Below are 43,675 nucleotides of genomic sequence, written 5' to 3' on the forward strand. Positions count from 1 at the left end.
CTCCGTGTCCAAAATGTCGCTAGACATCACAAGTGAGACCCAGAAAGTGAACCTAGAAAGTGAACACTAGTAGATGTAGATCCGGTCGCCGACGTTCAGCGCGTTGAAGAAGTTCTGAGCGTGCGGGGCTGCCAGGTGGATGCAGCCGTGGGACATCACGTAGGGGGAACCCTGGTGGAAGGCGTGACCGTTGTTGGTGAAGTACACGGAGTACGGCATCGGAGCGTTGCCGTAGGTACGGGAGACCTCGTTCTTCACCTTGCGGGTGATGACGTGCCAGCCCTTCGGGGTCTCGTAGCCACGCTTACCGGTGGAGACCTTCACCGGGCCGTAGCTGGTCTTGCCGCCGCGCTGCAGCCAAGCGGTCTGGTCGCGCAGGCTCACGCAACCGCGGGCGTTAGCTGGGCAGGGGTTGTTGCGAGGAGCCGGTGCGGGGCGCTTCTTCGGCGGAGCTGGACGGGGAGCGGGCTTGTTTGCGCGCTCGCGGGCTGCCAGAGCGCCGGGAGCCAGGAAGTTGGTAGCGTCATCCGCTGCGCGGTTGATGGAGCCACGGATGGGCTCAGGCAGGCCGCGGGTTCCGTTGTGAATGTTGTCGTGTGCGCCCAGTACGACCCTGTTGATGTCCTGCTGGGAGGAGCCGAGCGGGGCAGCGGAGGCAGCGCCGGTGCCCAGGGAAGCGGCCATCATGGTTGCAGCGCCGAGCGCGACGAAGCGACGGCGAAGAGAGCGAGAGTGAGAATTAGAGTTCGTCATACGCACAGCTTAATGGGTGTAAAGCAAAAATGGTGCACTGAGTCACGATTTAATTCGCATGTCGCATTGCACACTGACACGTTGGATTCCTGTTGAGGGCTTGTTGCGGTAGCGGCAATCCTCGAGGGGGTTCACAGCTAACACCCAGCTATCATGCAGATAGACGCCAACACTATGCAGCACAATGAGGTGCATGACCATGCCAAATGCCCAACCGGTGAAGGTACTCGTTGTTGATGACGAGGCCAATATCTCAGACCTCCTTAAAGTCAGCCTGAAGTTCCAAGGTTTCGACGTTGAAACGGCAGACAACGGCCAGGACGCGCTGGCTCTGGCAGATACCTACAAGCCGGATGCTTTCATCCTGGACGTCATGATGCCCAGCATGGACGGCTTCACCCTGCTAAATAAGCTCCGCGCCGCTGGGCACGAGGCGCCAGTTCTCTTCCTGACCGCCAAGGACGGCGTGGAGGATCGCATTCACGGACTGACCATCGGTGCCGATGATTATGTGACGAAGCCCTTTAGCCTGGAGGAAGTTATTACCCGCCTGCGGGTAATCCTGCGCCGCGTTACCCCGGAAGAAGAGCAGGAATCCAGCCTGATTACCTATGAAGACATCACCCTCGACGACGACATGCACGAAGTCACCAAAGCCGGTGAAGTTGTCGAACTATCGCCCACTGAGTTCAAGCTGCTCCGCTATTTGCTGGTCAACGCAGAGGTCGTGTTGAGCAAGTCCAAGATTCTGGACCACGTGTGGAACTACGACTTCGGTGGCGACGGCAACGTCGTTGAATCCTACGTCTCCTACCTGCGCCGCAAGATCGACAAGGAAGAGCCTCATCTAATCCAGACCGTTCGCGGTGTGGGGTATGTACTGCGCAAGCCCCGCGTTTAACCTCGCGTGAGCCGCATTTCCGTCTATGTTTCCTTCCACCTCGTTACCGTCGTCGCCTAATCAGAGCCCGCAGTCTGTGTCAGCACAGCGCGAGCTCGAACAGCTCGAACAGCCCGAACCGCCGGTGAAATCGAATGATGCCCACGGATCCGCAGTCGCCGTCACAACGAGCCATCCGGGGCACTTTCTTTCCCACTATCCGCTGCGGGTTTCCCTGGTCGTGGTCATTGCGGTGCTGGTGGCCATGGGATTATCCGTATCTGGCGTATCCGTCACCACCACTCTGCAGCGCTTCCTGATCCAGCGCGTGGACGAACAACTGGATGAGGCAACCAATGGCTGGGCCCACCGCTCGGGCTTGGTCGATGGCACTCAGAACGATGGCGATGATTCCGGTTCCGAAGGTTTGAGTGGTTCTTCCGACACTCTTGGGCTAAGCGGCCTAGAAGTGCTAGGTAAGCAGCAGCCACCGAACCCTGTCACCGGTGTCACGCGCCCACCAAGCGACTTCTATGTTCTGGTGGTCGACGAGCAGATCTCCTACGAGTACTTCAACTCGCCCATGACTGCCCGCCCGGAGATCCGCGGCTTGGGCAAGCCGACCTTGCCCGTCACCGTCGGCTCTCGGGAAGGCTCGGGTGCGAACATTAGCTGGCGGGCCACCAGCTTCCGCAATGACGACGGCACGATCACCATCGTTGCGTTGCCTTTGGAGGAAGAAGAGCACATCATTTCGCGCCTTGTCCTCCTCCAAGTCATTATTGGCCTGACGGTCGTCGGGCTCGTCATTCTGGCATCGATGTATCTGGTTCGTCGTGCGTTGCGTCCGTTGAATGAGGTGGAGCTGACGGCGTCCAAAATTTCGAACGGCGACCTCGGGCAGCGCGTGCCGAACTGGCGGCCCAACACCGAGGTCGGTCGACTGTCGTTGGCGCTCAACAAGATGCTGGCGCAGATCCAATCGGCCTTCGTCGCTATCGGTGCCTCGGAGAGGCAAGCGCGCAGGTCGGAAGCGTCAATGCGCCGCTTCATCGGGGATGCCTCGCACGAGCTGCGCACGCCGTTGACCTCTGTGCGCGGCTATGCGGAGCTGTACCAATCGGGTGCTACTGATGATGCCCCCATGGTCATCGACCGCATTTCTGAAGAGGCCGGTCGCATGAGTCTGCTGGTCGAGGACCTCCTAGCCCTGGTCCGCATGGACGAGGGGCGCCCGCTGGCGAAGAAGCGTGTCGACATGCTGGAGCTGGTGCTGGAATCGGCAGAGTCGGCGCGCGCCGGGTTCCCGAATCGCACGGTGCAGGTCGTGAACGAAACCGGTGAGGTGCCGATCGTCGTGGGTGACGTGAACCGCCTGCACCAGGTCTTTAGCAATCTGCTGACCAATGCTCTGCGACACGCCGGCGATGACGCTGAGGTGACCCTGCGCCTAGACAAGACCGACGACCGAGTGATCGTGGACGTGGAGGACAACGGCCAAGGGATCCCGGCCAAGGACCTGCCGCACCTGTTTGAGAGGTTCTACCGCCCGGATGTCTCGCGTTCGCGCATGTCCGGCGGCTCCGGGCTGGGGCTATCGATTGTGAAGGGGCTGGTGGAAGCCCACGGGGGTTCCATCACAGTGCACAGCGTGGAAGGGGAGGGGACGCGTTTCCGGATCGAACTGCCGGAGGCATCCGAAACGGAATAGCTCGGAACCTGCGTGGTGAGACCCTCACGCTGACGTGCTAGACCTCTGTATCGTGCTCTTCCAGCCCATCCAACAGCGCTAGGTGGACTATGTCCTGGACGTCGGGGTTCGTCGGCAACTCCTCGTGCTTGCACTTGGATACGCCAAGGTCCTGTAGGAAGTAATTGGTGACGATCGCCTCGCCCGAGTCGCCGTCCGAAGTGCTGTCGGCAAGGCGTTCCCCCTCGTCGTCGCCGGGAATCAACGGCTTGCGGTCACCGAGGAAAGCGTTTTCATGGGGCACCACCGTCGCATCATTGCGGGTTGCGTAGCAGGTGTAGCGGATGTGGTTACGGGTTTCGGGGGAGGCTGCCAGGGTTTCCAGAAGTGGCGAGCCGATCACCTGCTGCATACCGGCCGCGCCGAACACTCGGCGGATCGTGGCGGCAGCCACCCGCTGGCTCATATCCGTGGTGAGCATGCTGCCGAGCATGCCCAGCAGCGTGGTGCCCTGGTGCGGGGTTCCCAGGGTGATGAGGTGATGGACGTAATCCTCGCCGCCGAGTTCATTGATCCAATAGCGCGCCAGCAACCCGCCCTGGGAGTGACCGACGATGTCCACGGCCTCCGCGCCAGTCGCGGCCAGCACTTGCTCGATATAAGCGCCGATATCCTGGGCCGAAGTCGGGATGTCCTGCGTGCCGTGTACGCCGTAGTCGGGGCTGAATACTACGAAATCGTCCTCGCGCAGACGCAGCACCAGGTTCTGCCATACGTTCTTTGAGCTGATCGTGCCGTGGATCAGGATCACCGGATACGGCCGATCGATAGTGGGGCGTGCCTGCCACAGGTCGTCGGCGTAGCCGGGGGAGACCTGGCGGGCGCCGAGAGGCGGATCGGGGATTGCCCCGCGTAGCTGCGGCATTTGGGGGCGGCTGACACGCGACGGTATATCCCACAGGAAGCGACCGGTGCTGGAGATTCCGCTGGCCATCCCGCTGCCCAAGCGGCTAAGCCAACCACGGGAGTCGGACGCGCCACCGATGACGTCGCCCGCGTTGGCGGGGTCGTACAGTTCTTCTGCTAGTTCTTCTTCCAAAGCCGCGCTCGCCGGAGGGTCGACCTCCGCGAGCTCGTCCAGCTCAAGTTCCATCGGATCTAATTTGTCGTTGTCCACTGTTCAGAAACGTCCACTGATCTGAGATCGGATAGGTGCTTGCAGGTGGTGACCCGAGAGGGGCTTTTAGGCCTTGGGAACCTTCGCCTCATCGACCCCCTGCTCCAGAAGCGCCGCACGGATCTTTGCGGCGGAATCGTCCATCTTTTCTGGGTCGGTCTCGTCCATACGCATTACGTTCTGCAGGCTGAAGCCGGACATATCGGATGCGGGGAATACATGGATGTGAGCGTGCGGCACCTCGAATCCAGCGATCAGGTAGCCGGCGCGTGGGGCGTCAAAAGTATCGACGATTGCCTTGCCGACCAGTTGGGCGACCTCGTTGCAGTGAGCCCACGTCGCCGGATCCATGTCCGTCCAACGGTCGACTTCCTCGATGGGAACGACCAGCGTGTGGCCGTATGCAGCAGGTTCGATGGTCAGAAACGCCACTACCTTTTCGTCGCGGTAGACGAAGCGCCCCGGGATCTCGCCGTTGATGATTTTCGTGAATACCGTAGCCATGGTGCCGATGTTAGCGCGTTAAACGTTTCTGTTGTGGGGGCTTGGGATGCAGGCTGCCGGTGGCAGTCTGTGGCTTCGCTAGACTGGGGAACCATGCGCATTCTTGTTATCGGCAGCGGTGCTCGCGAGCACGCATTGGCCTATTCCCTGTCCCAGGATCCGACCGTCGAGCAGGTTCACGTCAGCCCGGGCAACGCCGGCATGGCGGCCGTGGCTACCCTCCACCCGGATGGTGATCCGGTGGCACTGGCCCAGGAGGTCCAGGCGGACCTGGTTGTGATCGGCCCGGAGATTCCCCTGGTCGCGGGCGTTGCCGATGAGCTGCGCGCCGCTGGCTTCGCCGTGTTCGGTCCGTCTGCAGCAGCGGCCCAGATTGAGGGCTCGAAGGCCTTCGCCAAGGACATCATGGCCAAAGCGCAGGTCCGTACCGCAGAGGCCGTCGCTGTTCCTGTCGGGTCTAGCGATTCTTTTATTGACGCCACCCTCGACAAATTCGGTCCCACCTACGTTGTCAAAGACGATGGTCTGGCTGGCGGCAAGGGCGTGGTGGTCACGGCCGACCGTGCGGAAGCTCTGGAGCACATCCACGCCGTGCACGCCGGCGGCAACCCAGTGCTGCTGGAAAGCTTCCTAGACGGCCCCGAGGTTTCCCTTTTCTGCCTAGTGGATGGGGAGACGGTGGTTCCGCTGCTGCCCGCGCAGGATCACAAGCGAGTGGGCGACAACGACGAAGGGCCGAACACCGGCGGCATGGGCGCATACACCCCGCTGCCCTGGCTGCCAGAAGACGGAGTGCAGCGAATCGTCGAGGACGTTGTGAAGCCGGTGGCTCAGCAGATGGTAGCCGAGGGCGTGCCTTTCAATGGCCTGCTGTACGCGGGCCTGGCATGGGGTAGCGAGGGCCCGGCAGTGGTGGAGTTCAACTGCCGCTTCGGCGACCCGGAGACCCAGGCCGTGCTGCGCCTGCTGAAGACCCCGCTGGGTGGGGTGCTGAACGCCGTGGCTACCGGCACCCTGGATCAGCTGCCGCCGCTGGAATGGGAGGACGGCTATGCGCTGACCGTCGTCCTGGCTGCCGAGAACTACCCGGCCAGCCCTGTCACCGGCCAGCCGATCACCGGTGCGGAGCCAGGCAGTGAGGCTCGCGGCATCCTGGCCGCGGGTGTGGCGGACAAGGACGGCCAGCTGGTCAGCGCCGGTGGGCGCGTACTGAACGTCATCGGCTCCGGGGCCACGCTGGCGGAGGCTCGTGAGCAGGCCTATGCGACCCTGCAGGAAATCGAGCTGGAGGGCTCGCACTACCGCTCCGACATTGCCCTCCCCGCAGTTGAGGGGCGCATCTCCATTTAGCTTCCAGCACAGCAGTGTGAGCCAAAACTCGGGTGTCAAGTTTGCGTAAGGGTTTCGCTTAGGGCGCGATAGGTTTAATGTAACGTCTTGTGATTGCACATCCAGGCGAACATCGCCGGAGCGGCAGGCAAGGTTTCAGCCCTGCGCAGCTGGTTTCCGTGAGCTTCCTGCTGCTCATTCTCGCAGGTACAGCGCTTCTGCTGTTGCCGTTTTCTCGCAGCGGGCCGGAGAGCCCGGAGTTTACTACCGCCCTTTTCACCGCTACCTCGGCCACGTGCCTGACCGGCCTTACTGTCGTGGATACCGCGACCTACTGGTCTCATTTCGGGCAGGTCGTCATCATGCTGCTGATTCAGGTCGGAGGCCTTGGCATCATGACGCTCGCCACGGTGGTGAGCTTTGTTCTTGCTGGACAGATGGGCGTCAAAGGGCGCCTGCGAGCTGCCGCGGAACAACGCGGAAGGGACCTGGGAGAGATCCGCACCATCATCTTCGGCACCATCGGCTTCTCTCTGGCGATCGAGCTGGTCATCGCGATCGTTCTGACCTTCCGCTTCGCTGCGGAATACGGCTACGGTTTCCTGCCCGCCGTGTGGGAGGGGGTCTTCCACTCCATTTCGGCGTTCAACAACGCGGGCTTCGGCCTGCGCTCCAACAACCTGGTGCCCTACGTCAACGATGCGGGCATCATCCTGCCGATCGCATTCGGCATTATCGTCGGCGGCCTGGGCTTCCCCGTGCTGCTGGAACTGCGGGCTAGGTGGCGATCGAAGGTGAAGCACCCACCGTCGCTGACGTTGATCTTTACCCTCGTTGGCACCGCGATCTTGCTGGTGGTGGGCACTATCGGCTTCGCCCTGATGGAGTGGACCAACGCGCTGCGGGACCTATCGCCATGGTCGGCTGTCCAGGCGGCGTTCTTCCACTCCGTGTCCTCGCGCACCGCGGGGTTCAACTCGGTGGATCTTTCGGACCTGCGGCCGTCGTCCCTGATGCTGACGGACTTCCTGATGTTCATCGGCGGTGGCTCGGGCGGTACCGCAGGTGGCGTGAAGGTCACCACTGCCGCAGTGCTCGTTGCCGTTTTGATCGCGGAGGTGCGTGGCGATGAACAGCTGCTGGTCGCGGGCAGGCGCATCCCGGGGCGCATTGTGCGCCAGGCGATGGCCGTGTTCATGATGGCTTTCCTCATCGTCGGCGGTTCTATCATGGCACTGCAGCTGTTGCTGCCGCAGTTCCACTCCCACCAGATCACCTTCGAAACCATCTCCGCGTTCGCCACCGTCGGCCTGACCACCGGCATCACCCCGGAGCTGCCCGATTTCGCCCGCATATGGCTGGTGGTGCTGATGTACCTCGGCCGTATTGGCCCCATCACCGTGGTGGCGGCGCTGGCCGCCCGTACTAATCGACGCCTCTATTCCTTCCCAGTAGAAAGGCCGTTCATTGGCTAAGTTCTTTTCCCACCCCACCAATCCTCCCGTCGTCATCATCGGCCTGGGCCGTTTCGGCATGGCGCTAGGCGAAGAGCTTGTGCAGTCCGGAGTGGAAGTTCTGGGCATCGACGTGGATGAAGCAGTGGTGGCCAAGGCCGCCCCGCTGCTGACCCACGCAGTGATCGCGGAAACCACGGACCAGGACGTGCTGCGCCAGCTTGGTGTACAGGATGCACACCGTGTTGTGATCGGTATCGGTTCCGACATGGGGGCGTCACTACTTACTGCCTCAGCCGTGATGGATCTCGGGGTGCCCAACGTCTGGGCAAAGGCCGACAACCAGCAGCACGCTAAGATCCTCACGCAGATCGGCGTGCACCACGTGGTGCGACCAGAGCGCGATACGGGACGGCGCGTAGCGCACCTTATTGCAGGTCACGTGCAGGAATACATTGAGTTCGACCGCGACTTCGCCATGGCGAAGCTGGCGCCTCCGCTGCACATGCACGGGCGGAAGGTGGAGGAAACCCCGCGGGGGATCGCGATCGTAGCGGTGCGCTCCGCGGAGGGGCACTTCTCCACACCACCAGCGGGGTACGTGATCCGCTCTGGCGACCTGGTGATTGCAGCGGGGCGGATCAAGGACTTGGATAAGTTCGCAGATTCCTAAAAGCCAGCGCTGCGCATAAACTCGGGGGCGTGCCTGCTAAGAAAAATATTTCCAACGTCCTTGCCAACCGCTACGCCTCCCCGGAGATGACCGCCATTTGGTCGCCGGAGGACAAGATCATTATGGAGCGCAAGCTCTGGATCTCTGTGATGAAGGCCCAGGCCGCCCTCGGGGTGGATGTGCCCGCCGAGGCCATCGAGGCCTACGAAAAGGTCATCGAGAACGTCAATCTGGATTCCATCGCCGAGCGCGAAAAGGTCACGCGCCACGACGTGAAGGCCCGCATCGAGGAATTCAATGCGCTGGCCGGTCAGGAGCACATCCACAAGGGCATGACCTCCCGCGACCTGACGGAGAACGTGGAGCAGCTGCAGATCTTTAGCTCCCTGCAGCTGGCTCGCGATAAGGCCGTTGCCGTGCTGGCGCGCATCGGTCGCCGTGCGGCGGAGAACCAGTCGCTAGTGATGGCCGGGCGTTCCCACAACGTTGCCGCCCAGGCCACGACGTTGGGCAAGCGCTTTGCCTCCGCCGCCGACGAGCTGCTGGTGGGCCTGGAGCGCATCGAGGATCTGCTGGGCCGCTACCCACTGCGCGGCATCAAGGGGCCGATGGGCACCAGCCAGGACATGCTGGATCTGGTCGGCGGCGACGAGTCCAAGCTGGCGGAGCTGGAGAACACGATCGCGGAGAACCTGGGCTTCTCCCGCGTTTTCGACTCCGTCGGCCAGGTCTACCCGCGCAGCCTGGATATGGATGCGCTGAGTGCCCTGGTGCAGGTGGGTGCCGCGTTGTCTTCGCTGTCGATGACGATCCGCCTCATGGCGGGCAACGAGACCGTGACCGAGGGCTTCAAGGAAGGCCAGGTCGGTTCCTCCGCCATGCCGCACAAGATGAACGCCCGCTCCTGCGAGCGCGTCGGCGGCATGCAGATCCTGCTGCGCGGCTACCTGACCATGGCCGCGGATCTGGCGGGTGCGCAGTGGAACGAGGGCGACGTGTTCTGCTCTGTGGTTCGCCGTGTGGCTCTTCCGGACGCCTTCTTCACCTTCGACGGCATGTGTGAGACCTTCCTGACCGTCCTGGACGAGTTCGGGGTTTTCCCGGCGATGATCGACCGGGAGTTGGAGCGCTACTTGCCGTTCCTGGCCACCACCCGCATCCTGATGGCGGCCGTGCGCGCCGGGGTGGGGCGCGAGACCGCCCACGAGCTGATCAAGGAGCACGCCGTGGCGGTGGCGCTGAACATGCGCGAGAACGGTGGCGATCAGGATCTGGTTCAGCGTCTGGCCGGCGACGACCGCTTCCCGCTGGACGAGGCACAGCTGGAGGAGGCCTTGGCAGACCGTCACGCCTTCATCGGCGCGGCCGAGTCCCAGGTTTCCCGGGTACTGGAGCGCATCGAGGGCGTCACCAGCCGTCACGCGGAGGCCGCTGCCTACGCGCCGGGCGAGATTCTGTAGTGCCCCAGTGATTCTGTAGTACCCCAGCACCGCGGTCGTGAGGTGGGTCACGACCGCGGTTTAGCAGCGCAAACACAATAATCTCGCAGGGCTTTCGTCATGAATAGTCAAAAGCCGGGGACAGGGCTACACTAGCTACTCATGCGTCCAGAACTGTGCGAGTACGAGCATCATTCCGCAGGAAAAGTGCGGGAGATCTACGAGGTCGACGAAGACAACCTGTTGATGGTTGTCAGTGACCGGATTAGTGCTTATGACTACGTCCTTGATACGGAGATCCCAGACAAGGGTCGAGTGCTCACTGCCGTGAGCGCCTTTTTCTTTGACGAGATCGACTTTCCCAACCACCTGGCCGGTGCGCTGGACGATGAACGGATCCCCGAGTACGTCCTCGGCCGCGCCATGCTGTGCAAGAAGCTGGACATGATCCCCTTCGAGTGCGTGGCCCGTGGCTACTTGACGGGCTCCGGCTTGAAGGAATACGAGGAGACCGGCAGTGTGTGCGGCGTGGAACTACCCGAGGGGCTGGTCGAGGCTTCCCGCCTGCCAGAGCCGATCTTCACCCCGGCGACCAAGGCTGAGTTGGGCGATCACGACGAGAATGTGAGCTTCGACGTGGTTATCGAGGAACTGGGGGAGGAACTCGCCAACAAGCTGCGGGATGCCACCCTGGCCATCTATAAGAAGGCCGCTGCCATTGCCGAGGAGAAGGGCCTGATCCTGGCCGATACCAAGTTCGAGTTCGGCCTGGATGCAGACGGCACCCTAGTGCTGGCCGACGAGGTGCTGACCCCGGATTCCTCCCGCTATTGGCCCGCCGAGGGGTACGAGGAGGGCAAGGTGCAGCCCAGCTTCGATAAGCAGTACGTGCGCAACTGGCTGACCGGCCCGAAGTCCGGCTGGGACAAGTCGGAGGGCACGCCCCCGCCGCCGTTGCCGGGTTCCGTCGTGGAGGCCACCCGCTCGCGCTACATCGAGGCCTACGAGAAGCTGTCGGGCAAGCGCTTCTCTGACTGGATCGGCCAGTGCGTCTAGGGGCTGTCTGCCCCAAGCATTAGGTCTTAGTAGCATGGCGCGTATGCCTAATAACGACGCGCCCCAGACAGCCACCAACCCGATTGCGGCTCCGCCGACTGCGAAGAAGGTGCCGCACACCCGCACCTTCCACGGTCGCGAGTTCGTGGATAACTACGAGTGGCTGCGCGACAAAGACAACTCCGAGGTGCGCCAGCACCTAGAGGCGGAAAACGCCTGGACCCTTCAGCAGACGGAGCACCTCAAGCCCCTGCAGGAACGCCTCTTCGAGGAAGTTAAGGCACGCGTGCAGGAAACGGACATGTCCCTGCCCGTCCGCTCCGAGGGCTGGTGGTACTTCTCCCGCACCGAGGAGGGCAAGAGCTACGGCACGATGTGCCGCCTGCCCATCGCCGACGAGGACGACTGGACCCCGCCGACCATCGAACCGGGCACCCCCGCACCGGGCGAGGAGACCTTCCTGGACTGCAACGCTTTAGCCGAAGGCAAGGAGTTTTTCAGCCTAGGCGCGGCCAGCGTGACCCAGGACGGCACGCGGCTGGCTTACTCGGTGGATGAAACCGGCTCGGAGCGCTTCACCCTGCGCATCCGCGACCTCACCACGGGGGAGGACTTGGAGGACGTGATCGAGGACGTCTTCTACGGCGCCACCTGGGTCGGCAGGGATACCGTGTACTACCAGCGCGTGGATGAAGCGTGGCGACCGCACGAGGTCTGGCGCCACACAGTAGGTGAGGGCGTCGATAAAGACGAGCTGGTGTACCGCGAAGACGACGAGCGCTTTTGGGCGGGAGTGGCGACGACCCGTTCGGAGCGTTACCTGTTGATCCACACGGGCTCGAAGGTAACCGGCGAGGTGTGGTACCTCGACCTGGAGGATCCGAATGCCGAACTGACCTGCGTAATCCCGCGTGAAGCCAATGTGGAGTACGGAGTGGATCACGCTGTTGTGGGCGGCCAGGACCTGTGGCTGGTGCTGCACAATAAGACAGGTCCGAACAGCGAGCTGGGTTACCACCCGACCGGCCAGATTGCCGCGTGGGACGATGTGCAGGCGCTGGTACCGCACCGCGACGACATGCGCCTGGAAGGTGTGGATGTTTTCAGCGACCACATTGTCCTCGAAGCTCGGGAGAATGCGCTGGAGACCAGTTACATCATGAAGCTTGGGGACGCCGACACGTCGGCCGGAACCGCTTCCACCCCGGCCTTCGGCGAGTTCGAGCGGATCGAGTTCCCCGGGGAGCTTTGCGGAGTCGGCGCCGTCGGCAACAGCGAGTGGGACAGCCCGGTTCTGCGGGTGGCCTACAGTGCCTTCACCACCCCGCCGCGGATCTATGACATCGACCTGGCGACGGGGGAGAAGATCCTGCGCAAGGAGCAGCAGGTGCTGCCCGACCCGGACGGCCGGGAGTTCGACCCTGCTTTGTACACCTCGCAGCGGCTATGGGTGACAGCCGAGGACGGGGCGCGGATTCCGGTTTCCCTGATTCACCGCACCGATGTGGACATCACGCAGGCAAACCCGGTGCTGCTGTACGGCTACGGTTCCTATGAAAACTGCATTGACCCGGGCTTTTCCCTGTTCCGTCTGTCCATGCTGGACCGTGGCGTGGTGTACGCCATCGCCCACGTCCGCGGCGGCGGCGAGATGGGCCGACTGTGGTACGACCACGGCAAGGGGCTGGAAAAACGCAACACGTTCACGGACTTCGTGGCAGTGGCCGACCACCTGCTGCGCGAAGGCATGACTACCCGCGAGCAGATGGTGGCCGAGGGCGGCTCCGCCGGTGGAATGCTAATGGGGGCGGTGGCTAACATGGCGGGCGATCGCTTCGCGGGCATTGAGGCCGTGGTTCCCTTCGTGGACCCGCTGACCAGCATGCTGATGCCGGAGCTACCGCTGACCGTGACCGAGTGGGACGAGTGGGGCGACCCCTTCCACGACCCGGAGGTCTACGACTACATGGCCAGCTACGCGCCCTATGAGAATGTCTCCGCCGACCTGAACTACCCGCCGATTCTGGCAGTGACCAGCCTGAACGACACGCGCGTGCTGTACGTGGAGCCTGCGAAGTGGGTGGCCAAGCTGCGCGAGGTCGGCACGGACAACACGCTGCTGCGCATCGACATGGAGGCCGGGCACGGCGGTGTATCCGGCCGCTACGCGAAGTGGCGCCAGGCGGCTTTTGAAACCGCGTGGGAGCTCGACAAGATGGGCGCCACTGAGCTGCTGTAACACGGCCGGGGCTCGCCGGGAGGGCCTTGCCGTAGCTTTCAACAAGTAGACAGCCAGAAGTCGGCCAAAAGTCGGCCGGGCGTTACCTGTCGTTCACCTGCGTGGGGCAGTGTACTCAGGTATGAGTCCCGCACAGTCCACCCCCGGCACGCAGCGCGCCCCCCGAATGCTGTTGACCATCACGGGGTTGCGCCAGGGCACGGTAACGGCGGCTGAGAAGATGCGCGATGCAGCCCGGGCGTTGGATATCCACGCGGGTCTGGTGCTTACGGTTCAGGGACCGGATTGGCGGTTGAAGGACGACCGGGCGACGTTGGAGCTGGTCCACGATTCCGCTGCCCGCGGGCACGAGCTCCTGCTCGGCGGGCTCGGGCCCCTGGGCGGAACGCACGGCAAGGGGGAGTTCCACCGGCTCGGCCGGCACGAGGCTACGCTGCGCCTCTCCGCAGCCACCCGCCAGCTAGACGCGCTGGGACTGGCACCGAAGGTGTTCGCGCCGACCCGCTGGTTGGCGTCGGAAGACGCTCTGGAGGCTGCCGCCAAGGTTGGCCTGGAGGTGGCGGCGGATGCCTATACCATCCGTGACCTCACTAATGACAACCGCCACCAGGTGCGCGTGCTCGCTTTTGGGGATGGGTTTGGTTCGGTGAAGTGGTGGCGTCGTAACGTACTTAACAGCGTGCGACGCGGCGCGGCGAAGGGCAAAGACATCCGCTTGTCGATCAGCGCAGCAAAGGCAGATAAGGACGACGTAGCGGGCGATATGCTGCGCATTCTCGAGCTGCTGCGGGACAGTGGCTACCAGCCAGCGAACTACTGCGACTACGTCGATCGCCAGCAGGTATCTGTGGCTTAAAAACCTGCCACTTCGCAGTGTTACCATGGGGCGGTAAATACCTTCCGAAAAATACCGCAAAGCTGGGAGAATATAGAAGCCATGGCTCGTGTAGTCGTCAACGTCATGCCCAAGAAGGAAATCCTCGACCCGCAGGGTCAGGCCGTTGTCCGTGCGCTGGGTCGCATCGGTATCAGTGGGGTAGAGGACGTGCGCCAGGGGAAGCGCTTTGAGCTGGAGGTCGGCGAGGGTGTCTCGCGCGAAGACCTGGAAAAGATCGCCTCCGACCTGCTGGCCAACACCGTGATCGAGGACTACGAGGTAGTCGTAGAGGGTGCAGAAGCCGTGGCAGGCGGCGCGGATGTGGAGGCAAAGTAAGTGACCAGCCGCATCGGAGTAATCACCTTCCCCGGCACCTTGGATGACGTCGATGCCGTGCGCGCCGTGCGCCTGGCGGGGGCGGAGCCGGTGGAGTTGTGGCACGCTGACGAAGATCTGAAGAACGTTGACGCTGTGGTTGTGCCCGGCGGTTTTTCCTACGGCGACTACCTGCGGGCCGGCGCCATCGCTTCCATCGCCCCGGCCATGAAGTCCGTAGTGGCTGCCGCGGAGCGGGGCACCCCCGTGCTGGGCATCTGCAATGGCTTCCAGATTCTGCAGGAAGCCGGCCTGCTGCCCGGCGCCCTGACTCGTAACGAGGGCCTGCACTTTGTGTGCCGCGATGTTTACCTAGAGGTCGAAAACACTTCCACCGCGTGGACCAACCAGTTCGCCGAGGGATCCAAGATCCTGGTGCCGTCTAAGCACGGCGAGGGGCGCTTCCAGGCCAGCGAGGAGACCCTGGAGCGCCTCGAAGGCGAAGGTCGCGTGGTGTTCCGCTACGCCGTGAACCACAACGGATCCCGCAACTCGATCGCCGGTGTGTGCAGCGAAAACGGCCGCGTAGTTGGCCTGATGCCACACCCAGAGCACGCAGTGGAAACGCTGACGGGCCCGTCCCTTGACGGACTGGGTCTGTTCCAGTCGGTCCTGTCCACGCTCGTTTCCTAAATTTTTCTTCTTACAAGGAGCACCCGATCCCCATGATTCACAACGACACGGTCGCCGACGCTAAGGCCAACCCGGATCTGGAGCAGCCGTACCACGAGCTGGGCCTGAAGGACGACGAGTACGCACGCATCAAGGAACTCTTGGGCCGTCGCCCAACCGATGCGGAGCTGGCGATGTATTCCGTGATGTGGTCCGAGCACTGTTCGTACAAGTCCTCGAAGACGCACCTGCGCTACTTCGGCGAGACCACGACGGACGAGATGAAGTCCAAGATGCTCGCCGGCATCGGCGAGAACGCCGGCGTGATCGACATCGGCGATGGCCACGCCGTGACCTTCAAGGTCGAATCCCACAACCACCCGTCCTACGTGGAGCCCTACCAAGGCGCAGCCACCGGCGTGGGCGGCATCGTCCGCGACATCATGGCAATGGGCGCGCGCCCGGTGGCCGTGATGGATCAGCTGCGCTTCGGCCCGGCCGACCTGCCGGATACTCAGCGCGTGCTGCCCGGCGTGGTCGCGGGTGTGGGTGGTTACGGCAACTCTCTGGGGCTGCCGAACATCGGCGGTGAGACTGTTTTTGACGCCACCTACGCGGGTAACCCGCTGGTCAATGCACTGTGCGTGGGCACTTTGAAGACCGAAGATCTGAAGTTGGCCTTCGCCTCTGGCAAGGGCAACCGAGTGATTCTTTTCGGCTCCCGCACGGGCCTGGATGGCATCGGTGGCGTATCCGTGCTGGCCTCCGACACCTTCGAGGAGGGTGCGGAGCGCAAGCTGCCCGCCGTGCAGGTGGGCGACCCCTTCGCGGAGAAGGTACTGATTGAGTGCTGCCTGGACCTGTACCGCGCTGGCGTGGTCGTCGGCATTCAGGATCTCGGTGGCGCTGGTCTTTCCTGCGCCACTGCAGAGCTGGCCTCCGCCGGTGACGGCGGCATGCACATCAACCTGGACAACGTTCACCTGCGCGCCGAGGGCATGACCGCCGCGGAGATCCTGTCTTCCGAGTCCCAGGAGCGCATGTGCGCCGTCGTGACCCCGGAGAACGTGGATGCGTTCATGGAGATCTGCCGCAAGTGGGACGTCCTGGCCTCCGACATCGGCTGCGTGACCGACGGCGAGCACCTGGTCATCGAGCACCGTGGCGAGATTGTGGTGGACGCGTCCGCGCACACCATGGCCGAGGAGGGCCCGGTATACGAGCGCCCCTACGAGCGCCCGGCCGAGCAGGATCAATTGAACGAAACCCGCGGTGTGGACTTGCCGGAGACCGCACAGGAAGTGCGTAGCCAGATCCTGGATCTGGCGGCCTCCCCGGCGCTGTGCTCCCGCGAGTTCATCACCGAGCAGTACGACCGCTACGTACGCGGCAACACTGTCTCCGCCAAGGATGCGGACGCAGGCGTGCTGCGCATCGACGAGGAGACCGGGCGCGGCATCGCCGTGTCTACTGACGCCTCCGGCCGTTACACCCGCCTGGACCCGCGCACCGGCGCACAGTTGGCGCTGGCCGAGGCATACCGCAATGTCTCCGTCACGGGTGCGACCCCCGTGGCGGTCTCCAACTGCCTGAACTTCGGCTCCCCGGAGGACCCGGGCGTGATGTGGCAGTTCCGTGAGGCTGTGCATGGCTTGGCCGATGGCTGTAAGGAAATGGGCATCCCGGTGACGGGCGGCAACGTTTCGTTCTACAACCAGACCGGCGATACCGCTATCCTGCCGACCCCGGTTATCGCAGTGCTGGGCACCATCGACGATTGTGCTCGCCGCATCCCGCAGCAGCTGCCGAAGCAGGCTGGTGCTGGCGCCGAGGCCGGCGGCGACAAGAGCCAGGAACAGTACCACCTGGTTCTGGTGGGCGCGGAGACCCGCGAGGAGCTCGGCGGTTCCATCTGGCAGCAGGTTGTTCACGACGAGCTGGCCGGCCTGCCCCCGCAGGTTGACCTGTCCGTGGAACAGCGCCTGGGCGCCTTCATCACTGACCAGCGCGACAAGATAGTCGCCGCCCACGACCTTTCCGAGGGCGGCTTGTCGCAGGCCGTTGTGGAGCTGGCAATCCAGTCCGGTCGGGGAATGGCTGTGAACCCGATGCTCAGCCAGCACGAATCTGCTGTCGCGCAGGGCCGCACGCTGGCACAGCAGGCGGCGGTTGGCCTGTTCTCCGAGACCGCGTCCCGCGTCCTGCTGGCCGTGCGCAGCGAGGACTACGGCGATCTGATGCGCGACCTGGCCGAGACCGGCCTGACCGGCGGGTGGATCGGCCTGACCGGTGTCAGTGACGCAGCTGGTCAGCCGATCATCCGTTTCGGCTCCGGCGTGTACCCGGTGCTGCCGTTCGGCGGGGAGATCGAGCTCGACCCGGCCAAGCAGCATGATGATGACTTCGACATCGTCATCTCGCTGGAAGAGGCCGAGACGGCGTGGAAGTCCACCCTGCCCGCGTTGTTTAGCCACGCGGCCGGCAACAATTCTGTGATCTAGGTAGCCGCGACAAGTAATCAAGGGGCCCACGACCAAATGGTCGCGGGCCCCTTGACTTGTGCTGTGGCGTTTTGCCGCCGCGCTTTACTCTACGAAGCGGAAGTCGCGGTTGCTGGGGCTCACCAGCGGTCGCGGCAGGAATTCCTTACGCAGGTTGCGCAGCGTTGCTGCGTGCTCCTCCAGGCGCTTGTCCTCGTTGGTTACCGGCGTGTACTGGCGGGCCTGCAGAGGGTTTCCGTCCAGGTCGATCGCGATATACGTCATAGAGGCGTGGATGGCGACCGGCAGGTTGCCCTTGCCCTCGCGCGGATCGCCTGCACGCAGGTGCACCATCACCGTCATGGAGCGTTCGTCGGTTCGCACCAGGCGCGCGTCCACTTCCACGAGGTCGCCGATGTGCACGGGACGGTAGAAGCGAATGCCGCCGGCGTAGACCGCGGTGGTGCGCTCGCCCGTCCACTGCATGGTGCAGGCCGTGGCGGCTTCGTCGATCCACTCCATTGCCGTGCCACCGTGGACGTTGCCGCCCCAGTTCACGTCGGTCGGCTTGGCCAGGAAGCGGTTCACCAGCTCCGGCGCAGTCGACTTGTCGGTGTAGGTCTGGCGCAGCATTTCCTCTTCGATGGCCTTGCGCAGCTGAATGCGGGACAGCGCAGCGTCTTCCACACGCTTTTCTTCGTCGGTGGTGGGAACGTAGGTGGGGATCTGCTTGGACTTGCCGTTTTCGTCCAGCGCCACGAAGATCACCAGGCAGTCGCAGGCGCGGGTGAATACGCCTTCGCGCGGGTCCGCGGACAGCACCTCGTTGACGATGTGCATGGAGCTACGACCGGTGTAGGCGATACGGCTGCGCACCTCCACCATGTGGCCCGAGGGGATCGGACGGGTGAAGTGAATGTGCCCCACGTAAGCGGTCACGCAGTAGGACTGTGCCCAGCCCACGGCGCACGCATAGGCTGCCTTATCGATCCACTCCAGCACGCGACCACCGTGCACGCCCATGGCGCCGGCCATCAGCACGTCTGTCGGGGCGGCTAGGAAGCGCAGCGTCACCTTTGGGCTGCGCTCTTGTGGTGCCTCTGCCGTGTTGTCCGTGCTGTTCGTGCTATCCGTCACGTCGCTACCTTCCTCTTGTTCCTTTGGTTCCTCGCGCTGCGCGGCCATGTCCAACGACCAATACTAACGTGCGCCTTAGCTTGGTGTTTTATCGAACACTACAATTCTTTTGTATGAAGCACCTACACGGCCCGGAATTGTCCGCCGAGGCTCGACATGGCGTCGAAAAAGTAGCCCCGTGGGTACGCTCTCCCGACGATCAGCCCCGACCGCCCCGCGCCGATGTGGCGGCGGCTGTGCGCCTGTCTCTGAAGGTGCTGGAGGAGCTTGTGCCCGGCCATTCCGTCGAAGTGCGCGTCCCTCCTTTCGGTGCGATTCAATGCATCGCCGGGCTGGAGCATCGCCGCGGTACCCCTCCCAATGTTGTGCAGTGCTCGCCGTTGACGTGGCTGCGCCTGGTTGTTGGGGAAGAGGATCTTTTTGGTTCGGACGCCGACACCTCCGGAACTCGGGCATCCAGCATCGCGGAGCACCTTCCGCTGTTTCGAATCTGAAGATGAAACCCCATCCCTTTGGGTTAGCGCCCATGGGCTAGTAATGTCGGGATAGTGGCAAACATTCACGGCCAAGAATTTCAATCAGAGGCAGAAGCGTTGCTGAGTCCATTCGACGACCGGGGCGAAACTGAGCCCCGGGAAGAATGCGGCGTATTCGGAGTATGGGCGCCGGGGGAGGACGTTTCTAAGCTGACCTACTACGGCCTCTATGCCTTGCAGCATCGTGGCCAGGAGGCCGCAGGTATCGCAGTGGGCGATGGCGACCAGATCGTTGTGTTCAAGGATCTGGGGCTTGTCAGCCAGGTCTTCGACGAACAGTCGCTGGAGGCCCTGAAGGGGCACATCGGCTTGGGGCATAACCGCTACACCACCGCCGGTGGAAATAGCTGGGAAAATGCGCAGCCTATGTTCCGCATGGCCCCCGACGGCACGGACGTCGCGCTGGGGCACAACGGCAACCTGGTGAATCACCGGGAGCTGACCCAGGAGGCCGCCCGTCTGGGACTGGTGGATCCAAAGGAAAACCCCTCCGATTCCCTGGTGATGTGTGCCCTGCTGGCTGCCGACACGCGCGAAGGTCACGGGGTGGAGGAAGCAGCGATGGAGCTGTTCCCCAAGGTCAAGGGTGCATTCTGTGTACTGTTCACCGACGGCGACACGCTGTATGCGGCGCGCGACCCGCAGGGCGTGCGGCCGCTGTCCATCGGCCAGCTGGCAGGTGGCGGCTGGGTTGTGGCTTCTGAAACCGCGGCGCTGGACATCGTGGGTGCGCGTTTCGTCCGCGATGTGGAGCCGGGCGAGCTGGTGATCGTCGACGGCGATGGCGTGCGCTCCCGCCGCTTCGACGAGACCGCCCACAAGGGCTGCGTGTTTGAGTACGTTTACCTGGCGCGCCCCGATTCCGTGATCCGCGGCCGCTCGGTCAATGGCGCGCGTCTGCAGATCGGCCGGAAGCTGGCGGAGGAAGCCCCGGCGGACGGCGACCTGGTCATCCCCGTTCCGGAATCCGGCACCCCGGCGGCGGTGGGATACGCCCAGGCTTCGCGCATCCCCTTCGGCCAGGGGCTGATGAAGAACGCCTATGTGGGGCGCACCTTTATCCAGCCTTCGCAGACGATCCGTCAGCTGGGCATTCGCTTGAAGCTCAACCCGCTGCGCGAGGTTATCGAGGGCAAGCGCCTGGTCGTTGTCGACGATTCGATCGTGCGTGGCAACACCCAGCGCGCTCTCATCAAGATGCTGCGTGAAGCGGGGGCGAAGGAAGTTCACGTCCGCATTGCATCGCCGCCGGTGAAGTGGCCGTGCTTCTACGGCATCGACTTTGCCTCGCCCACCGAGCTCATTGCGAATAACGTTGACGCCGCAGACCCGGTGGAAGGGATCCGCAAGGAAATCGATGCGGATTCCCTAGCCTTCGTCTCGACCGAGGCGATGATAGAGGCGTCACAACAAAGCAGCGACGAGCTGTGCGCGGCGTGCTTCGATGGCGTGTTCCCCCTAGGCATGCCGAGCGACAACCCGAATTCAGCGCTGGTCGAAACAATGCTGAAGCAACAGGCTAAGAAAGCGAGTACTAAGCCATGAGTGAGCAACCAGAGAACACCCCTGCACAGGCGGCAGGTGCGTCCTACGCCGCCGCAGGTGTGGATATTGAGGCCGGCGATCGTGCGGTAGAGCTCTTTGCTCCGCTGGCGAAGAAGGCCACCCGCCCTGAGGTCCGCGGCGGCCTTGGCGGATTTGCCGGACTGTTCGCCCTGGGGAATTACGAAAAGCCTTTGCTGGCTGCATCCTCCGACGGCGTGGGCACCAAGCTGGCCGTCGCCCAGGCGATGGACAAGCACGACACGATCGGCCGCGACTTGGTGGCTATGTGCGTGGACGACCTGGTTGTGTGCGGTGCCGAGCCACTGTTCCTGCAGGATTACATCGCCATCGGCAAGGTAGTCCCCGAGCACGTCGCCAGTATCGTTTCGGGCATCGCGGCGGGCTGCGAGGAAGCCGGCTGCGCCCTGCTGGGTGGCGAGACCGCCGAGCACCCGGGCGTGATGGAGCCTAATGAGTACGACGTCTCCGCCACCTCCGTCGGCGTGGTCGAAGAGGCCAACCTGCTGGGACCGGACCGTGTGCGTCCGGGCGACGTGGTGATCGCCATGGCCTCGTCCGGCCTGCACTCCAACGGCTACTCTCTGGCGCGCCACGTGCTTCTGGATACCAAGAAGCTGCCGCTGGACGGTCACATCGACTCCCTCGGTCGCACCCTGGGGGAGGAGCTGCTGGAGCCCACCCGCATCTACGCCCTCGACTGCCTGAAGTTGGCCAGCGAGTGCGATGTGCATACCTTCGCCCACATCACGGGCGGCGGCCTGGCAGCTAACCTGGCCCGTGTGATTCCTGAGGGCCTGGTCGCGGAATTGGAGCGTTCCTCCTGGACCCCGGGTCCGATCTTCCGACTGATCCAGGAGGAAGGCCAGGTTTCGCAGGAGGAGATGGAAAAGACCTTCAACATGGGTGTGGGCATGGTCGCCGTCGTCGCCGAAGACGATGCCGAACGTGCCATGGCTATGCTGACCGCCCGCCACATCGACGCATGGCGACTTGGCGAAGTACGCCCGGCAGAAGAAGGCAAGTCCGGCGCGGTACTTTCCGGCGAGTACCGCACCCCGGTGCAGGGCTAAAAGCTAACTACGCGGGTTGCCCTGGTGCGGGCCGGGGTTGGGGCAACTCGCCCATGAAAAGCTCCCATGTGAAAAAGCTCCCGCCCCTCCACCTTCTAGGTGTGGAGGGGCGGGAGCTTTGCGGAGGATAGGCTAGTTATTTCCGAGAGTCGTCGGAGTAGCCATCCTCGTAATCGTTGGCATACTCATCGTCGTAGTCGTCGTACGCTTCAGCGTATTCGCTGTAGTCATCCTCGTAGTCGTCGTAGCTATCGCCGCCGCGGGAACCGGAACCCCGGTTTTGCGACTGGCCCGAGAGTTCCCTCTGCAGGCTCTCCAGATCCATCTCCGGAGCGTTGTACTTCAACTGACGAGCAACCTTGGCTTGCTTTGCCTTGGCACGGCCGCGACCCATGGCCTGACCCCCTTGCGGTGTCCTCGAGTGGCGCGGGAGTTCGGCCACCCTTTTCGTTTACATGTTAAGTTTCTTCCTGCCCTACACCATAGCGGTTTGCGATCAGTTTTTCCCAAAAGATCACTACTCTATTGCGCGCCCGCGGGTGCTGGCGGCAACATAAACACCCTGTGACCTGCGCCATTGTCGTGTGAGCTAGGGGGTTAACCAGCCAATTGGGATCCTAGTTTCGTCCGCGCAGCCGGTTGATCGCCGCGCGCCCCGGTCGGATCGAGTCGTCGCCCGCTGCCGCCGCCAGGTCACTGGGGTCGATCGATGCGTCGATCCCATCGGCTAGAAGCGGGGGAACTTTGCTATTTTTGGACGCCACCTTCTCCACCACATTCCGCTTCACCAAAGCAAGGGCGACGGGGCCGTAGTCGCAGTCGTGCACGCTGGATCCGACCCGGCCGATCGCGCGGCCACCCGCAGTGAGGTCCGCGCCAACTTTCGGTAGCCGGTTGGCGGATCCGTCGAGGTGCAACAGCACCAGAACGCGCGGGGATTTTCCCAGGTTGTGGACTCGGGAGACCGTCTCCTGGCCCCGGTAACAGCCTTTGTTGAGGTGCACGGCTGCCTCGGTGGGACCCGCAGCTACGTCGTCCAGCTGGGTGGCGCCGCTGATTCCCTTGCCGATGAAAGCAGGTACCTCGTGGGGGATGGCGCGCTCGTCGGTATCCACGCCCAGGATCGGCAGGCGCGCCTGGATTCGGAAGGCGTCGTAGGCCATACGTCCCGCGGGGGTCGCAACATCTGTGAGCAGATCCCAGGTATCGACGAAGCTATCCCTAGATACCCACAGATCAAGCGTCTGCATCTCCCCGATAGTCCCGAAACGCCACAATTGCAGGTCCAGATCGTCTGGAATGTCGATTTTCAAATGATCTGGTAGCGCGGCGGGAGACGTGGCGTCATTAAGAGACAGCGAGGAATCCGCGACGAGGCCCGTGCCGATGACGGTGAGTCGTGCCCACGGCAGGCGTTCGACGGTGACCTGCGACCAGAAGACCATCTTGCGGAGGTAGTCCTCGAGCGCGTCGGCGTGGGTGGCTGGGGTGTCGAGGATCAGAGCGTCGTCGGTGGCGAGGATGCCAAAGAAATGCTCGATGTGCCCCTTGACGTCGAGGATCAGGCCGAAGGTGGCCTGGCCGGGGGCGATGGCGTTGACCTTTTGAGAGATCAGGTTGTTCAGCCAATCGCGGCGCTCCGGGCCGGAAATGCGGATGGCCACGCGATCCCAAAAGTCCACGAGGCCTGGCTTGTCATCGTTGATACGGGACTGTTCGGTGAGGGGATTGCCGTAGTGCCAGGCGGTGGCGCCGATCTGGGGTTCGGCTTGGTTCCCTTCTTGGGCACCCTGCACCTCCGAACCTTCGGTGGACTCGCTGCCAGTCAGCGCGCTGGCATTGGGAACGTGGTCAAGGATCGGGCTATGAGTCAGGTCAAACACGCCACCCATCGTAGGGCGGAGTGCGCGCGGCCTGCCAGTAACATCACATTTATGGGTAACTGGAACGCAGAGTTCGTGGTCGTCGATGTGTTGGGAACCAACGAAGGGGCAGAGCCGCAGGTCCGGGACGTGAGCGTTCCGATGATCTACGCGGACGACCTGGCGGCGGTGCGTGGCGACGGCGTATTCGAGACGTTTATGCTGCGTGGCGGAAATGTCCGCAACCGCGAGCGTCACGCCACACGCTTTCTGAATAGCTCCGCCATGCTGGATCTGCCGGAGCCGGATCTGGAGCGTTGGTATCGTGCCACTGACATTGCCGTGGCCGACTTCGAGGAGAAGAACGGTCCGGGTCAGGAGGCCGCACTGCGCTGGGTCTACTCGCGCGGGCGGGAATCCACGGGTCAGCCGACGGGTTGGGTCACGGTGGCACCGGTCAGCGAGCACGTGCTGCACGACCGGGCGCACGGAGTGCGGGTGATGACTGCCGAGCGGGGCTTCCGCATCGACTTGTCAGAGCGCTCTCCATGGGCGCTGATTGGCGCGAAGACGTTGTCTTATGCTGCGAATATGGCGGCCCTGCGCAGCGCTAAGAAGCGCGGGGTGGACGACGTGATCTTCCTATCCGACGAGGGGCTCGTGTTGGAAGGTCCGACCTCGACGGTTGTTGTTGCGGAGGTGGATCCGGCGACGGGGGAGAAGAAGCTCGTCACCCCGCCGACCCACGTGGGCATTCTGAAGGGAACTTCGCAGGCCGCATTATTTAAGCTGGCGGAGCAGCGTGGGTGGACCACGGAGGAGCGCGTCTTAAGAGTCGAGGACCTGCAGGCAGCAGCCGGCGTGTGGCTGGTCTCCTCTGTGCGCGTGCAGGCGCGGGTGACGGAGCTGGACGGGGTGGAGATGCCCCGCCCAGAGCTCGCCGACGACGTAGAGGAAATGGCCTGGGAGGCCGTGACCGGGTAGCCAGCTTGTTGGCCACCCGTCTAACTGTTTAACCGACCACGCGGGACAGCTGCGCGGACTGCCATGGCACCATCTCGCCGTCAATGAGGCGCTCGTCGACCCAGCCGAGGTCGTTGTTCGGCATCAGGCCGTAAAGGCGCTTGCCCGGACCCAGGTTCGTCGGGCCGGTGGCCGTCGCCATGGTGGAGGCGCTTTCCAGCTGCCACGCGCGTTCGTTCAGCGGGCTGCCGTAAAGGATCTCCACCATCCCATCGGAGTGTGTGAGGATCATTTCGATCTCATCGTCATCGTTGATGCGCAGGAAGCCAGACTCGCGGCGGTCGGGGATCTCGGTCGGCTTTCCGTCGTCGTCCATGCGCCACGTGCGGGAGTCGTAGCTGATGCGGTTCTCGCCATCGTGGGCGAAGACAACCTGCTGGCCGAAGGTGAATTCCTCTTCGCCGGGAGGTGCAGCCTGTCCCTGTCCGCGCCACACACCGATCAGCGGCAGCAGCGCCAGCAACCCGTCGTGCAGATTAGGCCCCTTGCGCAGGTTGGCTGTGTCGTCGGGGATGGGCATATCGCCGAATTCCGGCAGGTTCTTGTCGCTGGTGGACTTGGACTGTTCGGCGGCCAGGTTCACTGCGTCGTTGGCATTGACCTTGAACTTCTTGTTTTCTTCTTCAGCCATGCCCCTAAGCCTATAGCCTGGGCTGTTCCTCTTCACTCAAGGGGCGGGAACGCGGGGCCAGATCCGACAGGCTGATCTTGGTGTACACCTGTTCCGTTTCGACGAACAGCGAGCCGCCGGAAACATAGACGCGCTCGGGGTCGCCCGGCATCGGCAATTGCTTGCCGGGGATGCTTAGGCTGAAGGCCTCATTGATCCGCCGGACAATGTCCTTGTCCATGCTGCCCTCATCCGTCACGTCTTTGGCTTTGATGTCTAGGCCGTCGGGGGCAGAAAGGATCTTGATTGGGGTGATCTTCATGGTGCCCGCAACAATCCGCAGCTTCACTTCGACCTTTGCGGGTTTGGCGAAGCCCTCCGGCTTGCCTTCGAACACGGCCTCGGTTTCCCATCCGCCGCGAGGCGAGATGTCGTCCAGGTTCTGGATCTGCAGCGCTTCGATGTTCATGCGGTCGCCGAGCAGCACTCCGTCTAACTGGAGGCGGGTAAACACCTTGCGCGCCGGGGCATTTTCGATCTTTCCGTTGAATACGTCGTCGGCGGAGACCGTGATGTATTGCGCGGAGGTGTGCACGCTCATTAGTCCAAACCCCGGTACATCAACGTCGCTGGCGGTGACCGTGACGGCCTGTATCTCGTGGCTGAGCGCAGCGCGCGTGTAGGGGAATCCCGCAACCTGCACCTTCGGCGGGTTCGCTAGGTTCGAGTCGGCGTACAACGCTTCGGAGATCTTGTGTTCCGCGCGGGCGGCGATCACGTTGTCGGTGATGAGCGCCACGATCAGGAGGACGACGAAGACGACCGCGCCACGGATTGCGATCTTCTTCACCTTGCCGGCCACCTTTCTGGAGTCTGATTCTGTTCCCTTCAGGTTACTAGGTGCCCTTGTTCTTTCTTTTGGACGCCACACTCCAGCCACCCCAATCCCAGCCATGGGTAAAGAAACCTGTTAAAACGCTCTCATAGATTCCGAAAGTGGGGGACAATCGGGGACATGGCTATTACTTACGACACATATGAAGACCTGTGGGAGCACTCCGAGGTGCTGGAGGGGGTCCACGAGGTGTTGCAAGAGGTCGCTGAGGCCGATGGCGTGGCTGCGATTAGCGAAGCCTTTGTGCGGGGGATCGACGAGGACTTTGGTCACAAGCATGTAGTAGCGGTCAGCGATGAGCGCACTGCGGAAGGCACACGGGGCGAACAGCGCGACCGGGTGGTCGGCGTGCTGGCCATGGATCCAGATCGTGTTATTGAGCTGGCGGTGTCTCCGGAAGGGCGCCACCGCGGAGTAGGGGTCGGGTTGTTTGAGGCCCTGCGGGATCAGCTGGGAGTCAGCGGTGCAATTGATGTGTGGGCCCATGGTGATTCCGCCGGCGCGCAGCGTTTCGTTGAATCTTTGAATGCCCGCCGTACCCGTGAGCTCCTGAAGATGTCGCTGGATTGCCTGCCTGCGACGAAATCGGCCAGGAACATTGAGGCTAAGAGCGCCGAGGCTGCGGATCTCTGCGCGGAGCAGGGGATTGAGGTGCTGACCTATAGCGAATCAATTGAGCGCTTCGACGCAGACTCTGTGGACGCGGAATGGGTGCGCGTAAACAATGAGGCTTTTGCGTGGCACCCAGAGCAGGGTGGCTGGGATAGCGAGCGTCTGCGTGCTGCTCGCGATACGAACTGGTTCGAGCCCGACGGTGTGCTGATGCTGTGGGTGCGTGACCAAAATTCCGCGGCGGAGCGCGTGGGCATTCCCTGTGCGTCCGAGGGGGGTGAAAGTGGCGAGGGTACCGGCTGTGATGATGTGTTCCGTCTAGCCGGATTCCACTGGACCAAGATTCCACTGGAGGAAAAAGAAAAGGACTCCGGGCAGCGCACGGGCGAGGTGTATGTCGTCTGCCTGTCCGACGATGCGCGTGGCAGGGGGCTGGGGCAAGCAATTACGCTGCTGGGCATGAAGCTGCTGCTGGATCGCGGATGTGGCTGCATTGAGCTTTACGTTGAGGGGGACAACGCGCCGGCTGTGTCTACGTACAAGCGCCTTGGTTTTGAGGTGGTCCACACCGACGTTGTTTATCGCGGTCGCCTCTGAGTCTGACCAGAGTTACCGGACACACCCAAAGGTAAGAAAAAACTTAAGATTTGCGTAACGGGGTTTAGCTTTCGTCAGGGTGTCGCGTGGTTTAGGGGCTGCACTGACGATCGCATGGTTAACGCGAGGTGAACTCGGGTATCTTTTCTTCACGCGGGGGTAGTGGCTAGGTGTGTATTTCGGTGGCTTTATCGGTGGGTAAAACGGGTGTAAACCGGTTGTTACCTGGGGGGATGAGATAGTTCACCTAGAGTTAACTTCTAGCATTCTTTAATTCCATAAGCGCCGATTAACTTTTCTGATGAAGCAAGAGTGGCTCCCACAACTGCGGGCTATTCCTGTACGACACTTTCTGTACTTCTGACAATTTTCGGAGGAGAACCTCGTGAAGTTCACCATGAAGCGCACCAGCGCCGCAGCCGCAACCCTGTTTGCTGGTTCCCTGATCCTGACCGCTTGCTCCAACGCTGACAACAACGACAACGGTGGCAGCAACGGTGCCGAGAGCACCCGTGAGATGGAGGAGGCCACCGGCGAGCTGCGCGGTGAGGGCGCTTCCTCTCAGGACAACGCAATCCAGAACATCTTCGGCCCGGCTTTCTCTAACACCGGCGCTACCCTGGCATACACCGCTTCCGGTTCCGGTGACGGCCAGAAGAAGTTCATCGCTGGCCAGGCTGACTTTGCTGGTTCCGACTCTCCGCTGAAGGACGACCAGATCGCAGACGCTAAGAAGCGCTGCGAGGGTAACGACGCATGGCACCTGCCGATGGTTATCGGCCCGGTTGCTATCGCCTACCACCTGGAGGGTGTGGACACCCTGAACCTGTCCACCAAGACCGTCGCCAAGATCTTCAAGGGCGAGATCAAGAAGTGGGACGACGAGGCCATCAAGTCCGAAAACGAGGGCGTGGATCTGCCGTCCAAGCCGATCGAGGTTGTTTACCGCTCTGATGAGTCCGGTACCTCCGACAACTTCCAGAAGTTCCTGTCCGCTTCCACCGGCGAGTGGGACTCCGAGGGCAAGCAGTTCCCGACCAAGGTCGGCACTGGTGCTCCGAAGTCTAAGGGTGTTGCTGACCAGGTTGCTCAAACCGACGGTGCAATCACCTACGTTGAGTCCGGCTTCGCTGAGGAGCTGGACAAGGTCAACGTCGCAAACATCGACTTCGGTGCTGGCCCGGTTGAGCTGAACAAGGAGAACGTCAACAAGGCTCTGAGCGCTGCTGAGTTCAAGGGCGAGGGCAACGACCTGGTCGTTGACTCCAAGAAGCTGTACTCCCTGAAGGGCGAGGGCGAGTACCCGCTGGTTCTGACCACCTACGAGATCGTCTGCTCCGCTGGCTACGACGAGAACACCGGCAAGCTGGTCAAGAACTTCCTGTACACCATCCTGGACAACCAGAACGATGACCTGGCTGACCAGGGCTACATCCCGCTGGACGGCGAGTTCAAGTCCAAGCTGGAGAAGGCTGTCGACGCTCTGAAGTAGTCCACGACTGCTTTAAATGCTGGTTTTCTTCAACTGAGAAAGCCATAGCTGCCTAACGGTCAGCGACTTAACCCCCGCTCGTTTTTCGATCGGGGGTTGCGGTCTGAATGAGGCAGCAGTAGTGACGCGAAACACGTTCGCAAAAAATTCTCGTAATACATAACGACCTTTTAAGGATTCCTCATGGCAAACGCCAATAAGGTTGAGGTCGCCAAGTCCACAGAGGCAGAGGGCGACGCTCCTCAGCCGAAGCAGGATCACCAGTTGGCAGACAACAGTCAGCGCTCCGGCGGTGGCAACGTTAAGCGCCCTGGCGATGTTGTTTTTGAAACGCTGGCAAAGACCTCCTCAATCCTGATCACCGTGATCATCGCGCTGATCGGCCTGTTCCTGATCTTGCAGGCAGTTCCCGCAATGGGCCGCCTGCGCGACGGTATTTTCAGCTTCTTCACCTACGGCGAGCGCTGGAACACCGACTACACCACCAACGACGGTGGATGGATGCAGTTCGGTATCCCGAACCTGTTCTTCACCACTGTCCTGGTTTCGCTTGTCGCCCTGGTACTGGCAATGCCGGTCGCCCTGGGAATCGCGATCTTCCTGTCCAACTACTGCCCGAAGTCTCTGGTGAAGCCCCTGGGCTTCATGGTCGACCTGCTGGCTGCAGTGCCTTCCATCGTGTTCGGTATCTGGGGTGCTTACGTCCTCGGCCCGGCACTGGGCGACTTCTTTGAGTGGCTGTCCGGTTGGGCTGGCGGATTCTTCCTCTTCAACCACCAGCAGGGAAGCTCCCCACCATTCTCCACCTCTCGAAATATCTTCACCGGTGGCATCGTTCTGGCAATCATGATTCTGCCTGTCATTGCCGCAACCACCCGTGAGGTCTTCGTTCAGACCCCGAAGGGGCACGTCGAAGCTGCTCTGGCACTGGGTGCAACCCGCTGGGAAGTTGTTCGTATGACCGTGCTGCCGTTCGGCCTGTCCGGCTACATCTCCGGCGCGATGCTGGGTCTGGGGCGCGCACTGGGCGAGACCATGGCTCTGTACATGGTCATCGCTAGCTCCGCTGGCTTCCGTGGCTCCCTGATGGACGGTGGTACGACCTTCGCGACCGCCATCGCGGCCGCTGCGCCGGAATTCAACGACGAGCTGAAGGCGGGTGCCTACATTTCCGCCGGCCTCGTGCTGTTCCTGTTGACCTTCCTGGTTAACGCTGCCGCCCGCGCCGTTGTGTCGAAGAAGTAGGAGACGTAAAAACAATGACTGATGCAGTAGCTGTAGAAAACAAGAAGTCCTCTTCGTCCTCTGCCCTCTTCACCCAGATCTCCGGCAAGCGTAAGGCTGCGGATAAGGCCGCCACCGTCATCATCTACCTGGCGATGGCTTTGGCTCTAGTTCCTCTGCTGTGGGTTCTGGTCAAGGTCCTCAGCGACGGCTTGCCCGCGATCCTCAACCCCGACTGGTGGATGTACGACATGGTCGGCCAGCCCCGTAACAAGGCCGGTGGCGGTGCAGTTCACGCCATCATCGGTACCCTGATACAGGTTCTGGTTACCTCCGCGCTCTCCGTCCCGATCGGTGTGTTCACCGCCATCTACCTGGTGGAGTACTCCCGCGGAAACTTCCTCGGCCGAATCACGACCTTCATGGTCGACATTCTGACCGGTGTTCCTTCCATCGTTGCCGCCCTGTTCGTCTACGCAATGTGGATCACCACCTTCGGCTTCGAGCGATCTGGCTTCGCCGTCTCGATTGCGCTGGTGCTGCTGATGGTTCCGATCATCGTGCGTAACGCGGAAGAGATGCTGCGCGTGGTTCCGATGGATCTGCGCGAGGCCTCCTACGCACTGGGCGTGCCGAAGTGGAAGACCATCGTCAAGATCGTCCTGCCGACCGCACTGTCCGGCATCGTTACCGGCATCATGCTGGCCGTTGCCCGCGTGATGGGTGAGTCCGCACCGGTGCTGATCTTGGTTGGTTCCACCACCAAGATCAACTGGAACCCGTTCGAGGGTGGCCAGCAATCCCTGCCGCTGTACATGGTTGACCTGTACAGCGCCGGCAGTAACGAGTTCGTGCTGGAGCGCCTGTGGGGCTCCGCACTGACCCTGGTGCTGCTGGTTGCCATCCTGATGATTGGCGCCCGTCTGATCTCGAAGCGCTACTCGGTGAAGGCCTAAGGCTTAGCCCAAGCCCTTAGACCCCGCCGGGACCGAAAACCAAACAAAGCCTCTTCACTTGCACAGAACGACGACCGTCCCATACAAAAGGGCGGTCACCCTAGGACCCTAGGAGAACAACACAATGGCTAAGCGCCTAGACCTCAACGACGTCAACATTTATTACGGTGACTTCCACGCCGTACAGGACGTCAACCTACACATCCCGCCGAAGGCAGTGACCGCCTTCATCGGCCCGTCCGGCTGCGGTAAGTCCACCGTGCTGCGCACCCTGAACCGTATGCACGAGGTTATCCCCGGTGCCCACGTCAAGGGTGAGATCCTGCTCGACGGCGAAGACATTTACGGCCCGAAGATCGACCCGGTGGCTGTCCGCAACACCATCGGCATGGTGTTCCAGAAGGCTAACCCCTTCCCGACGATGTCCATCGAGGAGAACGTCGTGGCTGGCCTGAAGCTGGCCGGCGAGAAGAACAAGAAGAAGCTCCGCGAGGTTGCGGAGCGCGCACTGCGTGGCTCCAACCTGTGGGACGAAGTTAAGGATCGTCTGGACAAGCCGGGTGGCGGCCTTTCCGGTGGTCAGCAGCAGCGTCTGTGCATCGCCCGCGCTATCGCGGTCGAGCCGGAAGTCCTGCTGATGGACGAGCCCTGCTCCGCCCTGGACCCGATCTCCACCCTGGCTGTCGAGGACCTGATCCACGAGCTGAAGGAAGAGTTCACCATCGTCATCGTGACCCACAACATGCAGCAGGCAGCCCGTGTGTCCGATCAGACTGCCTTCTACTCCCTGGAAGCTACTGGCAAGCCCGGCCAGCTGGTTGAGGTTGGCCCGACCAAGCAGATTTTCGAAAACCCGACCAAGAAGGAGACCGAGGACTACATCTCCGGCCGCTTCGGCTAAAGATCCCTCGCCTCCCTCCCAGCGCGGAGGGAAGAATTAAGAAAGTGTCTGTACGGCGGAGCTTCACAGAGCCCGCCACCCACTAGCGGGGTTCCGGTAAACACCGGAACCCCGCTTTTGGCGTCAATAGTAAAAATAAAACGGCATACTAGAGGCAGCGACGGGCATTGCAGACAGAAAGGAGCCAACATGTCTAGCTCAGAGACTCCGGCAACCCTCCACGTAGTAGTGATGGGGGTGAGTGGCAGCGGCAAAACCACCCTGGCGCGCGCCATGGCCGAGAAGACCGGCTGGAAGCTACAGGAGGCCGACGATCTGCACCCCGAAGGCGCACTGGAGATCCTGCAGGACGGCAAGCTCCCGCCAGAGTCGGGCCGCCGTAAGTGGCTGGGAATCGTGCGCGATTGGATCGCGGACGAGGCTGCAGAGGGTAACAACACCGTTACCGCATGCACTGCGCTGCGTATCGATCATCGCGAGATCCTCAACGATGTGGGCGAGAATGCGACCGTGTTCTACGTGCACCTCTACGGCACCGAGGACGTGCTCGCGGAGCGTATGAGGAACCGCGTGGGAGACGCGGATATGCCACGCGAGCTGCTGACCGCGCAGTTGGAAGACCTGCAGCGCCTCACGCCGGGGGAGAAGGGTATCCAGCTGGACGTCAGCCGTACGCCGGAACAGCTACTTGACGATGCCCTGAACGCGGCGATGTTCGCTCAGAAGGTCTACAGCAGTTAGTAGTCGAAGTTCCTGTCGTAGCGGTAGCGCATCTCGTCGAACTCTTCGCGGAAGCGGCGCTGGGCTTCTTCGTCTTCCTGCTTGCGCTGGTATTCGTCCGGGGTTAGGCCCGTTGCGATGAAGATGATGCGGCTGCCGATCGTCACAGCGTGATCGGAAAAGCGCTCCAAGTAGCGGGACAGCAGCGTGAGGTCAACGGCCTCGCGTACAGAGTGAGGCCACTCGCGCATCGTAGTCAGCTGGAAGAGGTGCCGGTGGATATCGTCGACCGCGTCGTCGTCTTCGATGAGCTCAAGTGCGGTCTGAACGTCCAAGTGACGGAGCAGCTCCTGCACCTTCATCGCCGAGTTGTCGCACTGCCGCGCCATCTCTTCGATAAACGGACGGATGGCCTCGGGTACGGCATTTTCTGGATGACGCCGCCGCGCCACCTTCGCCACATGCACCGCAAGCGCGCCCATGCGGGTGAAATCCTCGACAATGTGCTGGCCCGCGACCACCACGCGCAGGTCCCTGGCCACGGGAGCCTCTAGCGCCAGTAGCTGGAATGCGGCCTTTTCCGACGTGACGCGCAGATCTTCCAGGGTATCCACGCTGCCGAGGATCTTTTCCGCCAATGCTAGATCAGCGTTGAGCAGGGCACGGGTGGCAGAATCCAGCGCTGTGCGCGTGAAATCCGCCATCAGGGAAATATCGTGTCTGAATTCCCGGAGTTGGTCTCTATATACCCTTCGCATGAAAGGCAACTATAGTCGCCGAGGGTCTACGGCGCTCGGGCAGCAGCCCCCAGAATTTAGCCCCGTGTAACTATTGGCAGCTACGCGGATCCGGCCTAGCCTCCGCTATTCTCGATATCAGCGCCGTCCGGCACAGCCTCGTCCCAGGGATCGTCCAGCCAGCCTTCCGGGAGGGCAACTTTCGCAGGGGAGCCTTGGCGCCCGCGGGCGCCGTCTGCGTCCTCGGCCAACGCGGGGGAATCCCACACCTCCGCGAGGGCGGACTTCAGCTCCTCAAAGCTGCTTACGCGGGAAAGGCTGCGGCGGAGCTCGCCGCCGGCGGGGAATCCCCGCAGGTACCACGTCATGTGCTTGCGCAGGTCGCGGCATGCCTTCTGTTCGCCATCGTGGGCAGCCAACAACTCCGCGTGGCGCAGGATGATGCGGGCGACCTCGCCCAGTGTTGGCTGTGCGGGGATCGGAAGCCCCCGAAGCTCAGCGGAGAGCTCTGCGAACAGCCACGGACGTCCCAGGCAGCCTCGCCCAACGACCACTCCGTCGCAGCCGGTTTGTTCCATCATTGCCCGCGCGTCCGTGGCCTTGAAGATATCGCCGTTGCCCAGCACCGGGATGCCGGTGTGAGCCAGGTGCTGCTTCAGGCGCGCGATCTCGTTCCAATCTGCCTGGCCGGAGTAGCGCTGCGCTGCCGTACGGCCGTGCAGGGCGACTGCGGCGGCGCCTTCCTCGACGGCAATGCGACCCGCGTCCAGGTGTGTGTGGTGCGCATCGTCGATGCCTACGCGCATTTTCACGGTGACGGGAATATCCGTTCCCTCGGTGGCCTTTACTGCAGCGGCCACGATGTTGCCGAAGAGCTTGCGCTTGTAAGGCAGGGCAGAGCCGCCGCCACGGCGGGTTACCTTCGGCACCGGGCAACCGAAGTTCATGTCGATGTGGTCGGCCAGGTTCTCGTCGACGATCATCTTCGCCGCCTTGTAGGTGTACTCCGGGTCGGTGGTGTACAGCTGCAGGCTTCGCGGGTCTTCGTCGGGTGCGAAGGTGGTCATGTGCAGCGTCTTTGGGTTGCGCTCGACCAGCGCCCGCGCGGTGACCATTTCGCAGACGTAGAGCCCAGCGACCGAGCCCATGCGCTCGCGCTCCTGCTCGCGGCACAGGCTACGGAAGGCGACGTTTGTCACGCCCGCCATCGGCGCCAGAACAACGGGGGAGTCCAGCTTCAGGGGTCCGATCTGGAGTCCCTGGGGAGTCGATGAGGTAGGGACGGAGGATTCTGTGGTGGGGGTGGGGGTTGCGGTCGATGTAGTCACAGGCACCATTTTCACACTCTAAAGGGGCGATTACCAAAGGGCGTCAATAAGAAAGGGCGAAAGAAGAAAAGGCTAAGGGGGAGGTGACAGTAGCAACAAAGATTGTTCAACAATAGGCTAGAGGGTGAGCGCGAGCTAAGTCACATTTATGTAGGCTGAGGAAATGAAAGCGGAAAACCGCTGCATAGCTATATAGGAGGAAGCGATGTCTGAGCGCATCTCAAACGAGTTTTACAAGTCCAAGGTCATGTCCGCGGACGAGGCGGCACAGTTCATCAACCACGGCGACAAGATCGGCATGTCCGGCTTCACCGGCGCCGGATACCCTAAGGCTCTACCAACCGCCATCGCCAACAAGGCCAACGAGCTGCACAGCCGTGGCGAGGACTTTCAGATCGACCTCTTCACCGGAGCTTCCACCGCACCCGACTGCGACGGCGTGCTGGCGGAGGCAGACGCTGTGCGCTACCGCACCCCCTACGCTTCCGACCCGGTGATGCGCAAAAAGATCAACGCTGGTGAGATCAAGTACCAGGACATCCACCTTTCCCATCTGGGGCAGCAGGTAGAGGAGGGCTTCTTCGGCAACCTCGACGTAGCCGTAGTGGAAGCCGTGCGCATCGACGAGGCGGGCAATATCATCCCGTCGTCGGCGGTGGGCAACAACGTGGAGTACCTGAACTCCGCCCGCAAGGTCATCATCGAGGTCAACGAGTGGCAGTCCCTTGACCTGGAGGGTATGCACGACATCTACAAGATCCAGGATCTGCCCAACCGCACCCCGATCCCGATCAACCATGCCGGCGACCGCATCGGCACCCCATACATTCCGGTCGACCAGAACAAGGTCGTGGCCGTCGTTAAGACCAACGCTGCGGACCGCAACGCCCCCTTTAAGCCGACCGACGAGATCTCCGAGAAGATTGCCGGCCACTTCCTGGATCTGCTGGAAGGCGAGGTGCAGGCGGGTCGCCTGACCTACGACGGCTACGTCATGCAGTCCGGCGTGGGTAACGTGCCGAACGCCGTGATGGCAGGCCTGCTGGATTCTAAGTTCGAGAACATCCAGGCCTACACCGAGGTTATCCAGGACGGCATGCTGGACCTGATCGATAGTGGCAAGATGACCGTCGCCTCCGCTACCTCCTTCGCCCTGTCGCCGGAATACGCAGAGAAGATGAACGCAGAGGCAAAGCACTACCGCGAACACATCGTGCTGCGCCCGCAGCAGATCTCCAACCATCCGGAGGTCATTCGCCGCACCGGCTTGATCGCCTCCAACGGCATGATCGGCTGCGATATCTACGGCAACGTGAACTCCACCAACGTCGCTGGCTCGCGCATCATGAACGGCATCGGTGGCTCTGGCGACTTCACCCGCAATGCCTTCCTATCCACCTTCATTTCCCCGTCCACGGCGAAGGATGGCGATATTTCGGCGATCGTGCCTTTCGCTACCCACATCGACCACACCGAGCACGACACGATGGTTGTGATCACCGAGTACGGCTACGCTGACCTGCGCGGCCTTGCCCCGCGTGATCGCGTTCCGAAGCTTATCGCCGTCGCGCACCCGGACTACCGCCCGTTGCTGGAGGAATACTACGAACGCGCCTGCTCCGAGGGGCACTTCCTGCACACCCCGCACGACCTGAAGACCGCCTTCGATTTCCACATCAACCTGGCGGAGAAGGGCTCCATGAAGGGCTAGTGCTCGGCTGAATAGGTAGTGACTGATTGCCGTCCATGCGGGGGCAATTTTCTGCTTCGCTTCGGCGTTAGATAGAATGCTTCCCGTTGGGCCTTTAGCTCAGTTGGTAGAGCTACGGACTTTTAATCCGCAGGTCGTGGGTTCGAGCCCCACAGGGCCCACTTTTTGATTTCCCCCGGTTGTCGAAACCGGGGGTTTGTCTTTTTTTGAGGGGACGGGACCGCGAATGGGCCGGTCGGGCACATGGGGTTCTACCGCTCGAAGTGTCGGGATCTGTGGCCGGGGGTTGCCGAGTGGCTGGAGTCGAAGCTCGAGGTCTTGCGTCGCGGGACAGGCAATTTGGTTGTTGTGCGGGGAGCAGGTTAGACTAAGCGAGCTGTTTGAGACGCGGAAGCGTTACAAACATGCTCCCATCGTCTAGAGGCCTAGGACCCCGCCCTTTCACGGCGGTAACACGGGTTCGAATCCCGTTGGGAGTACGGCCCTGTGGCGCAGTTGGTTAGCGCGCCGCCCTGTCACGGCGGAGGTCGCGGGTTCAAGTCCCGTCAGGGTCGCCATAGCTAGAGCTTTTCCAGTGCTTTTCGCGCCGGGAGGCTCTTTTCTTTTTACCTTTTTATGGACGCCCACTTTTCCGCCCAGTTAGGTCTCAAAAACGCGGCGCAGGGGTGCTGTGGAAATAGCGTTTGAACAGCTGATTTGCTTAAGAAGTTCGCCACTGTGTAGAGTCTATTCTCGTGCAACGGACGGCTTAGACAAGTTGTTGTCTGGTCGTTTTATTTAGTTGCGCAGGCATTATTGGCCCTGTGGCGCAGTTGGTTAGCGCGCCGCCCTGTCACGGCGGAGGTCGCGGGTTCAAGTCCCGTCAGGGTCGCTTCGATGTTCGAATCGGAAGCGATCGGGCAACGAAGGCCAGATAGCTCAGTTGGTAGAGCGTTCGCCTGAAAAGTGAAAGGTCGCCGGTTCGATCCCGGCTCTGGCCACATCCCAACCCCGGTAGCGATAAAGCTACCGGGGTTTTGCCGTTGGGGGAGTGGCATGTGCGGCTACGTAGACTGGGGGTTAGATCCTGCATAGAGGCAGGGCAAAGACATAGAAGAGCAAGAGTCAGTGAAGGAGCCCCCAAGCACCATGTCAGGCGCCAAGAGCATTGTCCACGATCAAGCCCAGAGCCGCTTTGTCATCTATGTGGATGACCAGGAGGCCGGCTTTGCCGAGTACGTCCAGGATGGCAGCGTGCGCGATTTCAACCACACGGTCGTCTCTGGTGAGTTTCGTGGCCAAGGCCTATCCAAGCCCCTGATCTGCGAGGCCTTGATGGCTACCAAGGAAGCGGGGCTAAAGGTAAAGGCCAGCTGCTCCGCAGTCGAGGCCTTCGTGGAGAAGAACCCGGACTTCAAGGAGCTGCTGGCCTAGTTGGTCGCGCGTTCGCGCGCCTATATGTTGTTCTGGATGTCGTCGACCCACTTCACCGCATCCACCAGTGGGGTGTTCTGGTTGGGCTTACGGGGGCGAATCTTCGCCGGGATGCCCGTCAGGATGGAGTTCGGAGGCGCAGACTTGGTGACCACCGCGTTGGCGCCGATCGCGGAGCCCTCGCCGATGGTGATGGGGCCCAGCACCTTCGCGCCGGCGCCGATCATCACGCCGTTGCCGATGGTGGGATGGCGCTTGCGCTGTACTAGTTCGGAGCCGCCCAGGGTTACGCCGTGGTACAGCATTACATCGTCGCCGATCTCCGCGGTTTCACCGATAACCACACCCATGCCGTGGTCGATAAAGAACCTCCGGCCGATGGTGGCTCCAGGGTGAATCTCGATGCCCGTCAGCCCGCGGGTGATCTGGCTAATGACGCGCGCAATGCCTCTATGGCCACGCGTCCACAGCGCATGGGATACCCGGTGCGCCCAGATGGCATGCAGGCCTGAATATACGATGGCGTTTTCCACGTCCCCGCGTGCCGCTGGGTCGTGTTCGCGGGCATTGGCGAGGTCTTCGCGGATGCGTCCAAGAATGCTCAAAGGTGTGGTCTTTCGATTGAGGGGGAGGTTCGGCTAAAAATCTTTTGCAGCCACTATAACGAGAAGGCGCTGCCGCCTATTCCACTGCAAGGTGGAAAGGTGGTAGCGCCTATTTCTGGCTACTGGAGGTAGCTGGAGGCCAGCGGCATTCTAGTCGCGCAGGTCGTCGAACAGCAGGGTGGAGACGTAGCGCTCGCCGAAGTCGGGGACGATAACCACGATGGTCTTGCCCTCGTTCTCGTCCTTCTTGGCCTCTTCCAGGGCTGCCCAGACGGCAGCACCGGAGGAAATGCCGGCGAGGATGCCCTCGGCCTTAGCTAGCTCGCGGGCGGTCTTGGTTGCGTTCTCCAGCGGAGCGTCGATGACGCGATCCAGGATGTCCTTGTTCAGGTTCTCTGGGAAGAAGTTGGTGCCCAGACCCTGGATCTTGTGCGGACCGAAGCGTCCCTCGGTCAGCAGCGGGGAGTCCGCCGGCTCCACACCGACAACCTCGATCTTGTCGTTCTTTTCCTTCAGGTACTTCGCTGCACCGGAGATGGTGCCGCCGGTGCCGACACCTGCGACGAAGATGTCTACCTCACCATCGGTGTCTTCCCAGATCTCCGGGCCGGTGGTGTTGTAGTGGATCTCTGGGTTGGCCGGGTTGGCGAACTGGCGGGCCAGGATGGCGTTCTCCGTGGTCTCGACGATTTCGTTGGCCTTGTCGACCGCGCCCTGCATGCCGCCTGGGCCGGGGGTCAGGACTAGCTCTGCGCCCAGAGCGCGCAGCATGATGCGGCGCTCGTTGGACATGGTCTCCGGCATGGTCAGGACGACCTTGTAGCCCTTGGCGGCGCCGACCATTGCCAGCGCGATACCGGTGTTGCCGGAGGTGGCCTCGACGATGGTGCCGCCCGGCTTCAGGGTGCCGTCCTTTTCGGCTGCCTCGATGATGGCCTTGCCGATGCGGTCCTTCACGGAGTTAGCCGGGTTGAAAGCTTCCAGCTTCAGCAGGACGTTGGCCTTCAGTCCTTCGCCGAATGCGCCCAGCTTGACCAGGGGGGTACCGCCGATGAGGTCGGTGATGTTGTTGTAAATCTTCGCCATGGGGGCGATCCTTTCATTCTAGACTGATCGGTCTATACTGGGTAGTCTACACGACACCTTTCTTGCGCACCACTGCTGTCCTGGTGACTTTTATTGACGCCCCTACCGTCCCCGGGCTTTGGCGGATTCTCAGCCACGGCAGCGGGGGATTTGGTTCAATGGCAACCATGACTTCCAACACCCAGACTTCCTTTGATCCCGCGAACCCCGACAAGCCCTACGAGACCATTCAGGTGGCCGTGGAGGGCGCGGTCGCAACTATCACACTCGACCGTCCGAAGGCCCTGAATGCGTTGAACAGCCAGGTTCTCGCTGAGATTGTTCCGGCTGCAGAGGCACTGGATGCAGACCCGGCCATCGGCGCCATCGTCATCACCGGCAGCGAGAAGGCTTTCGCAGCGGGTGCCGATATCAAGGAGATGAAGGATGAGGTCTACCCGGAGGTAGCAGAAAAGCGCCTGTTCGCCGACTGGGAGAAGCTGGCGCAGTTGAAGACCCCGTTGATCACCGCGGTCTCCGGCTTCGCCCTGGGCGGTGGCTGCGAGGTGGCGATGCTGGGCGACATCCTGCTGGCCAGCGAGTCGGCAAAGTTTGGCCAGCCGGAAATTACCCTCGGTATCATCCCGGGAATGGGTGGCACCCAGCGTCTGACCCGCGCAGTGGGCAAGTACAAGGCGATGGACCTGATCCTGACCGGCCGCATGATGGACGCGGAGGAAGCCGAACGCAGCGGCTTGGTCTCCCGCGTGCTCCCGGCGGAAGGCTTCGCCGAGGAAGTGCAGAAGATCGCCGCCAAGGTGGCAAGCATGTCCCAGGTTGCGCTCGCCGCGGCGACGGAGATGGTGGACGAGGCCTACAGGTCCACGCTGGAAGACGGCGTGGAGGCCGAGCGACAGCAGTTCTGGCGCCTCTTCGACACCGCTGATCAAAAGGAAGGCATGGCCGCCTTCGCAGAGAAGCGCAAGCCGGAGTGGCAGCACCGCTAGGTGCTCCATGCTCGAGATAGACGCTCTACGCCCGCAGTCGAAGAGCTAAACCTGGCACAATTGCGGATATGTCGCATTCCAAGCATGTCAACCGCACGATCGACCTCTCTGTCCAACAGGTCTACGAGGTCGTGTCCAGCGAAACCTTCCTGCTGACCGATGAGGGAATGGTGGAGAAGACCGACGCACGAATCATCGAGGCAGAGCGGAAAGAGCTTCCCGATGGTCGGGTGTGGGCGCGGGTTGGAGTGAGGGCGTCACAAAAAGAGCTAGAAGAGCTTTCCGACAACGGCGAGAAACCTGTCTCCTTCCAAGAGACCTACGTTTCGAGGCCCGACGCGTCGGGCGCGTTTGAGGTCACGGCGACGATGGAGCTGCCGATGGGGATGGGCACCATGCAGACACAATTTGTTTATGCGCCGGTGGCAGGACAGACGGCGTGTGAAGCGACCCTGACCGCGGATGTCGGAGTCCCACTGATCGCAGGCAAGCTGGAAAAGCACTTGCTGAAGACCTCCGACACAATCGTGGACAACAGTCTGGCGCGAATTACCAGGCTGAGCCACCGTTAGCCCCGATTGGGTTTGAGCATTGCGTTCGCTTGTAGCGAATAAAAGCACGGGGGCAGTTTTGGGGGTAGCTAGGGGGTGAACTATACTCCCTAGTCACACGGCGCCTGTATCCCGTAGGCGGTGGGCGCCAGAGGTCAAGTTTGAGGAGTGAACAGGTGGACCAGCAGCGGCAACGCGATGACGAAGACGTCATCATCTCTGCGCTGAATTCCCTAAAAAACGCGACCGGAATCCCGGTGACCATGTACGCCGCAGGGGCGGCTGATGGCAGGCTGCGGATCTCCAAGTGGGTAGGGCTTCGCACTCCGGCGTTGCACAACCTGGAGATCGCCCCGGGTGCTGGCGTTGGTGGCCGCGTGATGACCACCCGTCGTCCAGTGGGTGTGTCTGATTACACTCGGGCAAAGTCCATCAGCCACGACTTCGACCGTCACATCCGCGACGAGGGGCTGCACTCCGTAGTTGCGGTGCCGGTGATCGTGAAGCGCGAGGTGCGAGGCGTGCTTTACGCAGGCGTGCACTCCCGCGCCCGCATGGGGGACAAGGTGTTGGAAGAAGTCACTATGACTGCCCGCTGCCTGGAGCAGGACTTCGCTGTGAACGAGGCTATGCGTGAGACGGAGGCCGGGGGTGGCGCTGCCACGGGGGCGTCGTCCACCAAACAGGTTCGTTCGATGTCCGGTGCGGAGTGGGAGCAGGTCCGGGCCACCCACAGCAAGCTCCGCATGCTGGCCAACCGCGTAGAGGATGAAGAGCTGCGCCGCGACCTCGAGGTGCTATGCGACCAGATGGTTTCGCCCGTGCGCGTAAAACAGACCACCAAGCTGTCCGCGCGCGAGCTCGACGTGTTGGCCTGCGTGGCGCTGGGCCACACGAACGTGGAGGCTGCAGCCGAGATGGGTATCGGCGCGGAGACTGTGAAGAGCTACCTACGCTCCGTCATGCGTAAGCTCGGCGCGCACACCCGCTACGAGGCTGTGAACGCCGCTCGCCGTATTGGCGCGCTGCCCTGATTCAGCCTCCGCGAGGCGCTGCCTAGTGGTCCCTCGGCTCCGTCTGCCCATCGCTCCGCAAAGCGCGGGGCGATTTTTTGTAGGCTGGGTGGCGTGAAAGACAGCTTCGTAGTGACAGGTGGAACCAAACTGCAGGGCGCCATCAAGGTTTCTGGCGCGAAAAACAGTGTGCTTAAGCTGATGTCAGCCGCACTGTTGGCACCGGGGACGACGACCCTGACTAACTGCCCCGAGATCGCCGACGTACCTTATATGGCAGAGGTACTACGTGGCCTGGGGTGCGAGGTCGAGCTCGATGGCTCTGTCGTACGCATTACCACGCCGGAGGAAATCGAGTACAACGCGGACTTTGAAGCGGTTCGGCAATTCCGCGCTTCTGTTGCCGTATTGGGGCCGTTGACTTCGCGTTGTCTGAAGGCGCGGGTTGCTCTTCCTGGTGGTGACGCCATCGGCTCCCGCCCCCTTGATATGCACCAGTCCGGCCTGGAGCTGCTGGGTGCAACCACCAAAATTGAACACGGTTGCCTAGTCGCCGAGGCAGAAGAGCTGCATGGTGCGAACATCAAGTTGGACTTCCCCTCGGTCGGGGCGACCGAGAACATCCTGACCGCCGCCGTGCTGGCCGAGGGCACGACGGTGCTGGATAACGCTGCGCGCGAACCCGAGATCGTGGATCTGTGCAACATGCTGACCGAGATGGGCGCGAAGATCAGCGGAGCCGGATCGAACACCATCACCGTCGAGGGCGTAGAGCGCCTGCACCCGGTGGACCACGAGGTTGTGGGCGACCGCATTGTGGCAGGCACCTGGGCATATGCAGCGTCGATGACGATGGGGGACATCACTGTAGGCGGAATTGATCCGCAGCATCTGCACCTGGTGTTGGAGAAGCTAAAGCTGGCGGGGGCGCACGTGGAGACCTATCCGACCGGATTTAGAGTCCAGCAGCCGGAGCGCCCCAAGGCTGTGGACTACCAGACACTGCCTTTCCCGGGATTCCCGACCGACTTGCAGCCGATGGCTATCGCCCTGTGCACGGTCAGTGAGGGAATGAGCGTGATTACGGAGAACATCTTCGAATCTCGCTTCCGATTTGTGGACGAGATGATGCGCCTGGGCGCAGATGCCAGCATCGATGGCCACCACGTGGTGATCCGCGGGACGGATCAGCTTTCTTCCGCACCCGTTTGGAGTTCGGACATTCGAGCCGGCGCCGGACTGGTGCTGGCCGGGTTGGTGGCAGATGGCGAGACTGAGATCCACGATGTGTACCACATCGACCGTGGCTACCCGGACTTCCCGGAGCAGCTGCGCTCGCTGGGTGCGAAGATCCAACGGGTGCAGCACTAGAGCAAGGCGTTAGAGCACAGGCGCTAGAACTAGACGCTGGTGCAAATCTCTAGTGCACAACAGTGCGCAAACCAGTGTGCGTAAAATGGCGCTTACGCTGCGGGTTTGTGTTTGTTGTGGGGTGTGTGTACATTA

General features: G+C 62.1%; 40 protein-coding genes and 5 tRNA genes. 33 read left to right on the forward strand and 12 right to left on the reverse strand.

The features are described 5' to 3' along the window. Nucleotides 1-66 precede the first annotated feature (66 nt). A complete protein-coding gene (locus tag HMPREF2678_RS00020; protein ID WP_034980885.1) occupies nucleotides 67-753 on the reverse strand; it encodes a L,D-transpeptidase in 687 nt (228 codons plus the stop codon). Nucleotides 754-946: 193 nt separating this feature from the next. Here HMPREF2678_RS00020 and HMPREF2678_RS00025 point away from each other — a divergent pair, with 193 nt between their 5' ends. Together HMPREF2678_RS00025 and HMPREF2678_RS00030 are read left to right on the forward strand one after the other, a co-directional pair. Then, nucleotides 947-1,654 (forward strand): response regulator transcription factor, encoded by a 708-nt coding sequence (locus tag HMPREF2678_RS00025; RefSeq protein WP_034966402.1) that lies wholly within the window; start codon nucleotides 947-949, stop codon nucleotides 1,652-1,654. A gap of 76 nt (nucleotides 1,655-1,730) precedes the next feature. Further along, the gene (locus tag HMPREF2678_RS00030; protein WP_371325824.1) at nucleotides 1,731-3,344 is read left to right on the forward strand and encodes a sensor histidine kinase; all 1,614 of its coding nucleotides are present in this window, start codon (nucleotides 1,731-1,733) and stop codon (nucleotides 3,342-3,344) included. Between the two features lie 37 nt (nucleotides 3,345-3,381). Here HMPREF2678_RS00030 and HMPREF2678_RS00035 read toward each other — a convergent pair whose 3' ends face one another. Further along, a complete protein-coding gene (locus tag HMPREF2678_RS00035; RefSeq protein ID WP_070550464.1) occupies nucleotides 3,382-4,476 on the reverse strand; it encodes an esterase/lipase family protein in 1,095 nt (364 codons plus the stop codon). A 90-nt stretch (nucleotides 4,477-4,566) separates the two neighbouring features. Continuing rightward, nucleotides 4,567-5,004, reverse strand: a complete 438-nt coding sequence (locus tag HMPREF2678_RS00040; RefSeq protein ID WP_070550465.1) for an HIT family protein — start codon at nucleotides 5,002-5,004, stop codon at nucleotides 4,567-4,569. A 93-nt stretch (nucleotides 5,005-5,097) separates the two neighbouring features. Between HMPREF2678_RS00040 and purD the strand changes: the two genes are divergently transcribed. The 10 genes from purD to purL all read left to right on the forward strand — a co-directional run bounded on the left by purD (nucleotide 5,098) and on the right by purL (nucleotide 17,559). Beyond that, nucleotides 5,098-6,354 carry a phosphoribosylamine--glycine ligase gene (gene purD / locus HMPREF2678_RS00045; protein WP_070550466.1) on the forward strand — a complete coding sequence of 419 codons (1,257 nt, stop codon included), beginning with the start codon at nucleotides 5,098-5,100 and terminating at the stop codon, nucleotides 6,352-6,354. A gap of 89 nt (nucleotides 6,355-6,443) precedes the next feature. Then, complete coding sequence (locus HMPREF2678_RS00050) at nucleotides 6,444-7,808, forward strand: TrkH family potassium uptake protein (protein WP_051891475.1); 1,365 nt, start codon at nucleotides 6,444-6,446, stop codon at nucleotides 7,806-7,808. After that, on the forward strand, nucleotides 7,801-8,460 hold the full coding sequence (locus HMPREF2678_RS00055) for a potassium channel family protein (RefSeq protein ID WP_035001798.1): 660 nt from the start codon (nucleotides 7,801-7,803) through the stop codon (nucleotides 8,458-8,460). The genes HMPREF2678_RS00050 and HMPREF2678_RS00055 overlap by 8 nt, the downstream gene beginning before the upstream one ends. A 29-nt stretch (nucleotides 8,461-8,489) precedes the next feature. Beyond that, entirely contained in the window at nucleotides 8,490-9,920 is a 1,431-nt protein-coding gene (gene purB / locus HMPREF2678_RS00060) for an adenylosuccinate lyase (RefSeq protein ID WP_034966388.1), read from the forward strand. Between the two features lie 141 nt (nucleotides 9,921-10,061). After that, on the forward strand, nucleotides 10,062-10,955 hold the full coding sequence (locus tag HMPREF2678_RS00065; RefSeq protein ID WP_070550467.1) for a phosphoribosylaminoimidazolesuccinocarboxamide synthase: 894 nt from the start codon (nucleotides 10,062-10,064) through the stop codon (nucleotides 10,953-10,955). Nucleotides 10,956-10,989: 34 nt separating this feature from the next. After that, nucleotides 10,990-13,194 carry a S9 family peptidase gene (locus HMPREF2678_RS00070; RefSeq protein ID WP_070550468.1) on the forward strand — a complete coding sequence of 735 codons (2,205 nt, stop codon included), beginning with the start codon at nucleotides 10,990-10,992 and terminating at the stop codon, nucleotides 13,192-13,194. A 121-nt stretch (nucleotides 13,195-13,315) separates the two neighbouring features. Next, complete coding sequence (locus HMPREF2678_RS00075) at nucleotides 13,316-14,050, forward strand: DUF2334 domain-containing protein (RefSeq protein ID WP_034966376.1); 735 nt, start codon at nucleotides 13,316-13,318, stop codon at nucleotides 14,048-14,050. A gap of 81 nt (nucleotides 14,051-14,131) precedes the next feature. Continuing rightward, nucleotides 14,132-14,407, forward strand: a complete 276-nt coding sequence (gene purS, locus HMPREF2678_RS00080) for a phosphoribosylformylglycinamidine synthase subunit PurS (RefSeq protein WP_005296664.1) — start codon at nucleotides 14,132-14,134, stop codon at nucleotides 14,405-14,407. Beyond that, nucleotides 14,408-15,079, forward strand: a complete 672-nt coding sequence (purQ, locus tag HMPREF2678_RS00085) for a phosphoribosylformylglycinamidine synthase subunit PurQ (protein ID WP_005296661.1) — start codon at nucleotides 14,408-14,410, stop codon at nucleotides 15,077-15,079. Nucleotides 15,080-15,111: 32 nt separating this feature from the next. Beyond that, complete coding sequence (purL, locus tag HMPREF2678_RS00090; protein WP_070550469.1) at nucleotides 15,112-17,559, forward strand: phosphoribosylformylglycinamidine synthase subunit PurL; 2,448 nt, start codon at nucleotides 15,112-15,114, stop codon at nucleotides 17,557-17,559. A gap of 84 nt (nucleotides 17,560-17,643) precedes the next feature. On the opposite strand, the gene HMPREF2678_RS00095 is transcribed toward purL, so the two are convergent. Beyond that, on the reverse strand, nucleotides 17,644-18,723 hold the full coding sequence (locus tag HMPREF2678_RS00095; RefSeq protein WP_080561488.1) for an acyl-CoA thioesterase: 1,080 nt from the start codon (nucleotides 18,721-18,723) through the stop codon (nucleotides 17,644-17,646). A gap of 65 nt (nucleotides 18,724-18,788) precedes the next feature. On the opposite strand from HMPREF2678_RS00095, the gene HMPREF2678_RS09915 reads away from it, so the two are divergent. The 3 genes from HMPREF2678_RS09915 to purM all read left to right on the forward strand — a co-directional run bounded on the left by HMPREF2678_RS09915 (nucleotide 18,789) and on the right by purM (nucleotide 21,847). After that, complete coding sequence (locus HMPREF2678_RS09915; RefSeq protein WP_080716644.1) at nucleotides 18,789-19,169, forward strand: sterol carrier family protein; 381 nt, start codon at nucleotides 18,789-18,791, stop codon at nucleotides 19,167-19,169. Between the two features lie 99 nt (nucleotides 19,170-19,268). Then, nucleotides 19,269-20,756 carry an amidophosphoribosyltransferase gene (gene purF, locus HMPREF2678_RS00105; RefSeq protein WP_141746988.1) on the forward strand — a complete coding sequence of 496 codons (1,488 nt, stop codon included), beginning with the start codon at nucleotides 19,269-19,271 and terminating at the stop codon, nucleotides 20,754-20,756. Then, nucleotides 20,753-21,847, forward strand: coding sequence for a phosphoribosylformylglycinamidine cyclo-ligase (gene purM / locus HMPREF2678_RS00110; RefSeq protein WP_034980905.1), 1,095 nt, complete (start codon nucleotides 20,753-20,755; stop codon nucleotides 21,845-21,847). Before purF ends, purM begins: the two co-directional genes overlap by 4 nt. A 136-nt stretch (nucleotides 21,848-21,983) precedes the next feature. Here purM and HMPREF2678_RS00115 read toward each other — a convergent pair whose 3' ends face one another. Then, nucleotides 21,984-22,241 (reverse strand): DUF3073 domain-containing protein, encoded by a 258-nt coding sequence (locus tag HMPREF2678_RS00115; RefSeq protein WP_034980907.1) that lies wholly within the window; start codon nucleotides 22,239-22,241, stop codon nucleotides 21,984-21,986. Nucleotides 22,242-22,464: 223 nt separating this feature from the next. After that, nucleotides 22,465-23,739, reverse strand: a complete 1,275-nt coding sequence (locus HMPREF2678_RS00120; protein ID WP_070550470.1) for a CAF17-like 4Fe-4S cluster assembly/insertion protein YgfZ — start codon at nucleotides 23,737-23,739, stop codon at nucleotides 22,465-22,467. A gap of 42 nt (nucleotides 23,740-23,781) precedes the next feature. Here HMPREF2678_RS00120 and HMPREF2678_RS00125 point away from each other — a divergent pair, with 42 nt between their 5' ends. After that, the gene (locus HMPREF2678_RS00125; RefSeq protein WP_034975932.1) at nucleotides 23,782-24,693 is read left to right on the forward strand and encodes an aminodeoxychorismate lyase; all 912 of its coding nucleotides are present in this window, start codon (nucleotides 23,782-23,784) and stop codon (nucleotides 24,691-24,693) included. A gap of 28 nt (nucleotides 24,694-24,721) precedes the next feature. Here the strand turns inward: HMPREF2678_RS00125 and HMPREF2678_RS00130 are convergent, their stop codons facing one another. Together HMPREF2678_RS00130 and HMPREF2678_RS00135 are read right to left on the reverse strand one after the other, a co-directional pair. Then, the gene (locus HMPREF2678_RS00130) at nucleotides 24,722-25,363 is read right to left on the reverse strand and encodes a heme-binding beta-barrel domain-containing protein (RefSeq protein ID WP_011273076.1); all 642 of its coding nucleotides are present in this window, start codon (nucleotides 25,361-25,363) and stop codon (nucleotides 24,722-24,724) included. A 10-nt stretch (nucleotides 25,364-25,373) separates the two neighbouring features. After that, the gene (locus HMPREF2678_RS00135; protein WP_034975951.1) at nucleotides 25,374-26,192 is read right to left on the reverse strand and encodes an LmeA family phospholipid-binding protein; all 819 of its coding nucleotides are present in this window, start codon (nucleotides 26,190-26,192) and stop codon (nucleotides 25,374-25,376) included. A gap of 165 nt (nucleotides 26,193-26,357) precedes the next feature. Between HMPREF2678_RS00135 and HMPREF2678_RS00140 the strand changes: the two genes are divergently transcribed. From HMPREF2678_RS00140 to HMPREF2678_RS00165, 6 genes are all read left to right on the forward strand, one after another. Next, nucleotides 26,358-27,446, forward strand: a complete 1,089-nt coding sequence (locus HMPREF2678_RS00140) for a GNAT family N-acetyltransferase (RefSeq protein ID WP_070550471.1) — start codon at nucleotides 26,358-26,360, stop codon at nucleotides 27,444-27,446. A gap of 385 nt (nucleotides 27,447-27,831) precedes the next feature. Then, nucleotides 27,832-28,938, forward strand: a complete 1,107-nt coding sequence (gene pstS / locus HMPREF2678_RS00145) for a phosphate ABC transporter substrate-binding protein PstS (protein ID WP_371325825.1) — start codon at nucleotides 27,832-27,834, stop codon at nucleotides 28,936-28,938. A 183-nt stretch (nucleotides 28,939-29,121) separates the two neighbouring features. Continuing rightward, on the forward strand, nucleotides 29,122-30,183 hold the full coding sequence (pstC, locus tag HMPREF2678_RS00150; protein ID WP_070550472.1) for a phosphate ABC transporter permease subunit PstC: 1,062 nt from the start codon (nucleotides 29,122-29,124) through the stop codon (nucleotides 30,181-30,183). Between the two features lie 14 nt (nucleotides 30,184-30,197). After that, complete coding sequence (gene pstA / locus HMPREF2678_RS00155; RefSeq protein ID WP_034966354.1) at nucleotides 30,198-31,118, forward strand: phosphate ABC transporter permease PstA; 921 nt, start codon at nucleotides 30,198-30,200, stop codon at nucleotides 31,116-31,118. A gap of 124 nt (nucleotides 31,119-31,242) precedes the next feature. Continuing rightward, nucleotides 31,243-32,019 (forward strand): phosphate ABC transporter ATP-binding protein PstB, encoded by a 777-nt coding sequence (pstB, locus tag HMPREF2678_RS00160; protein WP_034966347.1) that lies wholly within the window; start codon nucleotides 31,243-31,245, stop codon nucleotides 32,017-32,019. Between the two features lie 189 nt (nucleotides 32,020-32,208). Next, nucleotides 32,209-32,760 carry a gluconokinase gene (locus HMPREF2678_RS00165; RefSeq protein ID WP_070550473.1) on the forward strand — a complete coding sequence of 184 codons (552 nt, stop codon included), beginning with the start codon at nucleotides 32,209-32,211 and terminating at the stop codon, nucleotides 32,758-32,760. Here the strand turns inward: HMPREF2678_RS00165 and phoU are convergent. Continuing rightward, entirely contained in the window at nucleotides 32,757-33,497 is a 741-nt protein-coding gene (gene phoU, locus HMPREF2678_RS00170) for a phosphate signaling complex protein PhoU (protein WP_070550474.1), read from the reverse strand. The genes HMPREF2678_RS00165 and phoU overlap by 4 nt on opposite strands. A 95-nt stretch (nucleotides 33,498-33,592) precedes the next feature. Beyond that, a complete protein-coding gene (dusB, locus tag HMPREF2678_RS00175) occupies nucleotides 33,593-34,726 on the reverse strand; it encodes a tRNA dihydrouridine synthase DusB (RefSeq protein ID WP_043015042.1) in 1,134 nt (377 codons plus the stop codon). Nucleotides 34,727-35,009: 283 nt separating this feature from the next. On the opposite strand from dusB, the gene HMPREF2678_RS00180 reads away from it, so the two are divergent. The 7 genes from HMPREF2678_RS00180 (at nucleotide 35,010) to HMPREF2678_RS00210 (ending at nucleotide 37,928) form a co-directional block, all read left to right on the forward strand. Further along, complete coding sequence (locus HMPREF2678_RS00180) at nucleotides 35,010-36,515, forward strand: acetyl-CoA hydrolase/transferase family protein (RefSeq protein ID WP_070550475.1); 1,506 nt, start codon at nucleotides 35,010-35,012, stop codon at nucleotides 36,513-36,515. A gap of 88 nt (nucleotides 36,516-36,603) precedes the next feature. Continuing rightward, nucleotides 36,604-36,676 (forward strand) — tRNA-Lys (locus HMPREF2678_RS00185). 245 nt (nucleotides 36,677-36,921) lie between these two features. After that, nucleotides 36,922-36,994, forward strand: a tRNA-Glu gene (locus HMPREF2678_RS00190). Between the two features lies 1 nt (nucleotide 36,995). Beyond that, a tRNA-Asp gene (locus tag HMPREF2678_RS00195) sits at nucleotides 36,996-37,072 on the forward strand. Nucleotides 37,073-37,312: 240 nt separating this feature from the next. Continuing rightward, a tRNA-Asp gene (locus HMPREF2678_RS00200) sits at nucleotides 37,313-37,386 on the forward strand. 36 nt (nucleotides 37,387-37,422) lie between these two features. Continuing rightward, nucleotides 37,423-37,495 (forward strand) — tRNA-Phe (locus HMPREF2678_RS00205). A 148-nt stretch (nucleotides 37,496-37,643) separates the two neighbouring features. Next, on the forward strand, nucleotides 37,644-37,928 hold the full coding sequence (locus HMPREF2678_RS00210; RefSeq protein ID WP_034966341.1) for a GNAT family N-acetyltransferase: 285 nt from the start codon (nucleotides 37,644-37,646) through the stop codon (nucleotides 37,926-37,928). A 20-nt stretch (nucleotides 37,929-37,948) separates the two neighbouring features. On the opposite strand, the gene epsC is transcribed toward HMPREF2678_RS00210, so the two are convergent. Together epsC and cysK are read right to left on the reverse strand one after the other, a co-directional pair. After that, nucleotides 37,949-38,533, reverse strand: coding sequence for a serine O-acetyltransferase EpsC (gene epsC / locus HMPREF2678_RS00215; protein WP_070550476.1), 585 nt, complete (start codon nucleotides 38,531-38,533; stop codon nucleotides 37,949-37,951). Nucleotides 38,534-38,683: 150 nt separating this feature from the next. Beyond that, on the reverse strand, nucleotides 38,684-39,619 hold the full coding sequence (gene cysK / locus HMPREF2678_RS00220; RefSeq protein WP_034966337.1) for a cysteine synthase A: 936 nt from the start codon (nucleotides 39,617-39,619) through the stop codon (nucleotides 38,684-38,686). 158 nt (nucleotides 39,620-39,777) lie between these two features. Here cysK and HMPREF2678_RS00225 point away from each other — a divergent pair, with 158 nt between their 5' ends. From HMPREF2678_RS00225 to murA, 4 genes are all read left to right on the forward strand, one after another. Next, nucleotides 39,778-40,605, forward strand: a complete 828-nt coding sequence (locus HMPREF2678_RS00225) for an enoyl-CoA hydratase-related protein (protein ID WP_034977594.1) — start codon at nucleotides 39,778-39,780, stop codon at nucleotides 40,603-40,605. A gap of 68 nt (nucleotides 40,606-40,673) precedes the next feature. Then, the gene (locus tag HMPREF2678_RS00230; protein ID WP_034966334.1) at nucleotides 40,674-41,177 is read left to right on the forward strand and encodes a DUF2505 family protein; all 504 of its coding nucleotides are present in this window, start codon (nucleotides 40,674-40,676) and stop codon (nucleotides 41,175-41,177) included. A 155-nt stretch (nucleotides 41,178-41,332) separates the two neighbouring features. Then, the gene (ramA, locus tag HMPREF2678_RS00235) at nucleotides 41,333-42,190 is read left to right on the forward strand and encodes an acetate metabolism transcriptional regulator RamA (protein ID WP_034966332.1); all 858 of its coding nucleotides are present in this window, start codon (nucleotides 41,333-41,335) and stop codon (nucleotides 42,188-42,190) included. Nucleotides 42,191-42,283: 93 nt separating this feature from the next. Next, complete coding sequence (gene murA / locus HMPREF2678_RS00240; RefSeq protein ID WP_070550477.1) at nucleotides 42,284-43,540, forward strand: UDP-N-acetylglucosamine 1-carboxyvinyltransferase; 1,257 nt, start codon at nucleotides 42,284-42,286, stop codon at nucleotides 43,538-43,540. Nucleotides 43,541-43,675 lie beyond the last annotated feature (135 nt).

Source organism: Corynebacterium sp. HMSC058E07, from assembly GCF_001809885.1.
Classification (GTDB): domain Bacteria; phylum Actinomycetota; class Actinomycetes; order Mycobacteriales; family Mycobacteriaceae; genus Corynebacterium; species Corynebacterium macclintockiae.

What these genes read in the sequence shown, in the direction of transcription:
- HMPREF2678_RS00020 (WP_034980885.1), bottom strand. Translation starts at nt 753, where the DNA reads ATGACGAACTCTAATTCTCACTCTCGCTCTCTTCGCCGTCGCTTCGTC.
- HMPREF2678_RS00025 (WP_034966402.1), top strand. Translation starts at nt 947, where the DNA reads ATGACCATGCCAAATGCCCAACCGGTGAAGGTACTCGTTGTTGATGAC.
- HMPREF2678_RS00035 (WP_070550464.1), bottom strand. Translation starts at nt 4,476, where the DNA reads ATGGAACTTGAGCTGGACGAGCTCGCGGAGGTCGACCCTCCGGCGAGC.
- HMPREF2678_RS00040 (WP_070550465.1), bottom strand. Translation starts at nt 5,004, where the DNA reads ATGGCTACGGTATTCACGAAAATCATCAACGGCGAGATCCCGGGGCGC.
- purD (WP_070550466.1), top strand. Translation starts at nt 5,098, where the DNA reads ATGCGCATTCTTGTTATCGGCAGCGGTGCTCGCGAGCACGCATTGGCC.
- HMPREF2678_RS00065 (WP_070550467.1), top strand. Translation starts at nt 10,062, where the DNA reads ATGCGTCCAGAACTGTGCGAGTACGAGCATCATTCCGCAGGAAAAGTG.
- HMPREF2678_RS00070 (WP_070550468.1), top strand. Translation starts at nt 10,990, where the DNA reads ATGGCGCGTATGCCTAATAACGACGCGCCCCAGACAGCCACCAACCCG.
- HMPREF2678_RS00075 (WP_034966376.1), top strand. Translation starts at nt 13,316, where the DNA reads ATGAGTCCCGCACAGTCCACCCCCGGCACGCAGCGCGCCCCCCGAATG.
- purS (WP_005296664.1), top strand. Translation starts at nt 14,132, where the DNA reads ATGGCTCGTGTAGTCGTCAACGTCATGCCCAAGAAGGAAATCCTCGAC.
- purL (WP_070550469.1), top strand. Translation starts at nt 15,112, where the DNA reads ATGATTCACAACGACACGGTCGCCGACGCTAAGGCCAACCCGGATCTG.
- HMPREF2678_RS00095 (WP_080561488.1), bottom strand. Translation starts at nt 18,723, where the DNA reads ATGGCCGCGCAGCGCGAGGAACCAAAGGAACAAGAGGAAGGTAGCGAC.
- HMPREF2678_RS09915 (WP_080716644.1), top strand. Translation starts at nt 18,789, where the DNA reads ATGAAGCACCTACACGGCCCGGAATTGTCCGCCGAGGCTCGACATGGC.
- purM (WP_034980905.1), top strand. Translation starts at nt 20,753, where the DNA reads ATGAGTGAGCAACCAGAGAACACCCCTGCACAGGCGGCAGGTGCGTCC.
- HMPREF2678_RS00115 (WP_034980907.1), bottom strand. Translation starts at nt 22,241, where the DNA reads ATGGGTCGCGGCCGTGCCAAGGCAAAGCAAGCCAAGGTTGCTCGTCAG.
- HMPREF2678_RS00120 (WP_070550470.1), bottom strand. Translation starts at nt 23,739, where the DNA reads ATGGGTGGCGTGTTTGACCTGACTCATAGCCCGATCCTTGACCACGTT.
- HMPREF2678_RS00125 (WP_034975932.1), top strand. Translation starts at nt 23,782, where the DNA reads ATGGGTAACTGGAACGCAGAGTTCGTGGTCGTCGATGTGTTGGGAACC.
- HMPREF2678_RS00130 (WP_011273076.1), bottom strand. Translation starts at nt 25,363, where the DNA reads ATGGCTGAAGAAGAAAACAAGAAGTTCAAGGTCAATGCCAACGACGCA.
- HMPREF2678_RS00140 (WP_070550471.1), top strand. Translation starts at nt 26,358, where the DNA reads ATGGCTATTACTTACGACACATATGAAGACCTGTGGGAGCACTCCGAG.
- pstC (WP_070550472.1), top strand. Translation starts at nt 29,122, where the DNA reads ATGGCAAACGCCAATAAGGTTGAGGTCGCCAAGTCCACAGAGGCAGAG.
- pstA (WP_034966354.1), top strand. Translation starts at nt 30,198, where the DNA reads ATGACTGATGCAGTAGCTGTAGAAAACAAGAAGTCCTCTTCGTCCTCT.
- pstB (WP_034966347.1), top strand. Translation starts at nt 31,243, where the DNA reads ATGGCTAAGCGCCTAGACCTCAACGACGTCAACATTTATTACGGTGAC.
- HMPREF2678_RS00165 (WP_070550473.1), top strand. Translation starts at nt 32,209, where the DNA reads ATGTCTAGCTCAGAGACTCCGGCAACCCTCCACGTAGTAGTGATGGGG.
- phoU (WP_070550474.1), bottom strand. Translation starts at nt 33,497, where the DNA reads ATGCGAAGGGTATATAGAGACCAACTCCGGGAATTCAGACACGATATT.
- HMPREF2678_RS00180 (WP_070550475.1), top strand. Translation starts at nt 35,010, where the DNA reads ATGTCTGAGCGCATCTCAAACGAGTTTTACAAGTCCAAGGTCATGTCC.
- HMPREF2678_RS00210 (WP_034966341.1), top strand. Translation starts at nt 37,644, where the DNA reads ATGTCAGGCGCCAAGAGCATTGTCCACGATCAAGCCCAGAGCCGCTTT.
- cysK (WP_034966337.1), bottom strand. Translation starts at nt 39,619, where the DNA reads ATGGCGAAGATTTACAACAACATCACCGACCTCATCGGCGGTACCCCC.
- HMPREF2678_RS00225 (WP_034977594.1), top strand. Translation starts at nt 39,778, where the DNA reads ATGGCAACCATGACTTCCAACACCCAGACTTCCTTTGATCCCGCGAAC.
- HMPREF2678_RS00230 (WP_034966334.1), top strand. Translation starts at nt 40,674, where the DNA reads ATGTCGCATTCCAAGCATGTCAACCGCACGATCGACCTCTCTGTCCAA.